Origin of the sequence: Pseudomonas sp. HD6422 (assembly GCF_025377065.1) — a bacterium.
GTDB classification, from domain to species: Bacteria; Pseudomonadota; Gammaproteobacteria; order Pseudomonadales; family Pseudomonadaceae; genus Aquipseudomonas; species Aquipseudomonas putida_U.
This window is the reverse complement of sequence record NZ_JAHWIW010000022.1, coordinates 1-57,671: the sequence shown is the minus strand read 5'-3', so window position 1 is coordinate 57,671 and position 57,671 is coordinate 1. Positions and strand designations below refer to the sequence as shown.

Genomic DNA, 57,671 nt, shown 5'->3' with positions numbered 1-57,671 from the left:
GATGATGCGAGTCGAAACGCCCGAGCAGCGTATCGTCGCGGTGCTGCACGACGTGATCGAAGACACGCCGCTGACCCTCTCCGACCTGGCCCGCGAGGGCTTCGCGTTGAAAATTCTCGCCGCCTTGCTCGCCCTGAGCCGGCGCGACGGCGAAAACTACCTCGACTTCGTCGCCCGCCTGGGTGGCGATCCCCTGGCGCGGACCGTCAAGCTTGCCGACCTGGCCGATAACAGCGACCTCACCCGCATCGCCACGCCTGGGCCGGCCGATCTGGCGCGGCTGGCCCGTTATCGCGAAGCTCGTGCCTATCTCGAAGCGCTCGCCTGATCTTTCCCGGATCGCTGGCAAGGCCTAGCGGCAGTTGCCAGCCTTGCGAAAGCCTGCCGCCTGCGCCTGGGCTTCTGAGGCGAACATCACCTGGTTCTTTGCCGCCACCTGGGTGTAGCCGGGGCAGCCCTCGGCCAGGTGGTACACATGGCTGTTGCGGTTACCGATGATGCTGCCACCGGCGCTGGCCAGCGACGGCTTGGGCGCAGAGGCCGGCGCCTGGGTCGGTTTGCCGGCCACGACGCCGTCACCCGCCGGTTTGTAGCCCAGCGTCCATTTGCGCTCGCCGCTGACGAACGGATTGCTGTGGCCCATGATCCTGGCGATGCGCCGATCACGTTCCTTCTCCCAGGCGCTGACCGGGTACTGTTTGTCCCAGGCCATGAGCAGTTGTTGCTGCTGGCGCGACATGTTCAGCTTGTAACGATCGAACATATAGAAGGTGGTACGTGCGACCAGGCCTTTGACCTCGTCGCGCGGCTCGGCGGCTTTATGCTGAAAGTCGATGCGGGTGGTGCACTGGCCGTAGATCGGCGCCACGCCGGAGGCCATGCCGTAGTTGAAATTGCTGCGGTCGCCGTTCACCTCGCCCACGGCGGGGTAGAGATTGAACAGGTTGGCCTCCATGGCACGGAACGTCGGGTCGGAGTCCTCGCATTGCGCACGCCCGCCGTTTTGCCAACACTGGCGCTGGTGGCCGAATGTCCAGGCCGGCACGATGTGTTCCCATTCGGTGCGCTCAGCGCGGCTTTGTTGTTTGCGGGTTTGATAGCCGCACGATTTGGCGTCGACACGGCCGCCGGACTTGCCGACCCAGGTCCACTTGCAGCCGCAGTACAGCTCGCCCATGGCACTGTTGGCCTGATCGAGGTAGACCTGTTGCTTGGCAACGACCTTGGCTTCGGTGAATGTCGCTGGTGGGTTGGCGAAGGCGCTGCAGGCAGCGAAGGAAAGGGTTACAGCGTACAGCCACTTCTTCATGAAAACACATCATCGTCCAGGGAGCGCGATGCAGTATCGGCTCCGGTTTCTATTGGGCGTTGTCGCCGGTATGCGGGTGAAGCGTCGTTATCGGCTGGAGGGCACCAGCGCTGTCGGAGGGGTCAATCTTCCTTGGGCACCGTCCAGAAAATCTGCACGCCGCCATCGTCGCGGTGGGCGAGGGTGACGTTGTCGTTCTCGGCGATTTCTTCGAGCAGGGTTTCCCAGTCGTCGGGCGACTCATGTTCCAGGCGGAAGATCAGCGCCGCGCGGCTGCGCTGGGCGGTGGGGCTGTTGATGATCTTCTGGATGCGCACGCCCAGTTGTTCATAGCTGCTTGGCGTTGCAGAGGCGGTGTTGACCACGGAATATTCCTTATTTTGCTGTATGCACATACAGTATTTCACCGTAAGTTTTTTCGCAACAGCAAGTCGGGCGAAAACCGTATAGGACCGTGGAAACAAGATTGGTTCCGTGGCGGTTACAGCCTGGAGCTCGAGCTGGAATCCCGGTGCTAGAGGGGCGGGTGGCGTATTGATATTGCCGTATCGATGGAAACCGCTTCGGTTCTTTGGAATAATTCGGAAACTCAGCGGCAGACAGGCCGCAGGCGGCACGCTATGGGGATTTGACAAAAAGCGATCCCATTACCATAGTGAGTCAACGCAAACGTTTGCGATCCGATAAAAACCACAAAATTCGGGGTCCTTTCCATGAAGCTGCCGTTCCACGGTCGTCTGCTGGCGCTTGCCGTCGCCTCGACGCTCTCCCTCTGCGCTCCCTTCACCGCCGCCCAGGCCGACGAGAAACCCAAGGTCGCCCTGGTGATGAAGTCCCTGGCCAACGAATTCTTCCGCACCATGGAAGACGGCGCCAAGGATTACCAGAAAGCCCACCCCGATGAGTTCGAACTGGTCGCCAACGGCATCAAGAACGAAACCGACACCGGCGAGCAGATCCGCATCGTCGAGCAGATGGTCAACGCCGGCGCCAAGGCTCTGGTCATCGCCCCGGCGGATTCCAAGGCGCTGGTCTCGGCAGTGAAGAAGGCCATGGACCAGGGTGTGGTGGTGATCAACATCGACAACCGCCTCGACCCGGAACTGCTCAAGAGCAAGGGCATCAGCGTGCCCTTCGTCGGCCCCGACAACCGCAAGGGTGCACGCCTGGTCGGCGAATACCTGGCCCAACACAAGCTCAAGGCGGGGGACCAGGTCGGCATCATCGAAGGCGTACCGACCACCACCAATGCCCAGCAGCGCACCGCTGGCTTCAAGGACGCCATGCAGGCCGCGCAGATGAACATCGTCTCGGTGCAGTCCGGCAACTGGGAAATCGACAAAGGCAACGCCGTCGCCGCCTCGATGCTCAACGAATACCCCGATCTCAAGGCCTTGCTGGCCGGCAACGACAGCATGGCGCTGGGCGCGGTCGCTGCCGTGCGGGCTGCCGGCAAGGCCGGCCAGGTGCAAGTGGTGGGCTACGACAACATCAACGCCATCAAACCGATGCTCAAGGATGGCCGTGTGCTGGCGACCCTCGACCAGGCCGCCAGCCAGCAAGCGGTGTTCGGCATTCAGGCGGCGCTGAAAATGCTCAAGGGGGAAAAGCCGGATGTGGATGCCGACAATGTCATCCAGACCCCGGTCGAACTGATCACCCAGCCGTGAGCGGGCAGGAGAGTGGCCATGTCCGTTGCGGCCAATGACCCCGTGCTGGTCGCCACCGGCCTGGGCAAGACCTACGCCCAGCCCGTGCTCGCAGACGTCAGCCTGACTCTGCGCGCCGGCGAAGTGCTGGCGTTGACCGGCGAGAACGGCGCCGGCAAGAGCACTTTGTCCAAGCTCATCTGCGGCCTGGAAACCCCGACCACCGGGCAGATGACCTATCGTGGCCAGGCCTATGCCCCGACCAGCCGCAGCCACGCCGAGCAGCTCGGCGTGCGTATGGTGATGCAGGAGCTCAACCTGCTGCCGACCCTGACCGTGGCGGAAAACCTGTTTCTCGACAACCTGCCCAGCCGCTTCGGCTGGGTCGACCAGAAGCGCCTGCGCCAGTTGGCCCAGGCAGCCATGGCCCAGGTCGGCCTGGACGCCATCGACCCGGACACCCCGGTCGGTGAGCTGGGCATCGGCCACCAGCAGATGGTGGAAATCGCCCGCAACCTGATCGGCGACTGCCATGTGCTGATTTTCGACGAGCCCACGGCCATGCTCACCGCGCGTGAGGTCGAGTTGCTGTTTACCCAGATCGAACGCCTGCGCCAGCGCGGCGTGGCCATCGTCTATATCTCCCATCGCCTCGAAGAACTGCAGCGGGTGGCACAGCGCATCGTCGTGCTGCGCGACGGCGAGCGGGTTTGCGACGAACCGATCCAGCGCTACGACAGCGCCCAACTGGTCAACCTCATGGTCGGCCGGACACTCGCCGAGCACATCGATCTGGGGCGTCGCAGCCTCGGCCCGGCGCTGCTCAAGGTCGAGGGGCTGGGGCGCAGCGACAAGGTCCGGGATGTGTCGTTCGAGGTCAGGGCAGGGGAGATCTTCGGCATTTCCGGGCTGATCGGCGCCGGACGTACCGAGCTGCTGCGCCTGATCTACGGTGCCGATCGCGCCGACCGCGGCAGCATCGCAGTCGGCCAGCCACTGCGTGAGGTGATCATCGATTCACCCAAGGCCGCGGTCAAGGCCGGCATCGCCCTGATCACCGAAGACCGCAAGGGTGAAGGCCTGCTGCTGTCGCAGTCGATCGGCGCCAACCTGTCGCTGGGCAACCTGGGCGCGGTCTCCCGCGCCGGGGTGCTCGACGCTGGCGCAGAACAGGCCCTGGCCGAGCGCCAGATCGAGGCCCTGCGCATCCGCAGCGCCGGGCCACAGCAGGTGGTGGGCGAGTTGTCCGGTGGCAACCAACAGAAAGTAGTGATCGGTCGCTGGCTGGCCCGCGACTGCCAGGTGCTGTTGTTCGACGAGCCCACGCGCGGCATCGACGTCGGCGCCAAATTCGACATCTATGGCCTGCTGGCCGAACTGGCGCGCCAGGGCAAGGCCCTGGTGGTGGTGTCCAGCGACCTGCGCGAACTGATGCTGATCTGCGATCGCATCGCCGTGCTCAGCGCTGGCCATCTGATCGACACCTTCGCCCGCGAACATTGGAGCCAGGACAAACTCCTGGCCGCTGCCTTCGCCGGCTACCGCAAACGTGATGCCCTGCTGCACGACGCAGCGCCCAGGATGGACCCATGAAAAGCGCTCCCCTCGATACCTCTGGCAACACCCCCGTCCGGCGCAGTACCGCGTACTTCGGCCTGGGCACCTACCTGGGCCTGGCCGGCGCCTTGTTGGCGATGATCGTGCTGTTCTCGCTGTTGAGCAGTCACTTCTGGTCGTACGCCACGTTCAGCACCCTGGCCAACCAGATTCCCGACCTGATGGTGCTGGCGGTAGGCATGACCTTCGTACTGATCGTCGGCGGCATCGACCTCTCGGTGGGGTCGGTGCTGGCCCTGGCGGCCTCGACGGTGAGCGTGGCGATCCTTGGCTGGGGCTGGGGCGTGCTGCCGGCAGCAATGCTGGGCATGGCCATCGCCGCCCTGGCCGGCAGTATCACCGGTGGCGTCACCGTGGCCTGGCGCATTCCATCGTTCATCGTTTCCCTCGGCGTGCTGGAGATGGCCCGTGGCCTGGCCTACCAGTTCACCGACTCGCGCACCGCTTATATCGGCGATGCCTATGCCTGGTTCTCCAATCCGCTGGCCTTCGGCATCTCGCCTGCGTTTCTCATCGCCCTGCTGGTGATCGTGGTCGCGCACCTGGTGCTGACCCGCACCGTGTTCGGTCGCTACCTGATCGGCATCGGCACCAACGAAGAGGCCGTGCGCCTGGCCGGCATCGATCCGCGCCCCTACAAAGTCCTGGTGTTCGCCCTGATGGGGCTGCTGGCTGGGCTGGCTGCGCTGTTCCAGATTTCCCGCCTGGAGGCCGCCGACCCCAATGCCGGCGCCGGCCTCGAACTGCAGGTCATCGCCGCTGTGGTGATCGGCGGCACCAGCCTGATGGGCGGGCGTGGCTCGGTCATCAGCACCTTCATCGGAGTCCTGATCATTTCGGTGCTGGCTGCCGGCCTCGCCCAGATCGGCGCCTCCGAGCCCACCAAACGCATCATCACCGGGGCGGTCATTGTCATCGCCGTGGTGCTCGACACCTATCGCAGCCGGCGTGCAGGCCGGCGGAACTGAATCCATGGCTACCATCAAAGACGTTGCGGCCCTAGCGGGTATTTCCTACACCACCGTGTCCCATGTGCTGAACAAGACGCGCCCGGTCAGCGAGCACGTGCGGCTCAAGGTCGAGGCGGCGATCCGCGAGCTCGACTACGTGCCCAGCGCCGTGGCCCGCTCGCTCAAGGCCCGCAGCACGGCCACCATCGGCCTGTTGGTGCCCAACAGCGTCAACCCGTATTTCGCCGAGCTGGCGCGTGGCATCGAGGATGCCTGCGAGCGCAACGGCTATTGCGTGATCCTCTGCAACTCCGATGACGACCCGCAGAAACAGCGCAGCTACCTGCGCGTGCTGCTGGAAAAGCGCATCGACGGGCTGGTGGTGGCCTCGGTCGGCGAGAACCAGGACCTGCTGCAAAGCCTGGCCTGCGTGCGCACACCCATGGTCATCGTCGATCGAGAGCTCGATGGCGTCGACGCCGACCTGGTGCGCATCGACCACGAGCACGGTGCCTACCTCGCCACCCGTCACCTGCTGGAGCTTGGCCACGAAGCGATCGCCTACATCGGTGGCCCGGCCGAGACGGGGGTCAGCCGCTTGCGCTTGGCCGGTTTCCGCCGGGCGATGGCCGAGGCGCGGCTGGCGGTGGATGACAGTCGAGTGCTGTTCTGCGACTTCACCAGCCCCGGCGGCCACGACACGGCGGCGAAATTGCTCGATGGCGAGCGGCCCACGGCGATTTTCGCCGGCAACGACATGATCGGTTTCGGCGTGCTGCGCGCTGCCGCCGAGCGCAACATCAGCGTGCCGGGCGAGCTGTCGGTGATCGGTTTCGACGACATCGAGCTGAGCCGCTACGTGTACCCGGCGTTGAGTACCGTCGGCCAGTCGATCCGCGAGCTGGGCGACAGTGCCGCGGCGATGCTGCTCTCACGGATCGCCAACCCGGACGGTCCGGCCCAGCAGCGCATCGTCGCGCCGCGCATCGTGTCGCGCGAATCCACCGGGCCGCGCCCGACCTTGTTCAACGATTACCGCTAAGGAACAGCCATGCAGGCCAAGGTAGTGGTAGTGGGCAGCCTCAACATGGACTTGGTGGCACGCGCCCAGCGGCTGCCTCGCCCGGGTGAGACGCTGGCCGGCGAAACGTTCTTCACCGTGCCCGGCGGCAAGGGCGCCAACCAGGCGGTGGCCGTGGCGCGCCTGGGCGGCAGCGTGGCCATGGTCGGCAACGTCGGTGACGACGCCTATGGCGAGCAACTGCGCGCGGCATTGGAAGTGGAAGGCATCGACTGCGAGGGCGTGGGCGTATGCGAGGGTGTGTCCAGCGGTGTGGCGTTGATCACCGTGGATGCCAGCAGCCAGAACTGCATCGTCATCGTGCCAGGTGGCAACGGCCTGCTGACGCCGCAAGCCGTGCAGCGCTTCGATGCGTTGCTGCAGGCTGCCGAAGTGATCATCTGCCAGCTCGAGGTGCCGGCCGATACCGTGGCCTGGACCTTGGCCCGCGGGCATGAGCTGGGCAAGCGGGTGATCCTCAACCCGGCGCCGGCCACCGGCCCGTTGCCGCCCGAATGGCTGCCCCATATCGACTACCTCACGCCTAACGAAAGCGAGGCCGAGGCGTTGACCGGCCTTGTCGTGAACGATGAGGCCAGCGCCCGCGCTGCGGCCCAGCAGCTGTTACAGTTGGGCGCCGGCAAGGTGATCGTGACCCTGGGTGCCCAGGGGGCCTTGTTCGTCAGCCCTGAGGGTAGCTCGCATTACCCCGCGCCGAAGGTCAAGGCGCTGGACACCACGGCGGCAGGCGATACCTTCATCGGTGGCTTCGCCGCCGGCCTGGTTCGTGGGTTGGAGGAGGGCGAGGCCATCGCCTTCGGCCAGCGCGCTGCAGCGTTGTCGGTCACCCGCGTGGGTGCCCAGCCATCCATCCCTTATCTGGAGGAACTGGACCCATGAAGAAGACCCCTCTGCTGAACGTGGCCTTGTCGCGGGTGATTGCCGGCATGGGCCACGGCGACATCCTGGTGATCGGCGACGCCGGGCTGCCGGTGCCGCCGGGGGTGGAGGTGATCGACCTGGCGCTGACACCGGGCATTCCCGACTTTTCCAGCGTGCTGCGGGTCGTGCTCAGTGAGTTGCAGGTGGAGCGCCATGTGCTGGCCGAGGAGATGAAAGACGTGGTGCCGCCGGCCATGGTCGAGATTGAGCGCTCCCAGCGCAAGCTGGGCAAGCGTGAGTGGGTGAGCCACGAGGCGTTCAAGGCGCTGACCAGAAATGCCCGCGCCGTGGTGCGTACCGGGGAGTGCCAGCCCTATACCAATATCGCGCTGATCTCTGGGGTAATCTTCTAGCGACGGTGGCTGGCACCGGCTGCGCCTTTTTCCAGGACGGTGAAGATCCTGTGGGAGCGGGCTTGCCCCGCGAACACGGGCGCAGCCCGTGCCATCCCCCACCGATCAGCCTATCACCCCGCACTCGGCTCGATAGCCACCGCCCCATGCGGCGCATACCGCTCGAACACCTGATCGATAAAGCTACGGGCCGCCTCACTGCCGCGATCACGCACCAGCAGGTCGATGGCAATCAGCAACAGTTCCTCGGGGGTTCCCGGGCTATAGGCACTCTGGCCCTCGGCCCATTTGACCTTGATGTCGGCGTCGATACTGTGGCTGCTCATGGAAGGCTCTCGCTGCGGGCCTGGTGCGGAGGGGCGAACGCGCGATCCTGGCGTTCGGGGGAGGCACGGTGCGCTCCACTTCTTGCAGTAAATCATGACTTTGCGTCAATCGCCCTGCGACTTAAGAATAAAAGTGCGCAGGCTACAAACCAAGAGGGGTAGGCAAAATTAGGTCACGATTGTCTTTCGCGTCGTGTCGCCTATTCAGGCAGACTCTGTCGGTTGTGCAACAAACCGTAAGCGGAAGTGTCGCAATAGACAGTTCACAATTCGATTAGGAGGATTCATGTTCCGTACCCGTGCTTCCCTGGCGACCTTGCTGGTGGCTACCGTCCTGGCTGGTTGCAGCACTGGCGGCTCTTCCGGTGGCACTGGCCCGACGCCGCCGACCGGCAACGATGGTCGCTGTTCGGCCAGCGGCGCCGATTTCGCCATCGGCAAGCCCGGCACCGCCGACCTGCTGGAGCAAGCGCGCAAGGCCAGCGGTTCGCAGGTTGCACGTATCCTCAAGCCACGTGATGTGGTGACCTTGGAATATCGTTCCGAACGTTTGAACCTGAGCGTGGACGAGCAGGGTGTGGTGACGCGGGTCAATTGCGGGTGATGTAGTCGTCCGTGGCGGCCCTTTCGCGGGACACCACAGTTTTCAGACGCTGTGGTGTCCCTGTGGGAGCGGGCTTGTCCCGCGAAAGGGCCGCCACAGCCCCTCGCAAATCCCCATAAAAAAACCCGCCACGAGGGCGGGTTTTTTTACAGCTATCCGAATTACTCCGGACGAACCTGTGCAGCCTGCATGCCCTTCTGGCCGCGCTCGGCGACGAAGGAAACAGTCTGGCCTTCTTTCAGGCTCTTGAAGCCGTCGGATTCGATGGCCTTGAAGTGTACGAACAGGTCGTCGCCGCCGCCTGCTGGGGTGATGAAGCCGTAGCCTTTCTCATCATTGAACCATTTGACGGTGCCTTGTTGGCGATTGGACATGGGTGAATCTCCAGAACATTTAGTTTTTTCGGTGGTGCAATGCGGCCGAGGCTACGGAGCACGGGGAACATCATAGTCTAATTCTGCGCATGTAGCGCCTTTTACCTTCGCTGGATGTTGATTCAGCTCAAGTGATCAACGCGAAGCCCTGACTTTAAGGTTTCAGCTCTGGGCTTTGCATTTGGCGATCAGGTCATCCGCGCGCTTCTGTACCTTGGCGTCGACACCATCTTTGGCAGTGTCGAGGTCATCCAGTTCGGCCTTGGTGAAGTTTTTCTCGAAGCCTTCGGCCGTGCACGAACAATGGCTTTTGGCTTTGGCGGCATCCACACCCTGGCTCGTGGCTTGCTGGACGCAGCTTTTCATGAACTGGCTGTTCTCGTCAGCCGCCGAGGCGGCGTTGGCCGCCATTGGCAGCAGCAGGGCTCCCGTCGCTACCAGGGCCAGAAGAGACTGAAGTCGCATAACCGGACACTCCTTGGGGTTAAGGTCTCATCAAGATTAGGTTGCTTCCCAAGGTCTGATCGGAATTTTTTCGCTTTAGTTCAGCGCCTGTGTGCCAATGGCCAAATATTTTCTGCGACGGGCGCAGGCCCCGTGCTAGCATGCTCGGCTTGCAGCTGACATCGTCCAGCCTGCAACTATCTTTATTTCTTTCCAGTCACTCTGGTTCGTCCCTGGCAAGCCGAAAGGCTTCTGCCACTGTGAGGCAGGCTTCCCCGCGGAAGACAGGTCGGATCTTGTACTGGCTCATCCCAACCCACGTGACCTTTGGTAGGGGTCACCACTAGGAGAGGAGGCGCCATGCCCGTTATTACTCTTCCCGATGGCAGTCAACGTTCGTTCGATCATGCCGTATCCGTAGCCGAAGTCGCCGCTTCCATTGGTGCCGGCCTGGCCAAGGCCACCGTGGCCGGCAAGGTCGACGGCAAGCTGGTCGACGCCTGCGACCTGATCCAGAACGACGCCACCCTGCAGATCATCACCCCTAAAGATGAAGAGGGACTGGAGATCATCCGTCACTCGTGCGCCCACCTGGTTGGCCACGCGGTGAAACAGCTGTACCCGACCGCCAAGATGGTCATCGGTCCGGTCATCGACGAAGGCTTCTACTACGACATCGCCTACGAGCGCCCCTTCACCCCTGAAGACATGGCCGCCATCGAAAAGCGCATGATGGAGCTCATCGAGAAGGACTACGACGTCATCAAGAAGATGACCCCGCGCGCCGAAGTCATCGACGTGTTCAAGGCCCGTGGCGAAGACTACAAGCTGCGCCTGGTCGAAGACATGCCGGACGAACAGGCCATGGGCCTGTACTACCACGAAGAATACGTCGACATGTGCCGTGGCCCGCACGTGCCGAACACTCGCTTCCTCAAGGCATTCAAGCTGACCAAGCTGTCCGGCGCCTACTGGCGCGGCGATGCCAAGAACGAGCAGCTGCAACGCGTGTACGGCACCGCCTGGGCCGACAAGAAGCAACTGGCCGCCTACATCCAGCGCATCGAAGAAGCCGAGAAACGCGACCACCGCAAGATCGGCAAGCAGCTCGACCTGTTCCACCTGCAGGAAGAAGCCCCGGGCATGGTGTTCTGGCACCCGGCCGGCTGGACCGTGTACCAGGTCCTCGAGCAGTACATGCGCGACGTACAGCGCAAGAACGGCTACCTCGAGATCAAGACCCCACAGGTCGTCGACCGCATCCTCTGGGAGCGTTCCGGCCACTGGTCGAACTATGCCGAGAACATGTTCACCACCTCGTCGGAAAGCCGTGACTTCGCGGTCAAGCCGATGAACTGCCCGTGCCACGTGCAGGTGTTCAACCAGGGCCTGAAGAGCTACCGCGACCTGCCGCTGCGCCTGGCCGAATTCGGTGCCTGCCACCGTAACGAGCCATCTGGGGCCCTGCACGGCATCATGCGCGTGCGTGGCTTCACCCAGGACGACGCGCACATCTTCTGCACCGAAGATCAGGTGAAGAAAGAAGCCGCCGACTTCATCAAGCTGACCCTGGACGTGTACAAGGACTTCGGCTTCAGCGATATCGCCATGAAGCTGTCCACCCGTCCGGCCAAGCGCGTAGGCTCCGAAGAGCTGTGGGACCGTGCCGAAGGCGCACTGGCCGACGCCCTGAACGAGTCGGGCCTGGAGTGGGAATACCAGCCGGGCGAGGGCGCCTTCTACGGTCCGAAGATCGAGTTCACCCTGCGTGACTGCCTCGGCCGTAACTGGCAGTGTGGTACCCTGCAGTACGACCCGAACCTGCCAGAGCGTCTGGACGCCAGCTACATCGCCGAAGACAACGCGCGCAAGCGCCCGGTGATGCTGCACCGCGCCATCCTCGGTTCGTTCGAGCGCTTCATCGGCATGCTCATCGAGCATTACGCCGGTGTGTTCCCAGCCTGGCTGGCACCGACCCAGGCGGTGATCATGAACATCACCGACAAACAGGCCGATTTCGCCCTCGAAGTGGAAAATGCTCTGAACGGTAGCGGGTTCCGTGCCAAGTCGGACTTGAGAAATGAGAAGATCGGCTTTAAAATCCGCGAGCATACTTTGCTCAAGGTCCCGTACCTTTTGGTTATAGGGGACCGCGAAGTCGAAACGCAAACCGTCGCAGTGCGTACTCGCGAAGGCGCAGACCTGGGCTCCATGCCCGTCGCGCAGTTCGCTGAGCTCCTGTCGCATGCGGTTTCCCGGCGTGGTCGCCAAGAATCGGAGTAATGACTATTAAGCGTGAAATGAGAAACGATAAACGAGCTGCACCGAAGGCCCCGATCAACGAGAATATCTCGGCACGCGAGGTTCGGTTAATTGGCGCTGACGGCGAGCAGGTTGGCATCGTCTCGATTGATGAAGCGCTTCGTATCGCTGATGAAGCGAAGCTGGATCTGGTAGAGATTTCTGCCGACGCGCAGCCGCCCGTCTGCAAGGTGATGGACTACGGCAAGCATCTCTTCGAGAAGAAGAAGCAGGCCAACGAAGCCAAGAAAAACCAGAAGCAGATCCAGATCAAAGAAATCAAGTTTCGTCCAGGGACGGAAGAAGGGGATTACCAGGTAAAACTACGCAACCTGGTACGTTTCCTTAGTGATGGGGACAAGGCCAAGATCTCTCTGAGATTCCGTGGTCGTGAGATGGCCCACCAGGAGCTGGGTATGGAGCTGTTGAAGCGGGTCGAAGCCGACCTCGCCGAATACGGCTCCGTCGAGCAGCATCCGAAGATGGAAGGACGCCAGCTTATGATGGTCATCGCCCCCAAAAAGAAGAAGTAATCTCCCGGGCACGGCAGGCCTGATGATTATTGTGTAATTTTATCGAATGCGGAGTTCCAACATGCCAAAAATGAAAACCAAGAGCGGTGCTGCGAAGCGCTTCCTGAAGACCGCTTCCGGCTTCAAGCACAAGCACGCTTTCAAGAGCCACATCCTGACCAAAATGTCGACCAAGCGTAAGCGTCAACTGCGCGGTGCCAGCTTGCTGCACCCGTCTGACGTGGCAAAAGTCGAGCGCATGCTGCGCGTACGTTAATTTCGGTCAAAGATAGAGGAAGTTACTCATGGCTCGTGTAAAGCGCGGCGTAATCGCTCGTAAGCGTCACAAGAAAATCCTGAAACTGGCTAAAGGCTACTACGGCGCTCGCTCGCGCGTATTCCGTGTTGCCAAGCAGGCGGTCATCAAGGCTGGTCAATACGCCTACCGTGACCGTCGCCAGAAGAAGCGTCAGTTCCGCGCCCTGTGGATCGCTCGTATCAACGCCGGTGCCCGCACCAACGGTCTGTCCTACAGCCGTTTGATTGCTGGCCTGAAAAAGGCGTCGATCGAAATCGACCGTAAGGTTCTGGCTGACCTGGCAGTGAACGAAAAAGCGGCGTTTGCTGCGATTGTCGAGAAAGCTAAAGCCGTTCTGGCTTAAGTACCCACGACAATCATCCGGCGGTGTTCGCGCCGCCGGGTGTAAAACGTCATCGATAGGGGAAGAGCCTTCAAAGCTCTTCCCCTATTTCGTATCTGGAGTCTGTACATGGAAAACCTGGATGCGCTGGTCTCCCAAGCCCTGGAAGCTGTGGAGCGCGCTGAAGACATCAATGCCCTGGAACAGATCCGGGTTAACTATCTCGGCAAGAAGGGCGAACTGACTCAGGTGATGAAGACCCTGGGCAACTTGCCAGCCGAGGAGCGGCCGAAAGTCGGCGCGCTGATCAACGACGCCAAAGAGCGCGTCACCGTCGTGCTCAACGCACGCAAGGCAGCCTTCGAAGAGGCCGAGCTCAGCGCTCGCCTGGCCGCCGAATGCATCGATGTCACCCTGCCGGGCCGTGGCCAGACCACCGGTGGCCTGCACCCGATCACCCGTACCCTCGAGCGCATCGAGCAGTTCTTCACCCACATCGGCTACGGCATCGCCGAAGGCCCTGAGGTCGAAGACGACTACCACAACTTCGAAGCGCTCAACATCCCCGGCCACCACCCGGCCCGGGCGATGCACGACACCTTCTACTTCAATGCCAACATGCTGCTGCGCACCCACACCTCGCCGGTGCAGGTGCGGACCATGGAGTCGACCCAGCCGCCGATCCGCATTGTCTGCCCAGGCCGCGTTTACCGCTGCGACTCGGATATCACCCACTCGCCGATGTTCCACCAGGTCGAAGGCCTGCTGATCGATCGCGACATCAACTTCGCCGACCTCAAGGGCACCATCGAAGAATTCCTGCGCGTGTTCTTCGAAAAAGAACTGGCCGTGCGCTTCCGTCCGTCGTTCTTCCCCTTCACCGAGCCGTCCGCCGAAGTCGACATCCAGTGCGTGATGTGTTCCGGCAAAGGCTGCCGCGTGTGCAAGCAGACCGGCTGGCTCGAGGTCATGGGCTGCGGCATGGTGCACCCGAACGTGCTGCGCATGTCCGGCATCGACCCTGAAGAATTCCAGGGCTTCGCCTTCGGCATGGGCGCCGAGCGCCTGGCCATGCTGCGCTACGGCGTCAACGATTTGCGTCTGTTCTTCGACAACGACCTGCGGTTCCTCGCCCAATTCCGCTAGGCCCAATCGACGACACTTTCAGGAGAACAGCATGAAATTCAGTGAACAGTGGCTGCGCGGTTGGGTAAACCCGCAAGTCTCCCGTGATGACCTCGTCGCCCGCCTGTCCATGGCCGGCCTCGAAGTCGACAGCGTCACCCCGGCCGCTGGCCAGTTCAGCGGCATCGTCGTGGGCGAAATCCTCGCCACCGAACAACACCCCGACGCCGACAAGCTGCGCGTGTGCCAGGTCAGCAACGGCCAGGAAACCTTCCAGGTCGTCTGCGGCGCCCCCAACGCCCGCCCAGGCATCAAGATCCCGTTCGCCATGATCGGTGCCGAATTGCCCGGCGACTTCAAGATCAAGAAGGCCAAGCTGCGCGGCGTCGAATCCTTCGGCATGCTCTGCTCGGCTGCCGAACTGCAGATCAGCGAAGAAAACGACGGCCTGCTGGAACTGGCCGCCGACGCCCCGGTTGGCGAGGACATCCGCCAGTACCTGAGCCTCGACGACGCCAGCATCGAAATCGGCCTGACCCCCAACCGCGGCGATTGCCTGTCCATCGCCGGTCTGGCCCGCGATGTCAGCGCCCTGTACGACACCCCGGTCACCCGCCCCGTGGTACCCGCCGTGCCGGCTGCCCATGACGAAGTCCGCCCGGTCGAAGTCAGCGCCCCAGCCGCCTGCCCGCGTTACCTGGGCCGCGTCATCCGCAACGTCGACCTGAGCAAACCGACCCCACTGTGGATGGTCGAGCGCCTGCGCCGCAGCGACGTGCGCAGCATCGACGCCGCCGTCGACATCACCAACTACGTGATGCTCGAACTCGGCCAGCCGATGCACGCCTTCGACCTCGCCGAAATCAACGGCGGCATCCGCGTGCGCATGGCAGAGGAGGGCGAGAAGCTCGTGCTGCTCGACGGCCAGGAAGTCGCCCTGCGTGCCGACACCCTGGTCATCGCCGACCACACCCGCGCCCTGGCCATTGCCGGCGTCATGGGTGGCGAGCACAGCGGTGTAAACACCGAGAAGACCCGCGATCTGTTCCTCGAGAGCGCCTTCTTCGAGCCGATTTCCGTCGCCGGTAAAGCCCGCTCCTACGGCCTGCACACCGATGCCTCGCACCGCTACGAGCGCGGCGTCGACTCGCAGCTGGCCCGCGAAGCCATCGAGCGCGCCACCGCCCTGGTACTGGAAATCGTCGGCGGCGAAGCCGGCCCGGTCGTCGAAGCCGTGAGCGAAGCGCACCTGCCCAAGGTCGCCCCGATCACCCTGCGCGCCGAACGCATCACCCAGATGCTCGGCATGGAAATGGCCCCAGCCCAGGTCGAGCAGTTGCTCAACGCCCTGGAACTGACCACTACCCGCAACGGCGGAGCTGCGGGCGCTGAGGTCTGGACCGTCAGCGTCCCAAGCCACCGCTTCGACATCAGCCTGGAAGTCGACCTGATCGAAGAGCTTGCCCGCCTGTACGGCTACAACAACCTGCCGGTCCGCTATCCACAGGCGCGCCTCGCGCCCCAGGGCAAGCCGGAAACCCGCGGTGAGCTGCCGAACCTGCGCCGCCTGCTGGTCGCCCGCGGCTACCAGGAAGCCATCACCTACAGCTTCATCGACCCGAAATTGTTCGAGCTGTTCAGCCCAGGCGTAGAGCCCCTGCAGCTGGCCAACCCGATCTCCAGCGACATGGCCGCCATGCGTGCGTCCCTGTGGCCGGGCCTGGTCAAGGCGCTGCAGCACAACCTCAACCGCCAGCAAGACCGCGTGCGCCTGTTCGAAAGCGGCCTGCGCTTCGTCGGCCAGCTCGGCGACCTCAAGCAGCAGCCGATGATCGCCGGCGTCGTCACCGGCAGCCGCCTGCCAGAAGGTTGGGCGAACGGCCGCGACGGCGTCGACTTCTTCGACGTCAAGGCTGACGTGGAAGCCCTGCTGGGCTACTCCGGCGCCCTGAGCGACTTCAAGTTCGTCGCCGGCAAGCACCCAGCCCTGCACCCCGGCCAAACCGCCCGCATCGAGCGCGACGGCAAGGAAGTCGGCTACCTCGGCGCCATCCACCCAGAGGTCGCCAAGGCCCTGGACCTGGACCGCTCGGTGTACGTCTTCGAGCTGGTCTTGGGCGACGTGGTCGAAGGCCGCCTGCCGAAATTCAGCGAACTCTCCAAGTTCCCGGAAACCCGTCGTGACCTGGCTTTGATCGCAGGACGTGATGTAGCTTCTCAAGACGTGCTTGAAGTAATTCGTGACAACGCAGGCGAATGGCTCACAGACCTCAGGCTGTTTGATGTCTACCAGGGTAAAGGTATTGATCCTGATAGAAAAAGCCTGGCAGTTGGCTTGACCTGGCAGCATCCATCGCGCACTCTTAACGACGATGAGGTGAACGCCACGTTGAACACTATCCTCACCTCGCTCGAACAAAGGTTGAACACCACGTTAAGGAAATAACGGTATGGGTGCTCTGACGAAAGCTGAGATGGCCGAAAGGCTGTACGAGGAGCTGGGGCTTAACAAGCGCGAGGCCAAGGAGCTGGTCGAGCTGTTTTTCGAAGAAATTCGGCACGCACTTGAAGACAACGAGCAGGTCAAGCTGTCCGGTTTCGGCAACTTCGACCTTCGCGACAAGCGCCAACGGCCGGGCCGCAACCCCAAGACAGGGGAAGAGATCCCGATCAGCGCGCGCCGTGTCGTCACCTTTCGTCCAGGGCAGAAACTGAAAGCCCGGGTTGAGGCCTATGCTGGAACCAAGCCATAACGACGAGCTGCCCCCCATTCCGGGGAAACGCTACTTCACCATTGGTGAGGTGAGCGAGCTCTGTGCGGTGAAACCTCACGTGCTTCGGTATTGGGAACAAGAGTTCCCGCAACTCAACCCGGTCAAGCGACGCGGGAACCGGCGGTATTATCAGCGGCAAGACGTGCTGATGATCCGCCAGATCCGCGCGTTGCTGTATGACCAAGGTTTCACCATCGGCGGGGCGCGATTGCGACTCTCCAGTGATGAGGCCAAGGATGACACTACCCAGTACAAGCAGCTGATTCGGCAGATGATTGTTGAGTTGGAGGATGTTTTGGTGGTGTTGAAGAAGTGACCTGGCGGTGTTGGTTGTGAAATTTTTTTGAGAAAAAGCTTTCACTTATCAGCGGGTTAGGGTACATTCTTCACCGTTCTCGGCAACATTGAGAATAGAGTCGGGGCGTAGCGCAGCCCGGTAGCGCACTTGCATGGGGTGCAAGGGGTCGAGTGTTCGAATCACTCCGTCCCGACCAAAAAACCCTAGAAAATCCAGTCACTTAGCGGTGGCTGGATTTTTTTGTGCCTGATGGCTTTCTGTCTCGATCGAATTTTGTGCCACTTTTTGTGCCACTGGGTTTTCGAGGCTCCAGATGGCTCATCTGGAGGGTTGTTTCGGGAGATACAGCTCGTGCTGTTCCTCGCTCAGGATAAGCATCTCCAAGACCTTGGTTCTGGATAGCTCGTGCTCTTCAGCAAGCTTGTCCAGGACAGCGTTGACGCTCAGGGGGAGCACAAAGTTGTATTGCTTCTTCTCGACAGCCTTCTCGCGCGTTTTTTGCGTGCTCCAGCGCCTCTTAATTTTGTCGACATAGAGTTCCTTTTCCTCGTCTGAGGCTCCGCTGTGGTCGAAAAACTCCAGCAGCTCAGTGAGCTTTGTAAAGGGCTCGGCGCGCCACGTTAGCCTGGGCTTGTTTTTCTCGAGCCAGCTCCATGCCAGAGCACATTTTGCGCGTTCGTCCTTGTCTTTGAACCAGCTGAAGATCCTGTCTGACCGTGCGTGCTCGATCCAGGCGTCCGATAGGCGCCTCAATGTGCTCTCTTTCTGGCCGAAATCTTTGTCCCAGAGATCGAACAGTGCAATCAGCTGCTCCTTGTCAGTGAGCGTACGGAAGACACTGCTGTGTATTCGTAGTCCTGTTTTGTTCGCTGCTTGAGCGGCGAGCCATTTTGGTTGTCGTCCGCTTTTTTCGACCCAGCTGAATGCCTCCTCCGGTAGCAGCTCTCTATCCCGTGCTCGTACTAAGCCCCTCGTGACGCGCGGATTCCTTCTGAGTGTTCTGGCAATTTGGTCTCGCATGGTTTGGCTGTTGAGCTGGCACTCATCCATCTGAATGCCTTCCCTGCTTTCCAGGGCAAGCCATAGCCATGCTACCTCCCGTTCAGTCAGACCCCATCCGGGAAGCTCATCAGAAAGCAAATCAGTCTCATTCATAGTCGTTTATCAACTTATTTCTAGCACATAAAAAGTACAATTTAAGTAAATCAGTAGATAGGAAATAGTCAATGGAATGAATCATACGAGAACATCCCTAGACCATTTATAGATGTATGAATTCTTGCATAGACCACAATTTACGCGGCTTCAACGTGGCTGTAGGCATGTAAATGCTAGTAGCACAAAGGTGAGCGCTGCGCTTTGTCCGACAAGCATTCAGCTGTTGGGTGATTTTCAGTTGGCTGCTGCTAGCAATGACGTGGTGCTCAGTCAGTTTGTTCTTGCTGGTTAGGGAGGGCGCCCCGGAGGCTTCACGTGCCTTGATTGCGGATTTCGGAGCACCGTGACCGGCCGTTTCGGTTGATCGTGATCGGTCATTTCGCTAACGCGTGACCGCTCATTTCGGTAGCAACGTGACCGATTTTCCGCCTGTTCCGAAACAGGCGGTCACGGCTTACCGAAATCGCCGGTCACGGCTTAGCGAAAGCCGTCCCCTTCGTTGCGCATGACCTGATGCGCCGCCACCCTCGCCCGATTTCGGGAGAAGTGGGATGGCGGCGCAGCGAGTAACCATGCGAAACATCAAAGAATGTCTGCGCCTCAAGCTCGAGGTCGGTTTGTCCCACAAGAAGATCGCCCGCGCATTGCAGCTGTCCAAGGGCGTGGTCAGCAAATACGTCACGGCGGCGCGCGTGGCCGGGCTGGACTGGCCTGCATTGGCGGCCGTCCTTTTTGCGCCGGCGTCGACGAGCAAGCCACGCAGTGAGCGGGTGCTGCCGGATGTGCTGAGCATCCACCGCGAGCTGCGGCGCATGGCCCGCGCACTGGCGGAGCAATGGACGCTGCCGGCCAGCCACAGCCTGAGCTTCGATGAACGCCTCGGCCTGCTGCTCGACCGTGAACTGGCCTGGCGTGACAACCAGCGCCTGATAAGGCTGCGCAAGAAGGCCAAGCTCAAGTTCGCCAATACCTGCCTGGAAGATCTCGACCGACGCCCCGGTCACGCCCTGGATGAGCGCTTGATCGCCACCCTGGCCAGCGGCAACTGGATACGCCAGTAGCACAACCTGCTGCTGACCGGTCCGACCGGCGCCGGCAAGATCTGGCGGGCCTGCTCCCTGGGCAACCAGGCTTGCCGCCAAGGCTCAGTACCCTGTATCTGCGGACCTCCGCGGCTGCTGGAGCAACTGCACATCGCCCATGGCGACGGCAGCTTCGGCCGCACCTTGCAGCAGCTGGCCAAGGTCGACGTCCTGGTGCTGGACGACTGGGCGCTGGCCCCGCTGGAGGAGGCTGCTCGGCATGACCTGCTGGAAGTGATCGGCGACCGCGCCGGCAACCGCTCCACCATCCTGACCAGCCAGATACCCATCGAGCACTGGCATGGCTGGATCAACGACCCGACCCTGGCCGACGCCATCCTTGACCGCCTGGTGCATAACGCCTACCGGCTGGCGATGAAGGGCGAGTCGTTGCGCCGGAAAAACGGAAGAGCAAAGCGCATCTGCGATTACAATCCAGAACCCGCGCAACCGGGGCGGAAGCACCGGTCACGTATTAGCGAAACGCTCGGTCACGTTCACCGAAATCCGCACCTTGATGCTCTGTGTGTCGCCTGACAGGGACTTTCACTGTTCACAGGGGGGGCAAGTCTGTGTGAGCTGCCCCTGTATTGGATTGGATTGGATTGGCCTATTGCGGTTGGCTTAGCTTCGGATGCGTCGGCTGCCGCTTGTGCCAGGGGGCCATGATTACTTTTCCGCAATGGAGGGCTGCCTTGGGCAGGCTTGCCTACGGTGCTGGCTTTGGGTTGGTTCTTTTTTACAACCCTTGCACATCCTCTGAGCCATAGAGGAGAGCCTGCTCATGCGTATAATGCGATTGAAAGAAGTAATCGATACGACTGGTCTTGCGAGGTCAACTATCTACAAATACATCGCGGACGGAATCTTCCCCAAGCCTGTCAGTCTGGCCCCTGGCGGTATAGATGTGCCAAATACCCGAGGCGTGGGTTGGATCCAATCGGAAGTCGAAGATTGGATCCTGGCAAGAATCGAGGAACGGGATATGGCTGAGGGATCCGCCACACGTCCAAGCAGCCATTTGAGCGTCGCCAGATAGACTTATAACGCCATGACCAGCCGTGGCTGGTCATGGCGCTTATGACGTTTCTGGTAGGGCTCTGCTCTCAGCTAACTCCCCCAGCGCTCAGTACGGAAAATCTCTCGACAGGCTTAGCAATGTTGCTCCCCATTGCCCGGCCTGCTCGGGACGGTCGGTTATGGGCAGGGATGCATCTATTGATATAGCTATTAACTATCTACTCTACCTATCCAATAGTAACCACCACCTATCACCACTGACTACATCAGAGGGAAAGGAGGCCAGTAAAAAGAAACAGACCACGTACCTGGTATGCGACACAACCAACTAGGTACTCAGCCATGAACAACCGCAAGCACAACACCCACCTCTCCCAGTCCGACATAGCGCTGCAGATCGAATCACTCGTCCAGGCTATCGAGCAAAGCGATACACCAGCATTCCGGATCACGCACAAACGATCAGGCTATGAGCAGGTCGAAGAGACCAGGCTCTCCCGGTACTTCACCAACGTCCAGCAGATGTACAACCTGTTCGATGATCGAGTGCCATACGATTACAGCGAGCACCTGCAAGCGTTCCGGGAAGCCTGTGACGACATCGGCCTGCAGCGCTCACCGAATGGTCCTGTCTGTATGAGTGAGACGGGTACGTACTGGCTCAGTCATCAACAGAGCATGAACGTACTCACCGAACGTATACGTGAGCTGACACGAGAGCAGTGGTATCGGCGTAGGAAGTGGGACCGACAGGAGTTGGCCAAGCAGCAGGACAGGGACATCACCGAGTACACGGATGCGATGATGAGCCGATACTCGCGTACGACGATCATCAGGTTGAACCTGTACTACTGGTCTGAGGCCCAGGCCAGGCTGCGTATCGAGCAAGTGTTCGATCACTTGGATGCCCTGATTACCAAGCACCACCGCCATCCGATCTTCAAGCACCTTATCGGCTACATCTACGCCGTGGAGCAGGGGGATCGAAATGACGGTAGGGGTTACCACATCCATGCAGCCTACTTCTTCAATGGCAACATAGTGTGCCGGGATGTCTGTAAGGCAACTGGGATTGGCAAGCTGTGGGAGGAGGTCACACGTGGTCAGGGCTATGCCCACAGCTGCAATCATGACAAGGAGGGGTATGGCGATAGGCGTGGAATCGGCCATATCCAGAGGGAGGATCAGTCGAGACGGCCCCATACGCACTTCGCAATGAAGTACCTGGTCAAGGACGATCAGCACCTGCGCTTGAAGCCTGCGGGGGCACGCTGTCTGCGTAAGGGCACTCTGAGCCGTGTTCGTCGCAGATAAGTGAATGGGAAGGCTACTTGGCCTTTGCGACCATTAACTCAGACCAGCGAGTGGTATATGCGGGGGAAAGCAATTCTCTTCGCATAGCCCACTCGACCGGCTTGGCGATGCGTCCCGGCTGCAGCGTTCCACGTCCCCAGCGATTGTTGATCGCATCCAGGGTGCTCATCAGTCGCTCGGTTTTCACGGGCTGTTCAGGGGCGAACAGATCCGGAGTGTACTCATTCTTGCGACACAGATCCAACAGCATCACCTGAGCCTTGGCATAGCAGAAACCCTCTCTGAAGACCTGCTGCAATCCAGCCTGGACGGCCTTGATGATCAGTCGGCTGTCGTCGGTCGGGTAGGACAACTGGCAGAGGATGCCATTGGCGTATCTAGCCTCTGTTGGGTTGAACATCCCGGTGCGCAGACTGACCCGCACCTGTCTGCAGAGCGACTCCTGCTTGCGCAGCTTTTCAGCGGCGCGCGTCGCATAGCTAGTGACAGCCTCCTGTATGGGGGCTAGCTCACGCAGGCGCTTGCCGAATGATCTGCTTGAGCAAATCTCTTGCTTGGGTTCGATTTCGTTCTCGATCTCCAGGCACGCCACACCGCGCAGTTCGCGCACAGTTTTCTCGACCACGACATTGAATCGCTTGCGCAGTGTCCAGGCATCCATCTGTGCCAGGTCCCAAGCTGTCTTGATTTGCATGCCTTCCAGGTGAGCACGCATGCGCGGGCCTACTCCCCAGACCTCCTCAACTGGCATGGCCTTGAGCAGCTTGTGGCGACGAACCGGATCGCGGATGTCTACGACGCCACCAGTTTGCTTCTGCCAGCGCTTGGCAGCGTTATTAGCGAGCTTGGCCAGTGTCTTGGTGGTGGCGATACCAATACCAACGGGTATGCCGGTCTTCTGCCTGATCTCTGCCTGCACCTGACGGCCTATCGACTCCAGCGGTTCGGGTAGACCGGTCATATCGGCAAAGGCCTCATCGATGCTGTAGACCTCGATGCTTGGAAAGCAGCCCTCCAGGATCGTCATCACGCGCTCGCTCATATCGCCATAGAGGGCGTAGTTGCTGCTGAAGGCCACGATGCCGTGGCGCTTTAGGTCGCCTCTGATTTCGTGGAACAGAGCGCCCATTTTCACGAAAGGTTTTGAATCGGCCGAGCGGGCAATCACGCAGCCATCGTTGTTGCTGAGCACCACAATGGGGGGGCGCAGCAGATCCGGACGAAATACGCGCTCGCAGCTGGCGTAGAAGCTGTTGCAGTCCACGAGTGCGTATACCGAGTCAGCCATGGGCGAGGTGATTCCGCAGGCTGTGAGTGACGACGCCCCAGATCGTCAGCTCATCGTTCTCCAGGATGTAGCGTGGTGAGTAGGCTGGGTTCTCCGAGCGCAGGATGAACTGGCCCTGTTTCTGTGCCAGGCGCTTTACCAGGACATCGCCGTTGAGGCAGGCAACAACCACATGCCCCGGCCTGGCTGTGATAGCGCGGCTGACGATCAGATGGTCACCGTCGAATATGCCTGCACCCGTCATGCTGTCACCGCTCACGGCGACTACATAGGTGTGCGTAGCTTGCAGATCCAACAGAGCATCAAGCGAAAGCTTGTGCTCCATGTGATCAAGAGCGGGGCTGGGAAAGCCAGCTGGAACGCGTGCATCAAAGAGGGGAAGGGCTGTGCTGCTGCGCTGCAGCGGGCCAAGGATAAGTGCTGTGCTCATAACGGGTTGCTCTATGGCTGTATTTATATACAGTAATCAGCGCTCCGCCATCCAGACAAGGTACGTTCGTCGCCGGCGTCTGGGGTATGCACGGATTGTTTACAGGCGAAAAGTAGACGGGTCGCTATGGCGGGCCGTCCTTGCTAGGTTGGTCGCAACCGACCAGGAGGTTCTATGAATTTGCTGCCCACCCTTAATGATCTTTTGCCACTGGCGCTGGTGTTGCTTGCACTGCTTGGGCTGGCCAAGCTGGCCTGTGGCGGCACTACTAATTAATTGCTAGCGTCTCCTGGCGGTATGGACTCAGTCTCAGGCGTGTCTGTCGTCAGTCAGTGATACAGCCACGGCTGCAGTTCATCCAGGTTGGCGACGACAATCTGCTGCGCCGTCGCCTTGGCATGCACCTTGGTCGGGTCGATCTGATAGCGCTGCAGCACGTATTGCACCAGTGCGCCGCGGGTTTCGATCACCAGTCGGCCATCCTGCATGCCGTAGTCGGCCTCGATGATGGCGCGCTGTTCCGGTTTCAGGCGCGAGTCGGGCTCGATGATCACCGGCAGTGATGTGGTCCAGCCCGGATCACTCTCGCGGCCGTGATCGGTAGGATCATCCATCAGCTCCGGTATACCCCGGAAGCGGCTCAGGACGAAGTCACGATAATCCCGGTTCTTCTCGCAATAGGCCCGCACATGCCAGCGCATGCCGGTGTAAACCAGGGTGTGTGGGGCGATCAGGCGGGTTTCGCCATCGGGCGTGGTGAAGGACACGTACTCGCATTCCAGGCGCAGCCCCTCCCGGCAGGCTTTGAGCAGCGGGCGCAGCACTTCCGGCCTTACCGAGCGATCCGGCACTGCCAGTACCTCTGTGTGTGCATAGGCCAGTGCCAGGCCCTCGATATGCGGAGCGCGCTCATGGTTCTGGTTGAGCAGGTGCAGATAGGCGCTGGCGCTGTCGTCGATGAACAGCGGTTGGAAGCGGCGGCTCGGGACGTATCCCTTCAAATGCTTGTCATATTCGAGGTTCTTCGGCGCGTGCTCGCTGATGTAGGTGTTGATGTCCTTCGACGCCTGCTGGCGGCTGATGCCGAAGCTCTGCATTAGGTGATTGGTGGTCAGGCGGCCCTCCCACCATGCCACTGTCTCGATCAGGCGATAGCGCAGGGCCAGATCCCAGCGCACGGACTCGATTGACTGCTTGCGTTTCATGGCCCCTCCATCTGCTCGAAAACTTTACCTGTACAGGCAAACACTCTAGATACGTCTAGTCACGCTACATATCTTGATTCGCACAAGCAAGCCGGCAGCGCCGGCCAATCCAGGAAGAGCAATCAAGGAGTAGCAACATGGCATTGATCAACTGTGAAGAATGCGACCGTATGGCCAGCGACCAGGCCGCAGCCTGCCCGCACTGTGGGGCGCCTATCGTTAAGCAGCCGGCACCTGTTCAAGCCCAACCCGGGGTTCAGGTTATCCGCAGCGTCGGTTTCTGGCTCGGCGTGGGCATTCTCCTGTTTCCAATCGTCTTCGTCTGGTTCCTACTGCGTCAGGGCCACAGCACCACTAGCCGGGTAATTGGCTTTGCCTGGCTGGCGCTGATGCTGGTTGGCATGGCCACCAGCGAGCGCAGCCCCAGCCGGTCCGTCAGCGGCAATCAGGGCCAGCAGGCCAAGGTGGTGGCGCTTGCCGAGCCGCTGATTGAGGTCAGCGCCCAGCAACTGGCCCAAGCCTACGACCGCAACACGGTAGCGGCGGATCAGCAGTTCAAGGGCAAGCTTTTTAAGGTCACCGGCGTGGTCGACTCGATCAACACCGATCTGTTTGGTAACCCTTACGTGACGCTGCGTGGTGGGGTGAACCAGTTTATGCAGCCACAGTTTGAACTGGATAAGGCACATGCCAATTATGCTGCCGGTCTCCAGTCCGGAATGCGCATCACCCTGACTTGTCGTGGGCGTGGTGATGTGGCGAAAACCCCCATGTCGGACGAGTGCGTACCGTCGAACTGACTGTGGCGATAAAATGCACAGGGCGCGGCTTTACCCGCGCCCTGCCAGTGGATAAGGTGACGAACATCGCAGAATGGCAGGTCGTGGTATTCCAGGGATGGCCCCCAAAGGCGCTGGCGCTTCAAGTGCCTGCCTCAGAGCCTCCCTCCGGTTTCCCCCTCTCGTTCGTTTGCCACCAGTTTTGAGTATTGGCCGGCCCATCTGACAGTGGGCGGCATGGGGAGTGTTATGCATGAGTGATTTGGCCCAGGCGTTGCTGGCGGCAGTACCGGAAGACGGCGGCAGCATCGGCAATCAGGCTCTTTATGAGCGGCTCAAGAGCCAGTTCACCGGCCTGAGTGAAGAGCAGTTCTGGGAATCGCGCGATGCGCTGATCGGTGAGGGCGTATTGGTCAAAGGGCGCGGGCGGGGTGGCTCCGTGCTGCGCGCCCAGGCCGCAGGTGCTAGCCTGGCGGCGCAGGCGCTGAGCAAGGCGCGTGAGCGTTTCGAGCCGGCGGTGGCCGAAGTATCCGCCAGCTATGTCGTCGAGGCGGCAGCCAGCAAGGCCAAGGCGGTCAAAGTACAGGCTGCCACCAGCATTGAGGCCATGGAGAAAACCCTCTGGGCCACCGCCGATAAGCTGCGCGCCAATATGGACGCCGCCGAGTACAAGCACATCGTGCTCGGCCTGATCTTCCTCAAGTACATCTCCGACAGCTTCGCCGGCCGCCGTGCCGAGCTGGAACGCAAGCTGACCGACGAGAACGACGACTACTATCTGGGTGACGACGATCCCGAGGTGCTTAACGCCGAGCTGGAAGACCGCGACTACTACCGTGAGGTCAACGTGTTCTGGGTGCCGGAAGTGGCGCGCTGGGAGGCCATTCGTGCCGCCGCCAAGCAGGTGGATATCGGCAAGCGCATCGACGAGGCCCTGGCCGCCATCGAGGCGGAAAACCCCAAGCTGAAAAACATCCTCGACAAGCGCTATGCCCGCGCCCAGCTGCCGGACGGCAAGCTCGGCGAGCTGGTGGACCTGATCTCCACCGTCGGCTTTGGTGACGACGCCGGCAAGGCTCGCGACCTGCTCGGCCAGGTCTACGAATACTTCCTCGGCCAGTTCGCCAGTGCCGAGGGCAAGAAGGGCGGGCAGTTCTATACGCCGGCCAGCATTGTGAAAACCCTGGTGGCTGTGCTTAACCCGCACCACGGCAAGGTCTACGATCCCTGCTGCGGTTCGGGTGGCATGTTCGTGCAGTCGGAGAAGTTCATCGAGGCCCACGGCGGCAAGCTGGGCGATGTGTCCATCTATGGCCAGGAGTCCAACCCCACCACCTGGCGTCTGGCGGCGATGAACCTGGCCATTCGCGGCATCGACTTCAACCTGGGCAAGGAGCCGGCGGATACCTTTATCCGCAACCAGCACAGCGATCTGCGTGCCGACTTCGTGCTGGCTAACCCGCCGTTCAATATCAGCGACTGGTGGCATGGCAGCCTGGAAGGCGACCCGCGCTGGGTCTATGGCACTCCGCCGCAAGGCAACGCCAACTACGCCTGGTTGCAGCATATGCTCTACCACCTCAAGCCTAACGGCCGTGCCGGCATCGTGCTGGCCAACGGCTCGATGAGCTCCAGCCAGAACAGCGAAGGCGAAATTCGCAAAGCCATGGTCGAGGCCGACGTGGTGGAAGTGATGGTCGCTCTGCCCGGCCAGCTGTTCTTCAACACGCAGATACCCGCCTGCCTGTGGTTCCTCGCCAAGGACAAGCGCCATGCCCTGAGCACCGGCGGCATCGACCGCAGCGGCCAGGTGCTGTTTATCGATGCGCGCAAGCTGGGCACCAGCGTCAGCCGTGTGCAGATCGAACTCACCGAGGCTGATATCGAGCGCATTGCCAGCACGGTGGCGGCTTGGCGTGGTGAGGCGCTGGATGAGGGCGGTCAAGTTGGCGAGTACGCCGATATCCCCGGCTTCTGCCGCAGCGTCACCCTCAACGAGATCGCCGAACACGGCCATGTGCTGACGCCGGGTCGCTATGTCGGTGCCGAGGAAGTGGAGGATGACGACGAAGCCTTCGCCGAGAAGATGCAGCGGCTGACCAAGCAATTGGGTGAGCAGATGCAGAAGGGCGTGGAGCTCGATCAGTTGATCCGGCAGAAGCTGGGGGGGCTGGGGTATGAGTTTTGACCTGCCCAAGCTACCAGACGGTTGGGAATATCAGCCACTCGATCAATTATCAAAACCTAGTTCTGTGACTTACGGTGTTGTTCAACCTGGAGCGGCTCTGAGTACGGGTGTTCCCATCATTCGGGTGAACAATTTTCGCGATGGGCGAATTGAGTTGGCTGACTTGATGCGTATCGACCCTGCTATTGAAGGGAAGTACGGCCGTACGCGTCTAAAAGGTGGAGAGGTTCTGCTGACGCTAGTGGGGAGTGTGGGGCAAGTTGCTGTCGCCCCTAAAACTGTCAGCGGATTCAATGTCGCGAGGGCTGTAGCCGTAATTCATCCAGAAGACCATGTAGAGTCTGAGTGGATTGCCCTGTGCCTCCGATCACCGCTATCACAGCATCTGCTTGGCAGTCGTGCGAATACAACCGTACAGACAACAATCAATCTCAAAGACCTTCGAGCACTCCCAATCCCCCTGCCTCCCGCGAGTGAGCGGAGGGAAATTGCTTCTGCAATGTTGGCTCTCGACGACCGCATCACCCTGCTACGCGAAACCAACGCCACCCTGGAAGCCATCGCCCAGGCTCTGTTCAAATCCTGGTTCGTCGATTTCGACCCCGTGCGCACCAAGGCCGAAGGCCGCCAGCCGGAAGGCATGGACGCCCCCACCGCTGCCCTGTTCCCCGACAGCTTCGAAGAGTCCGAACTGGGCCTGGTACCGAAGGGGTGGAGCGGTGGAACACTAGCCGACCTGGCCCATCTGAACCCGGAGTCTTGGTCTGCTAGGACCCGGCCCGAGTCGGTGGCATATGTCGACTTGGCTAATGCGAAAGAGAACGTGATCGCGGAGATTACGGACTACCGCTTTGATGATGCGCCTAGCCGAGCACGTCGAGTACTACGTGATGGCGACACAATAGTTGGCACCGTTCGTCCCGGAAATCGATCATTCGCATTTATTGCCAATGCTGCGGAGAACCTGACTGGAAGTACTGGGTTCGCAGTTTTACGGCCGAAAAATATTGAGAGCACAGAGTTTGTCTACTTGGCAGCAACTTTAGACGCCAACATCGATTACTTAACTCATGTGGCTGATGGCGGTGCCTACCCAGCGGTACGACCAGAGGTAGTGGTTGGTCTTGCTACGGTGATACCTCCTGCTCAGATTCTGCAGGCATTTCATGAGATTGCTAAACCGGTGTTTGCGTGTCTTGCGGAAAATCACGTTCAAGCCCAAACCCTCACTCAGGTCCGCGACACCCTCCTACCCCGCCTGATCTCCGGCCAACTGCGCCTGCCGGAAGCCGAATCGCGAGCACAGGAGGCTCTTTCGTGAGTTTCAGATGGTGCGTCGGGTGCGAATGTGCCGATGTCATTGAAGACATGGAGGGACTATGGGGCTGAGTTTTTCTCGCAGCATCAGTTTTGGCCTGGTTCGGTTCAACTTCTCCGAACAGGGTATTGGCGTGTCGGTGGTGATTCCCGGTCTTCGTGCCGGGATCGGTATGCGCGGCGCCTACATCAGGGGCGGGTTTGGCAGCTTCCAGTACCGCCGGAGCATCGGCTCTCCGGTGCGGGAGATAAGCACTCCACTCAACACCGCTCAGCCCCGGAGCGACTCCCCTGTCATAGATGACAGCAACATCATTCATACGACGGAGCACGAGGTCAAAAGTGTTCTGGAGCTTCAGGACTCCACCTCCGATGCGCTGTTGCAGTCGATGAATGAACAGATTTCGAAGCGCCCTGTATGGCCGTTTGCTGCGGCGGGCTTGCTGGCGCTGTTTGTCCTGCTCCTGTGGGGCACCTCCTGGCCTGCCGCGGTGTATCTGGTGATTTTCGCGGCCTTGGTCGCCATTACAGGCTGGCTGTTCTGGCGGGATCAGTTGGGCAAGTTGACGGTGCTGTTCTACGAGCCCGATCAGGCGACCAGTGCGCTGTTCGATCAGTTGTGCACGGTGCTCAGCGAGGCGGCGAATGCGCGAAAGCTGAGGTCGATTGCCTCGACCTCCCGTTACGCCGACCCCAAATACTCTGCCGGGGCCGGTCAGGGCGTTCAGCTCGGCGAGGCACGGCTTGTGCTCGGGCATGCGCCCGATGTGGTGGCGAATGTGCAGGTGCCGATACTCGCCTCGAAGAGGACCACGCTGGCCTTTTACCCGGATCGCATACTGGCATTTCAGGAAAATGCCGTAGGCAGTATCGACTATGCGAATTTTTCTGCCGTCAGTTCGGGGACTCGATACGTCGAGAATGATTCGCTTGCCGCCGATGCAACGGTTGTTGATAAGACTTGGCAGTACGTCAACAAGAAAGGCGGACCCGACAGGCGCTTCAAGAACAACCGCGAGTTACCCGTATGCGCCTTCAGTCAGCTGAATCTCTCGACTCCCGATGGGCTGGATATGCGCTTTGTCGGGTCAAGGCAGGGGGGCTTTGATGGCCTGGCAAAGGTGCTTTCGCAGTTGCGGGCTTTGGGCCGCCCAGCAGGTTCCGCACTGGCTGAGTTGCCTGATTCGGATTGGGGTACAGAACGAGCCAATGGCCTGTTCAAGGCCGATGTCTGACTGCGCACCGCGTATCAGGCCCGGTGATGTTTAGATGCTGGCATTTCAGCTTCGGATAGTGGGTTTCCTATGAATACAGTGATCAGCCAGAAGCTACAGAGCAGCCGCAAAGAGCTGCTGGATATCGGGCTTCGCAACAACATGCTCAACTTCCGCAAGACAGCCAAGACCCTGATGGTGGTCGATGAGTTGTCCGAGGAGGTGTTCAACATCCTCTATCGCCAGGAAAAGGCCATGACCTTTGCGCCGATGGCGCCCAAGAAGCTGGCTGAGCTGGCAAAGGCTGCGAAGCCGGAAGAGGCGGAAGCTGACACTGCCAGTGACGCAGAGTTGCTGCATGAACTGGATAGCCTGGACTGGTCCAGCGTCGCTGACGAGGGCGATGAGGATGAATCAGGCAGGGCCCGTCGCCATCTGGATACCCGCTTGCAGACGGCCATCGATGATGAGCGTCTGTTCCTGCAGCTGTTGAAGATCCACACCGAGGCTAAAGGCTTTATCGAGGAGCAGGGGGTGAACACGCTGTTCCTGGCCCTGGGCTTTTTGCATTGGTACGAAGCGGATAGCTCCGAAAATCTGCGCAAGGCCCCCCTGATACTGCTGCCGGTCAGCCTTGAGCGCAGCGGCGCCAAAGATGCCTTCAAGCTGACGTACTCGGGTGACGAGCTGATGGCGAACCTTTCTCTGGTGGCCAAGCTCAAGACTGACTTTGGCCTGGATATGGCCGCCTGCGGGTTTGACGAGGACAACTTCGCCACCGATGAGCGCAGTCTTGAGCGCTTCTATGGTGAAGTGGCTGATGTGATCAGCAAGCAGTCACGCTGGAAGGTCGCCAGTAACGAGATCGCCCTGGGTTTCTTTTCCTTCGGCAAGTTTTTGATGTTCAAGGATCTTGACCCGAAGAGCTGGCCGGAAGAGAAACAACCGGACGCCAATGGCGTGATGAAACGTCTGCTTGGCTCAGGCTTCGGGGATAGGCCCGCAGCGTATGCAGAAGATGTAAACATCGACTCGGTGATCAAGCCGGGTGATGTGCGTTTTGTGAAGGACGCCGACAGTAGCCAGACCGAGGCGATTCTGGAGGTGCGCGAGGGTTCCAATCTGGTGATCCAGGGGCCGCCCGGCACAGGCAAGTCGCAGACGATCACCAACATCATCGCGGAGCTGATTGGCCAGAAGAAAACGGTGCTGTTCGTCGCCGAGAAGATGGCCGCGCTCGAGGTGGTCAAGCGTCGTCTGGATGAGAGTCATCTGGGCGATGCCGTCCTTGAGCTGCATAGCCACAAGGCTACCAAGCAATCTGTGCTCAAGGAGTTGGGGCGGACTCTGGATCAGGGACGACCACTGACCAAGGTCGGTGAGGAGGATCTTGCGAGCTTGAAAGAGCTGCAAGATGCTCTTAATCAGTATTGCGAGGCTGTGAGCTCCTCCGCAGGAGCAAGCGGTCTGCCCTTTGTTGATGTGCTCGGCCGTTACCTGCAACTGAAACGAGTTCATGCAGGGCTGCCGGTGATTTCTTTTGCGCCTATGGCGGCATGGAGTTTTGCCGAGCAGCAAAAGCGGCGAGCGTTGGTTGAGGAGCTGGTGCTGCACCTTGAGGAGATGGGGCGCCCCGACAAGAGCGTCTTCTGGGGAAGTCAGCGCACCTTCTTCTCGCCTATCGAGCAGAGCAGTGCAAATGATGCACTACAGTTGGCGAGCTCCCATCTCAGCGCATTGCAGTCGGCTGCTGCCGCACTTTCTGAGCGGTTAATGCTGACTCAGCCCGCTACCCTGGCAGATGTGGATGTGGTTTGCCGGGCGGCTCGACGTGCTGCCGAGGCTCCGCGTCTCGAAGGTGTCCAGCTATCTACAGGGGAGTGGCAGTCAAGGCGTGATGTCATTCGCGAACTGCTGGAAGCAGGAGAGCGAATGACGGCGTGTCGCACTCGGCATGACAGCCAGTTGATCGACGCTGCCTGGGAGCAGGATCTGCTGGAGGTTCGGCAGAGCCTTCAGGCGTACGGCGATAAATGGTGGAAGATCTTTTCGGGGCGCTTCCGTGCAGCCCGGGCCCGTCTGCAGGGGCTCGCTCGGGAAGCGTTGCCCAAGACCAATGCGGGTATGTTGGAGCTGGTGGACTCGGTACTGACCTATCAGCAGTGCAAGAAGGTGTATGACCAGCACGAGGCATTGGGTAGCGCGTTGTTCGGTGCCCAATGGCAGCGCCAGAAAACGGATTGGGCAGTGCTCGAGCGCTTGAGCGCCTGGGTAATCAAGCTGCATGACGACCTGGGAAATGGACAGATTCCCCAAGGCATCATCGCCTTTCTGGCCGGGCATGCCGATGCCAGTGGCCTGGGGGATGCGGTAAGCGGAATAGAGCAGCATGTTGCCGGGTTGGACAAGGCGCTACTCAGTGCGCTTGAAGTGACCGGTATGCAGGCGGAAAACGCCAACACTGACGTCAGAAAGCTGGGCCTGGCGGCTCTCGGCGAGCGTTTGCAACAGTGGCAGGGAGGACTGACCGCGCTTTACCACATGGCGCGGTTCAATGTCCTGGCGCAGCAGATACGCGACATTAAGCTCGACGAGTTGCTGGAAATTGCCATCAGCAATGATGAGCCCAGGCAGCTAACTGCCATTTTGGACTTCTCCTGGTATTCGGGGCTGGTGCAGCGGGTCTATGCCGAGAAACCAGCGTTGCAGCAGTTCGACCGCATTAAACACGAGCACCAGATCGCGCGGTTCAAATCCCTGGATCTGGCTTCGCTCAATCATGCGCAAACGCACTTGGCTAAACAGGTCTGGGAGGGGATGCCCAATATCAATCAGCCTGGCGAAATGGCTGTACTGCGCGCTGAACTGAACAAGAAGCGCCGGCATATCCCGATCAGGCAGCTGATTGAGAAGGCGGGGCGGGCGATTCAGCAGATCAAGCCTGTTTTCATGATGAGCCCCATGTCGATCGCGAACTTTCTACCTCCAGGAAAGCTGGAGTTCGATGTGGTGGTCTTCGACGAAGCCTCCCAGGTGAAGGCTGTCGATGCATTCGGCGCCATCATGCGCGGTAAGCAGGTGGTTGTGGTCGGGGATACCCGGCAGATGCCCCCTACCGATTTCTTCAGCCGTGATGTCGAGTTGGATGACGAGGATGCGGCGACCGCCGACATTGAGAGCATCTTGAGCATGTTTAAGGCCGCCGGTAGCCAGGAGCGCTATCTCCGTTGGCACTACAGAAGCCGGCATGAGTCGTTGATTGCCGTTTCCAACGTCGAGTTCTATGACAGCAAGCTGGTGGTGTTCCCCTCTGCGGGCCAGCATCCGCATGCCCGTGGAGTGAGCTTCGATTATCTGCCAGATGCGCTATATGACCGGGGGCGAACCCGCACCAACAAAGGTGAGGCCAAGGCTGTCGCGCAGGCCGTTATGCAGCACGCGATCCAAACGCCAGAGCTATCGCTGGGGGTTGCTGCATTCAGTGTGGCGCAGCGAGACCTGATCCAGGTCGAGATCGAGTTGCTGCGCCGGCAGATGCCTGAGGCTGAGGCGTTTTTCACCTCGCAAGGGAGCGAGCCGTTCTTCGTCAAGAACTTGGAGAACATCCAGGGGGATGAGCGGGACAAGATCTTCATCAGCATCGGCTATGGGCGTAACGAGTCTGGCCGAATTGCCAGGGAGTTTGGCCCGTTGAACCGCGAGGGCGGGCACCGTCGACTCAATGTTCTGATCACGCGCGCCAAATTGGCGATGCGTGTTTTCTGCAACTTCAGGGCTGACGAGCTTGAGCTCGATGCGGGGGCCAGCCTCGGAGTGAGAGCGTTGAAAAATTTCCTCAAGTACGCCGAGACGGGTGTGCTTGAAGTCGCACGGGAGACAGGCAAGGCGGCAGATTCGCCGTTTGAGCTGGAGGTGATAGAGGCGTTGCGGGAAAGGAACTACGAGGTGGAGCCGCAGGTAGGCACCGCGGGCTACTTTATCGACATCGCAGTCAAGGATCCTGACTATCCGGGGCGTTATGTTCTGGCTATCGAATGTGATGGCGCTGCATATCACAGCTCACGGTCTGCGCGAGATCGAGATCGTTTGCGTCAGGGCGTGTTGGAAGGGCTGGGTTGGAACTTCCACCGGATCTGGAGCACGGATTGGTTCCGCAATCCCCAACAGGAAATCATTCGCGCCGTAGCGGCTATTGAGGCAGCCCGAGCCAAGATTGCCGATGGTCGGCATGTGCTTCCTGAGGTGGCGCCAGAGCCGAAGCATGAGATTGTTCGAGGGGCACCAGCAGAGGAGGTAGTGCCGAACTCGAGCCGACCCTACGTGAAGGCTCGACTGACTCCAGTGACATCGATGACCGAACTGCATCAGGAAAAACCAGAGCGGTTGCTGCAGATGATCCGGGCGGTGGTTGAGGTTGAAGCACCCGTGCATGCCAGCGAGGTCACGCGGCGGATTATGGAGGCCTACGGTGTGGGCCGGGCAGGCGCAAGGATTACCAGCGTTGTGGACGAAGCCATTCGCCTCGGCGTTCGACAGGGGGTGTACCGAGGCCGTGGCAGCTTTGTGTATTGCGCGGATAGCCGGCCTGTCCCGATTCGAAGCCGTGCTCATTTGGACTCAGTCGAGCGAAAAATTGAGTGGGTTGCGCCGGAGGAGCTGGAGCAAGCGTTACTGGAAACGGTAGCCCTCGGTTTCTCTATGAGTCGCGAAGATGCCATCTCTGGTGCACTCGGGCTGCTGGGCTTCGGGCGAGCGACATCGAAGATTGCAGGCATCCTTGAGGAGAGAATAGGTGCGCTTGCCGCTCAAGGGCGATTGCAAGTAGTCGATGGCGTAGTGTCGGCAGCCGCTGATGCAGCTGCGTCCGCTTAAACGCTTCGTTGCTGCGACTAAGTAGCGATCAAGTAACCGACTAAGTAGATCGCGTTTGCCTCCGAAGAGGTCGCCAGGTAAGGCTTATTAAGGACAGATATGACCGAAGACCAACTGGAGCAAGAAACCCTCGGCTGGCTGGGCGAGCTGGGCTATACGCACGTTTATGGGCCAGATATCGCCCATGATGGCGAAAGCCCCGAACGCGACAGCTACCGCCAGGTGGTGTTGGTACAGCGGTTGCGCAGTGCTATTGCCAAGCTCAACCCGCAGGTGCCTGTGGCCGCTCGCGACGATGCGCTCAAGCAGGTGTTGGAGCTGGGTGTGCCGGTGCAGTTATCGGCCAACCGATTATTCCATCGCCTGCTGGTCAGCGGTGTGCCGGTGCAATACCAGAAGGATGGCGAAACTCGCGGTGATTTCGTCCGCTTGATTGATTGGGCCAACGTCGGCGCCAACGATTGGGCCGCGATCAATCAGTTCAGTATCCAGGGACCGAAGCATACCCGCCGGCCGGACATCATCCTGTTCGTCAACGGCCTGCCGCTGGTGCTGCTGGAGCTGAAGAATCCGGCGGATGTGCAGGCCGATATCTGGAAGGCCTTCGAGCAGATCCAGACCTACAAGGAACAGATATCGGATGTGTTCCAGTACAACCAGATTCTGGTCATCTCCGACGGCAGCGAGGCGCGGATGGGCTCGTTGTCGGCCGATGCCGAGCGCTTCGCTCGCTGGCGCACCATCGACGGGGTGAACGTCGATCCGCTGGGTGAGTTCAACGAACTGGAAACCCTAGTGCGCGGCGTGCTCGCGCCGGAAATGCTGCTGGACTACCTGCGCTATTTCGTGTTGTTCGAGGATGACGGGCGGCTGGTGAAGAAGATTGCCGGCTACCACCAGTTCCATGCGGTACGGGCGGCTATCGCCCAGGTGGTCAGCGCCTCGCGTCCCGGTGGTACCCATAAGGGTGGGGTGGTGTGGCATACCCAGGGCTCGGGCAAGAGCATCACCATGACCTGCTTCGCCGCGCGGGTGATGCAGGAAGCGGCGATGGAGAACCCGACCATCGTGGTGATCACCGACCGCAACGACCTGGACGGGCAGCTGTTCGGCGTGTTCTCCTTGTCGCAAGACCTGCTGCGCGAGCAGCCGGTGCAGGTGGCGACCCGTGGTGACTTGCGCGAGAAACTGGCCAATCGCCCCAGCGGCGGCATTGTCTTCGCCACGATCCAGAAGTTTATGCCGGGTGAGGATGAGGACAGCTTTCCGGTGTTGTCGGATCGCTCGAACATCGTGGTGATTGCCGACGAGGCCCACCGTACCCAATACGGCTTCAGCGCCACGTTGAAGGCGCCCGACCTCAAGGTGGCGGAGGCCAGTGCGCGCTACCAGGTCGGCTATGCCCAGCACCTGCGCGATGCACTGCCCAACGCCACCTTCGTCGCCTTTACCGGCACCCCGGTGTCCAGCGAGGACCGTGATACTCAGGTGGTGTTCGGCGATTACATCCATGTCTACGACATGCAGCAGGCCAAGGAAGATGGCGCCACCGTGGCCATCTACTACGAGTCGCGGCTGGCCAAGTTGTCGCTTAAGGACTCCGAGTTGGCACACATCGACGATGAGGTCGATGAACTGGCCGAGGATGAGGAAGAGGACCAGCAGTCGCGCTTGAAGTCGCGCTGGGCGGCGCTGGAAAAAGTGGTGGGCGCCGAACCGCGTATCCAGAGCGTGGCGGCGGATCTAGTGGCGCACTTCGAGGAGCGCAATCAATCGCAGAACGGCAAGGCCATGGTCGTGGCCATGAGCCGGGAAATCTGCGTGCATCTGTACAACGAGATCATCGCGTTGCGCCCGGAGTGGCACGACGATGACCCGGAGAAGGGCGCGATCAAGATCGTCATGACCGGTAGCGCCTCGGACAAGGCGCTGTTGCGACCGCACATCTACCCCAGCATGGTGAAAAAGCGCCTGGAAAAACGCTTCAAAGACCCGAAGGATCCGCTGCAGCTGGTCATCGTCCGCGACATGTGGCTGACCGGCTTCGATGCACCTTGCGTGCATACCCTGTACGTTGACAAGCCGATGAAGGGCCACAATCTGATGCAGGCTATCGCCCGCGTTAACCGCGTGTTCAAGGATAAGCAGGGCGGCCTGGTGGTCGACTACATCGGCATCGCCAACGAGCTGAAGGCTGCGCTCAAAGAGTACACCGCGAGCAAAGGCAGAGGTCGGCCCACCGTGGATGCCCACGAGGCTTACGCGGTGTTGGAAGAAAAGCTCGATATCTTGCGGGGCCTGCTGTTCGGTTTTGATTTCAGCGACTTCCTCACCGGTGGCCACAAGCTGCTGGCAGGCGCGGCCAACCACGTGCTGGGCCTGGAGGATGGCAAAAAGCGTTTCGCAGACAACGCCCTGGCCATGAGCAAGGCCTTCACGCTGTGCTGCACCCTGGACGAAGCCAAGGTGGTGCGTGAGGAGGTGGCCTTCTTCCAGGCCATCAAGGTGCTGCTGACCAAGCGCGAAATCAGCCAAAAGAAAAAGTCCGACGAAGAGCGCGAACTGGCCATCCGCCAGATTATCGGCAACGCCGTGGTCTCCGGCGAGGTGGTGGACGTATTCGAGGCGGTCGGCCTGGATAAGCCGAATATTGGCCTGCTGGATGACGAGTTCCTTGCTGAGGTGCGTAACCTGCCGGAGAAGAACCTGGCGGTTGAGTTGCTGGAGCGCCTGCTGGAAGGCGAGATCAAGAGTAAATTCTCCAGCAACCTGGCCCAGGAAAAGAAGTTCTCCGAGCTGCTGGACAGCGTGATCAAGCGCTATCAGAACCGCTCCATCGAGACCGCCCAGGTCATCGAAGAGCTGATTGAGATGGCCAAAAAGTTCGCCGCCGCCAGCAAACGTGGCGATCAGCTGGGGCTGAATGACGATGAGCTGGCTTTCTACGATGCCTTGGCCAACAACGAGTCCTCTGTGCGCGAACTGGGCGATGAGACCCTGGTCAAGATCGCCCATGAACTGACCGCAAGTCTGCGGCAGAACGTGACCGTGGACTGGAACAACCGCGACAGTGTGCGGGCCAAGCTGCGGCTTTTGGTCAAGCGCATCCTGCGTAAGTACAAGTACCCGCCGGATCAACAGGAAGAAGCTGCACAGTTGGTGTTGGCGCAGGCGGAAACGCTGTGTGAGGCGTGGATGTAGGCAATTAGTCATGAGTACGACTGAGCTTTTCAGCGGTCCCTTCTACGAATGGCTTCGCCGTCAGGAGCCTCTATGTGCAGCTGAGTTCTTCACCAAGGGCTCGTCTGCAATGCTTTTTCAGAGAGACGGGCGACTTTATCGCCTGACTCGGGATGGCTGCGGCCATAACTTTCTCGCATGGGAGTCCATGCACGGTAACCAGCAGGTGATGCGTTTTCTTCAGGACTTCGGTGCCGTGGCGCCTTCTGACGAGGGAGGCGAAGAGGAGTTCTATTGGCTGGCCGAGGTGGAATGGCTGGACGAGCTCGATAGAGAAAATGTAACCGTTCAGCGTCTTGCCGCCCTGCTGGATGAGCTGAGTGATGGTGAACAGTTAGTTATGGAACCAGATCTGCCCGCGCTGATTGAGCGCTGTCAGGCCATGGCCGTGCTGTACCCAGAGTTTGCGCCGTTGTTAAAAACCCTGGCCAAAGCCGCTCGCTCTGGCGCTGATGCCGATGTGCACATCAGCAACCTCATGCGCCGTTCTAGCACCGGCGAGTTAGTTTGGATCGATCCGCTGTTCGGTGCTTCTTATCTGCCAGATGAGCAAAGCCTCGAAAGAATGATGTCAATTCGCGCATCTCTTGGCATGATCCAAGCCGAACATTGAACAATCAGGTCTTGAACAAAAGGAAGTGTTCCGATGAATACCAATGTGCCTGCAATCAACCCCTTCAAGGCCTGGCTAAACGAGCTACTGCTCAATCGCGAACTCTTCAAGGGGCCGAACGGTAGACCGCTATACAGCTATCAGCTCTCCGAGAGTGAATACGCCTCGTTGCGTGATTTGCTTAAGCTACATTTGCGGCGCAGCGACAATCCTGCGCATTTGCAGCATTTGAGCGCCTGCTTTTGCCTATTTGTCAGTGAGCAGTATCGGCGCAACTACAACCGCTCTTGGTCTTGGGCTGGCGCCGAGGCAGAGCTTGGAGTCCTGCTCAGTCCAGCCGACCACGCCACGCTGACCCAAAAAGGCCTCGACTATTGGCTGCGTCCCGTTCGGCGGCGGGAAAATGGGCGCGACTGGCTGGGTACCCTGTTTGCCGAAGGCGGGCTGCCCTGGCCGCTGGTGCAGGATGACAAGCACGGCTTTGGCCGAGCGGTTAAGCGCGGAATCAAGCACTTCTTCCGTACTGAAGGCAACCGCCGAACCACCTCGGACTTGATGGCGGACTTCGAGGAGGATCTACCGCTAGCGTTCCGCACCCTGGAAACACGTCAGCTGTTGGCTGGAATCGTCGACCAACTGATGTACCTGGTTGAGCACTATCCACTGAAGGACCAACAGGACCCAGCCAGCTATCTGGATAAGGTCGCTCCTTATTGGTCCGGAGAGTTTCCCATCCCGCTCGACGAAACTAACGCACGCCGCCTGATCAACGACTGGCTGCGTGATGCAGGGCAGAAACGTCAGGAACGCAAGGAGGTACTCGAAAGGGCGCGTGAGTTTACCTGTGAACATGTACTTCAAGGCGTGCTGCCCGCGTGGGCGATTCGCACCGAACTGATCCTGCCACAGCACGCCACATTCAAAATCGACCTTACCCAGCTCAGTAGCACTCGGCTGGATATCGCCTATTACGAAGGTGAGCACATACTGGCCCGAGGGGGCGCCGTTTACGGACAACTAAGCGGCGATAATCTGCAGGTTCGCTTCAGCAATACGCAGGTCACCCTGGAGCGCCGCCACGTGTCTGAGCCAGTGACGCTGCGCCTGCTCGACAATGGGCGAGTGGTCCACCGCTTCAAGTTCGAGGACAGCGCGCTAGACTTCCAGTACTCACCGCTGGTTTTCGAGCGCCGCGTAGAGCGTTGGCAGCTGGCAGGCACATCCTCTTGCAGTCTGTCAGGCAACAAGGCGTTGATTCGCTTGCCTTCAGGATTTGAGCTGAACGCCGAACTGGAGGCACCAACCAATATTGGCCTCGACAGGGACGCCGGTCATTGGGTCGAAGTGACTGCGGATATTTCGTTGCACTACAAGGATGATGTCTATCGTATCGAACTCAATCAGGCGCAGGAGGAGGCGCTGAAACCAGCACTCATCGGCAACCAGGCTCAGTACGACAGCAATCCCTCGACCATTTTCCTCGGCTGGCCCAGTCTCGACTTGCCGGAAGGCTTTACTTACGGCCGCGACGAGTTGGTCGAGTTTGGCAATGGCCTGCCATTGGACGCGCTAAGACGTTCGGGCTTTCATGGCTTGGTTCGTTACAGTCTGCGTAGCAAGAGCGGGAAAACCCTGCTGCAGCGTCGATTTGCCGTGCTTCCCAGGGAGTTCAGCCTGGGATTATCTCCTGGCATTCAAGGGCAACCGGCACGGATCACGCTCAAGAGCGCGCAGCAGCTGGATTGCCGAATCGTTAGTGACAGCCTGAAATGCCAGCGACTGTCCGATGTGCAAGAAAAGGTTTTTTTTCTGCAGCACGATAGCCAGAAGCCACCCGCTAGCTTTGTTCTGGAGCTTGGCACTGGAGGGAGTCAGCAGCCTATGCAGGTGCGTCTGCCATACCCCTACCAAGGTGCCCGCCTGCTTGATACCGATCTACAGCCTACCAGCAGCCGTGAGCTCAGCCTAAGCGAGCTGCTCGGCCATCGTGTTGCTCTGGCCTCAGGCCAGCCGCAAGGTCAGAGTTTTTTTCTGGTACTGGAGCTGGTAAGCGAATCAGCGCTGCGCCCTCAGCGGGTGTATGAGGTCAGGGTCGGCCAAGATCCCGTCCAGCTGAGTCTTTACAGCTATCAAAACGACATCCTACAGATGCTGGGGGCGGTGGACGAACAGGACGCCTTCATCAAACTCCATGTGGAAACCGAGCAACGCCTGCTCAGCTTGAACATCCGGCGCTACAACGGGCGCCTGGCCTGGCAAGGGCGGGATATCTTTGCCATCTGCGATATCGGCTCCTCCAATGTACTCGATGCTGCGCGAGTCGAGGCCATGCTGATGTCCGACCCCAAGCAAGCTCCGCTGGTACTGGCGGAGAGGACAAGCCAGGATGTTGGCACGGGCTTGTTTGAGATACCCAATGCCTTGCAGCGCAGGGGCCCCTGGCTGATTTATCCAGCCCAGGACAGCAGCATTCAGTTCCGCCCGGCGCTATACGTATCGAATACCCAGGACATCGACATGGCGGGCGAGGTCTGCTCGCTGCATCGGGCGACAGAGGTGTTCCATCCCGAGCACAACCCGGAAGTGATCAATCAGCAGATAGCTGCGATGGCCGAAGACTTCGGCCACAGTGGTTGGCAGTACCTGGCCGACCTTAAACAGTACTTCGCGCATCTACCCCTGTCGTCGTTCGAAAGCTGGAAGGCGCTTTCACACCATCCACGTGCCATGGCTTTGGCTGTGCTGCGCCTGGAAATGGACGAGGCATTCTGCAATCGTGTGCGTGATGAGCTGGCGGTGATCTGGGAGGCAACGTCATTGCGCCTCTGGGCGGAGGTGTATCAGTACTTCCTGCGCAGCCTTCATGACCTGGGCTTGCCGCAGGTATTGATCCGCAATCTTGAGGAGAATCGGGCTTCTGTGCTGCGTGCAGTCGTATCCGGTTTTGACCATGTCGACGACTATCTGCACACCGGTAAGTGCGCTTCGCTGACCAAGGTGCCGCCTGAAGCAGCTCTACCCATCTGGTGCGGGCAACTGCGCCAGGTGCACGGCTCAAACAGGCGCTGGCCGACGGAGCTGAGCTCCGAGCTCGGCACCTGGATCTCCCGGCAGGAGCTGCCGGCGCAGCTTAAGACGCTCTCGGCAGTGGGTTATGCCAATGCGGTGATCTATTTACCGATCTTCATGGCCTTTGTGACGGCCGAAAAGGCCAGGCTGAACGACCTGGGCGTGCCATTGCCCTATCTGAAATTTGCAGTCCGCCTGCTCGCCGACTTTGACAGGCAAAACTGGTTCAATCCGGCTCATGCACTGATGGTGTCTTATTTACTGGCCACGCAGAGCGAGGCATAAGGGTTTTCAATGCGTTACTTCAGAGACTTGATCGAACAGAGCCTCAACCGTACGCGTGAGGCAACACTGGGTGTGCTGGGCATCAACCATGCGGGACTACGTCACCACCTTAGCGAGAACATGGTGGATGAGTTGGGGGCTGACGGCTGCTTTCTGGCTCCACCAGTGTTTGAGCACACCTTTGGCTGGCAAGAGTCCGACAAACGCTTGCAGGATTTATCGCCCAGCCTGCTCTCTGAGAGTCTACTGGGCACCCTGCAGAATGCCCACGCCTATCAATTCCCGAAAAGCGCGAAGCCCTACGTCCACCAGCTTCATGCCTGGAGCATGCTTCTAGCTGACAAAGCAAAATCGGTGGTGATTACTAGCGGCACCGGCTCGGGCAAGACGGAATGCTTCATGGTGCCGATCCTCGAGGATCTCATTCGTGAGCGTGAGCGGAACAAGGCGCCTTTGGTTGGGGTAAGGGCACTATTCCTCTATCCATTGAATGCGCTAATCAATTCCCAGCAAGAGCGCTTGGATGCCTGGACGCGGGCTTATGGCCAGGACATTCGATTCTGTCTCTATAACGGCAAGACCGAAGAGACGGAGGGCTTTGTACGTAAAGAGCAGGCCCTGAAGCCTAACCAGATCCTTTCCCGCCAACTGCTGCGCAAGGAGCCTGCCCCCATCCTGATGACCAACGCCACCATGCTGGAGTACATGCTGGTACGTCAGGTGGACAATCCAATCTTGGAGATTTCCAGACAACAGCAATCTCTCCGCTGGATCGTCCTCGATGAGGCGCACACATATATCGGCTCACAGGCGGCTGAGATGTCGCTGTTACTGCGGCGCGTGGTTCAGGCATTCGGCAAGCATCCCGAGCAGATTCGCTTTGTGGCCACGTCCGCCACTATTGCGGGCGCCGATGCCGAAGAGCGCTTGAAGCATTATCTGGCCAATCTCGCAGGCGTAAGGCTTGAACAGGTCGAAGTCATCAGTGGCTCGCGAGTCTGGCCCGATCTGCAGTTTCACAAACCGCAGCGCACACTCACCTTGGAAGATATTCAGGCTGTTGAGCCTGATACTGAGGCATCCATTGCTCGCTTCGAAGCACTGTGTCAGCACCCCATCGCCCAAACTCTCCGCCACGCCGTGGTCAGTTCACCCAAGCCGCTGGATCTCAACGACCTTATTCGTTCCGTCAGTGACCTGTTGCAGGGCAACACCGTGCTGGCTCGACAACAGGAGGTTCTGGACTGGCTAGATGTACTCACCGGCACTCGGTTGGCCCCCTCGGAGCCTCCTTTCTTGAAGATACGTGCCCACTTCTTCCAGCGCATGCTGAATGGTCTATGGGCCTGCGTTGATCCGAATTGCAGCACGAAGTCCCAGCACCTGTTGGACTGGCCATTTGGCAATGTCTACGTCAATCAACGCGCCCGCTGTGAATGCCAGGCCCCAGTCTACGAGTTGGGTTTCTGTGATGACTGCAAGACGCCACATTTGATTGCGGAAGATCGCAGTGGCGAGCTTCACCAGCTCAGCCCCTACACCGGCGATGAGTTCTCCCTGAGCTACGAGCACGGAGAAGAGGATTCACCTTCAGGTAGTGCAGTTACGGGCCCCAGCCACAAGACGCCCGTTCAACGCCTTGTAATTGCCGGCTTACCTGCGGCTCATGAACCCTATCAATCTGATCGGATCGATCTTGAAACCCTGAAGGTCGGCAGTCTGGTGGGGCAGAAGCCTCTTCATATTGTTTTTGCTGAAGAAAAACAGGCCTGCTGCAGTGAATGCGAGCATGCGTTTCCAGATGGCCGGAGCTTCCTGAGAAAAGCCTATTTGGGGGCGCCATTTTACGTGGCGAATGCGGTTCCAACCGTATTGGAATTCTGCCCTGATCCCGATAAGGAAGACTGTGATGGCCGATCCCCAGAGGAGCTACCAGGGCGCGGACGCAAGCTGATCACCTTCACCGATAGCCGCCAAGGTACTGCGCGCATGGCGGTACGTATGCAGCAGGAAGCAGAGCGCTCTCGTCTTCGTGGCTTGGTATTTGAGACGCTGCGTAATGCGCAGGCCAAAATCGATAGCCAGCCGCAGGATGTGCCTACTGGCGATTACGATGCACTTATTATCCAGGCGGCCAACCTGGAGAAGCTCGGTATGGCGAGTATGGCGAGCGATCTTCGTACCCAAGCAGAAGCTATGCGCTCAGGAAGCCTGGCGCAGGATCGTGTTGCCGCAGTTGACTGGGAGCAAATGGTTCGAGAGCTGGCAGCCACGAAGGATATTGAGCAATCCATCCTTGAGTACAACCGCTATGCCAACCCGGCCCTGTTCGATGGCAGTCAAGGCGGCACAACGATGGCGCGCTTGTTGTTGGCCAGGGAGTTTGCCCGTCGCCCGAAGAGCCAGAACAGCACGGAAACTCTGGGTCTGGTTCGTGTTAGCTACAAAGGCTTGGAAACGATAAACAGTTGCCCATCGCTCTGGGAGCAGACCACAGCGATATCATCGACTGGCGACCCCGGCAGCAAATCTAAGCTGACGCTCAAGGACTGGCAGGACTTTCTAAAGGTTGCACTGGACTTTTATGTGCGGGACAACACCTTCGTACGCTTGAACCGAGACATGCAGCTTTGGATGGGCAGTCGATTTACACCTAAGTCTCTTTTCCCGCCGAAGAGTGATATTGACGAAAGCCACGTGATCAAGAAGTGGCCACAGGTCAGAGCTGGCAATCCCACGAGGTTGGTGAAACTCCTCGAGATAGCCACGGGTCTGAACCGAACTCAGAGCACCGATGCCGATAAAATCAACGGCTGGCTCGATGCCGCTTGGCACGCGCTGGTAAAGGCCACCATTCTGGAGTCTACGGATGCTGGCCATAACCTCAGGCTGGAGTCCCTGACGTTTTCATTGCCGGCCACGGGCTGGGTATGCCCCCTCACGCACCGCATTTTTGAGACAACGTTTAGAGGCCTTACGCCTTATCTTCCTATCAAGCAGCTACCGCGAGACTATCGGTGTCAACCAGTTCAGCTGGCACCTCTTAGTCGCCTGCAAGTAGATGGAAGTGCGACCGCAAAGCTAACTCAGATCAGAATGCGTGTCGGTCAGGATCCGGTAATTGAAAAACTGCGATATGAAAGCCTCTGGTCAAACCTGAGCGACAGAACGGTTGAAGGTGGTTTCTATTATCGAACCGCAGAGCATTCTGCTCAGCAGTCTGCTCAGAAACTGGATACCTACGTAGACCTGTTCAAAAAGGGCAGGATTAATGTACTGAACTGCTCCACCACTATGGAGATGGGTGTCGACATCGGCGGTATTTCTGCCGTGGTGATGAACAACGTACCACCACACCCAGCTAACTATCTTCAGCGCGCCGGGCGGGCAGGCCGCCGGAGTGAGGCACGCGCCATTGCCTACACCCTGTGCAAGGCCGATCCGCACAATCAAAGGGCATTCGCTCAGCCCAAGTGGCCATTCATCACCGCCATTCCCGCACCGAGCATCACTCTGAGTTCGGACAGGATTGTGCAGCGACATGTGAATTCGCTGCTGCTCGCCATATTCCTGCGCACTCAGACTCAAAGCGATGGTGACCGCACCAAACTGACCTTGCACTGGTTCTTTGGCGCGGATGAATCTCCCTGCCGGCAGTTCATCAGTTGGTTGGCCAGTTGCCCAGACGAGTATGCCGAACCAGTGCGCATGCTGGTTTCCGGAACTTGTCTGCAAGGGCGAGCAGTACTGTCCATCACTGCGGATACCCGAGACGCAGTTCAGGAGATTGAATGCGGCTGGCTGGAGGAGTTTCGCAAGCTCAATCACAAGCTGCTGGCTGCCAAAGATGAGCCTTACAAGAAAGCTCTCGAACTGGAAAAGAAACGTCACTGTGATGAGTATCTGCTCAGAGACCTCGCCGCCCGCGCGTTCTTGCCAGGGTACGGTTTCCCAACCGATGTGGTGACGCTGAATACCTACAATATCGAGGACTTCAAGCATAAGCGCGAGCGGAAGAGCAGTCGTGAAGACAGCGTTTTCAACAACAAGGAGCTGCCATCACGCGGGCTGAACATTGCCATCCGCGAGTACGCGCCAGGATCGCAGGTCGTTATCGATGGTCGGGTGTACCGCTCGGCCGGTGTGAGTCTTCAGTGGCATGCATCAGGGCAGGTCAACGAGGCGCAAAAGTTTGATATTGCCTGGCGTTGTTCGCACTGTGGAGCTGCTGGCGTAAAAGAAAACGCCTATACGAACAGCGCGGAGTTGACCTGTACTCATTGTGCAGCCCCCATTCCGTTCTCCGAGCAGCGCAAGGTCCTGCGCCCAGGCGGGTTTGTCACTGACTTCTATGAGTCAACAAGTAACGATATCTCGTCGCAAAAATTTATCCGAGTCGAGCGCCCGCGTATCCAGGTGGCCGGTTCCAGCATTGCACTACCTGACCCTAGCTGCGGCTTCGTCCGCTTTGGCCATGGAGGCAGCGTTTTCCATCATTCCTCCGGTGAGCATGAAAAAGGCTATGCCGTTTGCATGATCTGTGGCCGCGCTGAGTCGATGCTGGCATCAGGTGATATCCCGAAAACACTACTTCCGGATCAATCGCACCGCCCGGTGGGCGGTATTACGGGTAGTCACAAGGAGCATGATTGCCCAGGCTCATCCGTACAAACCAGTATTTTTCTTGGCTACCAGATTCACACTGACGTGTTGGAGGTGTTCTTGAAAAGCCCTCTCACAGGCCACTGGCTGGGAGCCAGCACTAAAGAGCAAGCTATCGCCATGACACTGGCAGTCGCTATGCGTGATGTGATTGCGGATCAGCTCGGTATCGCTACTACGGAGATGGGGTTTGGTTTCCGTCTGGACAAGGATCTGGAAAGCGGCCAGGCCCGCAGTGTGATTCAGTTGTTCGACGAAGTCAGTGGCGGTGCTGGTTTCGTCCTGTCTGGACTTGAAGATCTGTCGAGTTTGCTGGAGAAAGCCCGAGCGAAACTCGAGTGCCCTGTTAGCTGCGAGAATGTCTGTTCTCATTGCTTAGCAGGTCAAGACAGTCGGGTTGAGCGGGAGGAACTGGACCGCAGAATGGCGCTGAAGTGGATCCAGCAATCCGGTTTGATTGAGCATCTGGAACTGCCAGGCGATCTTTCAAGGGTTCCTGGGGTGCGTTACTGTTCAGTTGGACCGCTGCGCTACCTGAACGCTGCTATCAACAAAATCGACCGGAGTGCTGTTGGCAACTCGATAACAGTGCTATTGCAGGGCGAAGCAGATGATTGGGAGATCGATCACCCTGAATTCCGCGAGCGTCTCTTAACCTGGCAGCTCGCAGACAAATTGCCAGTCAGAATTGCACTACCTGCAGGCGCCGCACTCAGTAGCGAGCTGAAGAACAGCCTGTCGGTACTGGCTCACCTAGGGGTGACGGTGCTCGAGGTCATCAGAGGGGGTCTTCCCGAAGGCCTCTTCCTGGCGACTCAAATCACCTCTGGAGGTATTTGCAAAAGTTTGCTTTGTAACGACCCGACTCCAGTCATGCCCGGTGCTCAATGGCTGGAGGGTAACGGCAGTGCTGTCTGGGTCAGCACACAGCAATTACCCGGCCTCGAGGGCAAGGCCATCGACACGAGTGGCTGGCGTCGGCAAGAGCAGGACGCCAGGGTCATCCAGGTCACCACTGAGCTGAATGGGCCTGTGCGAGATCTGGGTAAACGGCTGCAAGTACTGATCGGTAAGCAGGCTCCAGAGGTTGCTGAACTGCTAGCGAATGACAGAGCCGTAAGCCTTAGCTATTCAGATCGATACCTGAAGTCGCCTTGGTCGTTGATGCTCCTCAGCGGATTCCTAGATATATTCAAAAATCCGGAGCTCAAGAACCTTAGCATCCAGACACTCGCTGCCAGCCCTGGGCAAATGAGCTCGCTGACATCGCATGACTGGTTAGATGCAGCGGATCAAGAGGCCGTGCTTAGCCTATGGCTGGGTAGCCAATTCTCCCTAGAGCCTATGATCGACATCAAAGAGCACGCCCGGGATCTACAACACAGCAGGGAGATTTCCGTGATTTGGGCCTCAGGAAAGCGCTGCAAGATATTTCTTGATCAAGGAATGGGCTATTGGCGTGGCCGCATGCCTCAGCGTGATCAAATGGGATTCGACTTCTACAGCGAGTGCAAGGGGCAGGCGATGCAGATGCTGGCGAAGTACAAAGATGCCAGCATGGTCTCAGGAGGGGAGTGGCCGACTTATATTAGTGTTCTTGTGGGCTGACCCATTGCAGGCGAGGACGCACAGTTGGTGATGCCTCAGGCGAAGGTGTTGTGCGAGGCCGGATGTATGGCTGCACCTACCTAGATAGCTGCTTGATCAGGAACCGTACCCGTTCAAATGGTGCTCGTGACAACACGCAAGAGACAACAAAAGAAAAATGACCAGGCAACCAGCGTGCGCAACCCTGCGGCTGCGCACGCTGATCTATGTCGCTCACTGAGGTGACTTCACCGCGCGTTTCGCCAGTCGGCTGAAGATCCAGCAAGCCAGTAGCACGGCAATCAATAGCGGCGGAAAGCGCACCATCAGAATCACCAGCAGCAGCGCCACCATGCAGCCGGCGAGGATGCCGACGAACACGAATAGCGCGGCCAGTAGCCGTAGCATTGCCATGACAGCGCCCTCACAGGTGGCCCAGTTCGGCCAGCGAAACGCAGCCTTCACTGCCGACCACGATGTGGTCGAGCGTCCTAATGCCCACCAGACTTAGAGCCTCTTTCAATTTGATGGTCAGCGAGCAATCAGCCTGGCTGGGTTCCGGATCACCGGAAGGGTGGTTGTGGACCAGCACGGTTGCCGCGGCGTTGTGCTCCAGGGCTGCCTTGACGACTTCCCGGGGATACACGCTGGTGCTGTCCAGGGTGCCCCGGAACAGTTCGTGAAAGACGATTACCCGGTGCCGGCTGTCGAGCAGAAGCAGAGCGAATACCTCATGCTCGTAATCGCCCAGCAGCGCCTGCAGGTGACTGAACACTTCCTTCGGTGAGGTCAGAGATCGTCCTCGGCGCAGACGCAGATTCGCCAACTGGCGGGCCATCAGCAGGATGTCGGTTTCGGTGACCGGCGCCTCGACCAGGTAGGTGCCAGTCGAGTCACTGGCCTTGAGCTTGTGCAGGCGCATGTTGAGCTCCTTGGTGGTTACCAATCGGTGGGGTATGACGCTGGGCTTGCGCGTCCAGCTTCTCGGCCAGGTTGGCTTTCGCAGATTGCTGGGGAGTGTTGATGGCAAGGCGGCTTTCCTCGGCGGGGTAGAGCTCCTCGACGATCGCACCGACATCTTCCTCGCTGTCCTCGAACGCGCCGTTGCCGAAGCTTCGTTTGGCCGCCTCATCCAGCGCGGCCTGGTCGAAGCCTGCCGCCTGGCGCTGCGCATCCAGCTCATTGGCGGCCTGCAGCGCCTCGGCCATGTCCATACCGCCTCGTACCGTCAGGTCGACGTAGAAGATCGGCGTGCCATGGCTTTGCCGGGTGGACTTTCCACGCAGACGCAGCTCCAGTGGTAGACAGGCCAGGCGGTTACCCGAGATAGCCTGGAGGTAATGCAGTCGAGCAGCCAGGGTGCGGATGCTGTTGAAGCCGGTGGTACGAAACACAAAGCTGCCCAGCAGATCCTCATCACCAATGACCACATTCAGTCGGCCATAGGGCTTGCAGGCACCGCCTTTGGCGAGCGGGCAGGCATCCGGCGAAGGGCAGGGCAACGACTGCATGCCGTTTGGTGTGACGCGCTTGCAGGTTTCGCCATTGCCGACGCAAACCGGCCGCCCCGATTGCCGGTCGAATAAGGTGTAGTCGGCGCGGAAATTCAGCTCGGGTTCGTTGAACAGCAGGCGCACCGGGATACTGCGTAGCTTGTCCTCCTTGCCCGGACGCAGCTCGTCGTTGAGCGGGTGCAGCAGCCAGCCGTCCTTGCCTTGTACTTGGGAGGTGATGGTGAACTGGTCATCCTTTTCTGGCAGGCGCTTGCCGTTCTTCTCGACGACCTTGCCGATGGAAATCCGCCCGAGCACCGGCGGGGTAATAGCCAGACCTTTGAGCATGGTGACTCTCCTGAAATGAAAAAAGACCAATCACGCCGCGTGAACGACGTGGACTGGCCAAGGGGAGGGAAGAGTTGATGGAGGCGGAAATCAGCCGACCAGGAAACGCCGCGCACCGGGTTTCAGCAGCGGGTATTTGGCCTGCAGGTAGGGCTTGTCCTGGAGCAGCTGAGCGACATCGAGACCGATGCTGTCCTTGGCCTTGCGCCAGCTGACGTAGCCGCTGGAGAACTCCGCCCGGCTGGCATCGCCCATGGCCTGCTGCAGCATTTGCTTGAGCTCGGCCTCGCGCTTTTCCTTGTCGGCAATCGACTGGCGAACGGCCTTGAGCTCGATGAAGGCAGCGGCCAGTCCGGCATGGCCGCTGAAGTCGATGACCTGGCCGTTGTCCTCCGGGTAGAGGCAGCGCAGCGCTGCTTCCGCAGAGGCGCTGCCATCGGCCGGCGGAGGCGTGTCGGTCTCCACGTAGTGCCAGAACTTGCGTTCCAGCTCGATCAGGCGCGCGATCATCTGCTCGTCCCGCTCGATGCGGTGGATCTCCAGCGTCTGGCCACCGAGCAGCACGGCGACATCGGCTGCCTGCTTACCGGTGACGGCGAGCTGGTGCATCACTTGCAGTTGCACATACTCGGGCACGCCTTCCTTCCAGAGGCGTGCCCCGTTTATGCCGGCTGTTTTGCATTCGAGGATCTGCACGTCGTCGGCACCGATCACCTCGCGGTCGATGTTGGCCAGCATCCAGGGCAGCTCCGGATCCGGATGTTGGAGCACGGCATTGATGCGCCGTACCTTGTTCTTCGTGCGCTTGCTGTAATGCCAGGCCACGATGGGCTCCAGCACGTTGCCCCAGTACATAGGGCTTTCCTCATCCTGAGGATCAGCCTTCGGCATGCCGGCCTCACGCCCGGTCTTTTCAATCCACAGCTCCAGTTGCGACTTGTAGGGGTTCAGTCCTACGGCTGCGGCAGCGTCCGAACTGCCAATACCTTGCTTGCGGATCTGCAGCCAGTCTTCGCGCGGCAGCTCCTTGGTGCTGATCAGGCGCAGAGCCGGACGGGTTTTGCTGGTGCTGCGATTCAATGAAGTGGCTTTCATCGTATTCACCTGCAGACATAAAAACGCCCGACCAGCACAAGGCTGACCGGGCGCGAGGGTTGATGTGAGTGAGGGTTAAGCGGCGAGCTGCAGCGCAGCATCCAGGGCGCGTTGCTTGATCTGCGCCCCCTGGCCGAACCAGGCCGAGTCCATGCGGTATTCGATGCTGCGCGCACGACGCTCGTGGTCGACGTACTCGGTCACGGCGTTGAGCAGGCCCCAGGCGGTGCCGCGTGCCGAGTCCAGCTGGCTGCCGCGGCCATGGCCTTCGTACAGTTCTTGCACCTTGCGCAGGGCGCGCTCGTTGGGCAGTTGCTCCGGCAGAGCGCCGGTCGGGCTGGTCTCGCACATCACGTTCATGAAGAAGCCCAGCGCCTCATGCCACTGTACCTTGCGCTCGGCCAGCGCACGCATGCGGTACATGAAGTCATCCCATTGCGAAACGGCAATGCCGAGTTGCTTCTTCACCGCCTTCGGATCGAAGCGGGTGTTGTGCGGCACCTTGATCGCCCGGCTGGTGCCGTCCAGGGCGATGGTCAGGGTGTTGTTACAGACCACGCGCACGGTGGTCGGTGTTGCCGTGGTGGCCAGGGTACCGTCGCAGGAGGTCGCCAGCAGCAGGTAGCCGTTAACCTGATCGTTACCCTTGAGCGTTGCGCCTTGCCCGGTACGCGCCAGCGCCCAGAACTTGCGCCCGCCCTTGAGCACGCCAGCGGTTTCCAGCTCGTAGCCGGAAACCTCGGTGAGGTCGCGGTAAAACTCGAGCACATCCCGAGGTTGCACGGTGTGGTAGCGCTGCGAGACCACTGACAGCGGTGCCTTGGTGTCTGAGCGGAAGAGCACCTTCTGCTCGGGAAAGGAGTGGATCGCGCCCAGGCGACCGACCGCATCCGACTTGAAGTGCACGGGGCTTTCGAGGATCTGCCAGTCCATCCCGGCTTCGCGTTGCCAGACTTCGATGGGCTGTTTCTGAGTGAGCTGATTGCCCAGGCCGTGCCAGGGAGTGGCGCCTGCGTAGGCCATGGTTTCGACGAGATGTGCCATGTGAACGATTCCTTTGGGCGCAAGCCGGCATAAAGCGCCGCGCCAGGCGCAGCACCGACCGGACGATTGAAATGAGAGGAGAGAAAGGGCCGGATCAGGCCGGCAGGTTGAAGCGATGACCGCAGAGCAGACAGAGGTTGTGGGCCAGGACGCGACGGTCGAGCGATTCACCGAGCTGTGCGCCAAGCGCACAGCCACCCACGCCACCGGCCAGGCCGCCGAGAATGGCGCCCGATACGGAACCGAGGGTGATGCCGACAGGGCCGGCGAACGCGCCGATAGCTGCGCCGGCCTGACCACCAGCTAGGGCAGCGCTGACGCCACGCGCAACACCGCCCACGGTGCCGATGGCGGCACCGACTTTCATGGCGTGATGGAAGGAAGCGACTTTGGGGGAGTGACAGCGGGGGCACTGCAATGACATGGGGCGAACCTCCTTGGGGCTGATGTCAGTGCAGTAATGTGTGGCTGAGATTTATTCGAATCGAATGGCGGGCCCAGTTATAAAATAAAAATGTGGCCTATCTCTATTTGAAAGTCCGTGTGGGCTTCAAGCTCATCCGGGGTAGGGATCTTTCATCCAGATTCGTCCTGCAACCCTCGGGCAATAGGGGCAAATAGGTTTTCTATGCAAAACATCTTCTCTGAGGCAGCAGTTAGCATTTCTGAGCTGAAGAAAAACCCATCCCGCATCTTGGCTGAAGCCGCAGGTGCCCCTGTAGCTTTGCTCGAGCAGGATCGTGTTATGGCATATCTGGTGCCAGCAGAGCTGTACGAACAAATACTGGAGCGCATTGACGAAGGCTCGGGCAGCTGAAAAATCCATCCAGGTGTCCTTGCAAAACCTTTGAACAGCAGATTCTCGGGCTTGGATTGGGCCATCCAGTGCTATGCCCATCTGCGTCTTCATGGACAGCACAGTTTTTTCTCTGCTACCTTATTCAAAGGTAATACCTTTAGATAACGGAGGGCTGACCATGGCCACTTCCATCAAGATTGACGACGAGCTGAAAGGGCGCATTCAGCATTTGGCCGGTTTGCGCCAGCGCTCATCTCACTGGATCATGCGTGAGGCGATCACCCAGTACGTCGAGCGTGAGGAGGCCCGTGAGAGTTTCAAACAAGAAGCGCTGGCATCTTGGGCTGCGTACCAGGAAACCGGCCAGCACTTGACCGGCCAGGAGGCTCGCACCTGGCTTGGTAGCTGGGGTACAGATGCTGAGGCAGAGCTTCCCAAGTGCCACGACTAATTGTCACTGAAGGCGCGGCGAAGGGCTTGGAGCGTTGCCGGCGATTCCTCTCCGATAAAGATCCACAGGTCGCGCGCCGTGCTGCACAGGCAATCGAGCGCCAATTCGCTCGATTGGAGGAAAGTCCGGAAGTAGGGCGTCCATTTCCAGATCTGCCCGAGCTGCGTGAGCTCATCATCGAGTTTGGTGACTCAGGTTACGTCGCGCTGTACCGCTATGAGCGCGCAGATGACACAGCCTACGTCTTGGCCTTTCGCCATCAAAAAGAAGCTGGCTACTGAGGCTGGACAGCAGCTATCGGGCTCCCGGCAAGAATCAACTCTAACTTCTCGCCCAACAAGCGCCAGGCTTCGGTCTTTTCCTTGGCGTAATCGTGGTGCAGGTAATGTCGACGTACCTTCGAGCCGCCCAGTAGATGGTTCTGGCAGCGGTCGATTATTTCCAGCGTTACCCCCAGCTCCTGCATCATCGTCGCGCCCGTGCGGCGCAGGTCATGCGGGGTCCATTCACCCTTGGTTCCCTTGCTCAGTACCAGTGAGTCGTCATGATGCCGGCCGGCCAGTGGTTTGCTGCGGTTCTTGAATCGACACTGGCGGTCTCCGATGAGCTTGCTGACAGTCTTGGTATCAACGTGGCTTCGACTATCCTTGCTGGGGAAACAGAACGGCGTATCGCCGGTTTCTTCCTGAAGGCGTTTGAACTGCGCAATGGAAAACGCTGACAGGAACACGTGGTGATCCTGGCGCTTGCCTTTATGGCCCTTGGTGGCCTCGGCAGGGATGAACCAGGTGCCCTTCTCCAAGTCCACGTACCGCCACTCGGCCTTGAGCAACTCACCGATACGACAGAGGGTGCTCAGGCAGATCCACAGAGCACACTGGACTCGCGTGTTGACTGGGCGAATACCTGAATACTTCTGGCCCGCAGGAAGCTCATCGTAGTCATTTTCTAGGCGTTCCAGCACGTCACGCAGCTCACGAATCTCGTCAGGCGAGAGCAGACGATCCCGCTGCTCTTCGTAGTCATGGTCGAGCAACTTGTTCACGTCTATCAGGTCGGCTGGATTGCCGTCAGTCATGAGGCCGCGCCATGGTTTACGTTTCTCGGCCCAGCGCAGCATCTGGCCGATGTCCTTGCTGCGGATAACGACGGTGCGGTTTAGGCCGCGAGATTTGACTGAGCGCAGGACAGCGAGCAGATCCTTTTCAGTAAGATTGCGCAGCGGCTTCTTGCCAATGAGTGGCAGTACGTCCTTCTTGAAGCTGCGGATCAGCTCGGCATTGCCGTCCTGGCGGGAGACGCCGTCACGTATCCACTCATCAAAGAGATCGGCCACTGTCTTGTTTTCTGCGGCTTCACGCTCTGCTTCAGCAATAGTGGTGGCGATTGCCGCTTGAGCCTCGATCCGTGCTGCTTTGGCGGCAAGGGTAGGGTGCAGGCCTTTGGTGACGAGTACGCGGGCTTCGTCCCGCTCAGACCGAATTTGCGCCAAGCTTTTCTTCGGCCAACTACCCAAGCGCTTCCTGGTTCGCGCTCCATCCAGCTTGAATTCATAGCTGAACTGAACCGTGATTCCGCGGACACCGGCGCGCACCTCGGCAACCAATCCTCCATCCTCACGGAAGACCTTGCCGTCATCTTGCGCTGTCAGTGCCTCCAATTGCTTGATCGTGATTTTGGACACTCTCTACCCCTAGTAAAATTCATCGCGCCCGAATTTTGTGCCACTTTTGTGCCACCAAAATGCTTGGCTGGTGGTGGATGGTATTGGACGCTATAGGATGAAAGAGTAGCCTGTAAGGCCCGTATTTGCTAGGTTTAAGCCTGTCCAGCAGTGTCCGATAGGATCTATGGGAATCCGCCAAATAAGCGCATGGGGTGCAAGGGGTCGAGTGTTCGAATCACTCCGTCCCGACCAAAAAACTCCAAAGAATCCAGTCACTTAGCGGTGACTGGATTTTTTTATGGGCGTCCTTGCGCAAAATGCGCGCAAAACTATCCAGCGAATTCATCGATATCCAGGTCTGCTTCGACCTCGGACCACACCACATCTTCGTGCCCTTCTGGTAGTTTCTGGTCATGCCTTCAGTGGTATCCGGATCAGTCGGCCAAGGTGGTGCTGGCTCCGCTGTCGGAGGTTCGCCAGCGCTTGTTGAGCGAGGGCAAGGCCGCCATCTTGGGTTGGCAGACGGTTGGCGAGCTACTGGAGTGGCTTGCTGATCGCGTCGAGCGGACCCGCAATCTGGCGAAGAGCCGCCGATGACGAAGCTTGACGCTCAGGCCTTGTACGGCGCGGTTGTGGTGTCGGCATCAGGAAGAGCCACGGCCCAGCCTTCAAGAAGACCATGATTGAGCTGGACAAATACCCTTTGTGCCATGGGAGATCCGGCCACTCATCGCGAGCCCAGCGCCGACACTGTCCATCTACAAGGCGGTAACAGCGTGGTCCATTCCAAAGCTCAAGGGCGCACGCCGGAAGGCGCCACAATCCGTGTCGGTAGACATCTCGCTGGATGCATGGGCCTGGCGACGCGAAACCACAGTCAATGCTGCGGTTGCCGCCGGGCAGGCTGCTGAGGCGCTCGAAGAGAGATATTGGAAGCCGACGGTCTGCTGGTGAAAGAGGCTGCACGATAGCCTGTTGACATCAGTGAGCGACTGAGCGAGATTATCCCCACCCTGTCATTCCTGCGCGTTGCTGAGGAGTGGCACACAAAGCCCGGCCATTGCGCCGGGCTTTTTTTGAGTTTTCGTGTACATAAGGATGTGTTGATGCGGGCTGTCACTTCCGTAACCCTTTTCGCTTGCATGCTTGCCGGTTGTTCTGGAATCCCCTCGGTCCCATATGTGGAGCCTACTCAGTCAGAGGGGATGGCGCGCATTCGCGTGATTACTAATTCCGATGTTTACGGAGATAGCATCACTGGGGGGTGCGCCCCTGCCACTCGTCATAAAATGGCTGAGGCCGGACGTTTCGCGCAGAGCGGGGGAGCGAGTATCAACTACCCTCAGTACCCCCTGAAGTCGGCAAGCATTGGGATGCCGGAAAGAGCTTCGCCTGCTCTTGTTGAATACATCCCTGCAATACGGATGGCCGAAGGCGTCTACAAAGAGGTGGTAACCGAATATCGCGTCAGGGCTGATCTACCGTTCCAAATTGCAACCCTCGGCGCGACCGTTGGTAGCTATGGCAGCACCTACGGGACCTGTGGTGCTCAGGCGGTCGTTTATAATTTGGAGCCGGGAAAAGACTACGAAGCATTGGTAGGTGTAGGCACCAGGCCAAGGAGCGATGGTGGGCAGGGGCTTGTGTGTATCCTCGCAGTTTCCGAACTGAGGCCCTTAGCTGGAAACTCAATCATATTTCCCATCAGACTGAATCCTTCTGCGCCTCCGCAGGTAGCCTGCAAAAACTAGCAAGCACATACCTATAGGGGTTTTTGTTTCCTTCGGAATTAAATAATAGACATCTTCAGGGCCTCGACAATGATTGAGGCCTTGTCGTTTTCGGCCCAACGAACTCATTGCATAGAGCTGATGTGCTGTACGGGCTGACCTTGCAGACCAGACCGAGAGTGGCCGACTTTCCCCGATGGAGCTACGATGGACACGATCAACACGAGTGATTCGGGCGGGTCAATATTACTTCGGCAAACGAGGGGTTAAGTGGGTCAGTTTTAAGTCGGCGTTGACAGCGGCGGTACACCGGTTTCGATGACAAGATCATCGCCCTGTACGCCCGTGGAGTGACGGTCAGAGAGTTCCGAGCCTTTCTGTCCGAGCAGTATGGAACCGACGTCTCGCCTGATTTCATCAGCTCTGTAACTGACGAGGTCATG

46 protein-coding genes, 1 tRNA gene and 3 pseudogenes (1 of these 50 running past the window's edge) are annotated in these 57,671 nt (G+C 59.4%); 34 read left to right on the top strand and 16 right to left on the bottom strand.

Annotation, left to right across the window (positions count from 1 at the left end; genetic code table 11):
• On the top strand, positions 1-328 hold the 3' portion of the coding sequence (locus KY379_RS16930) for a GTP pyrophosphokinase (RefSeq protein WP_196172428.1). It extends 98 nt beyond the left edge of the window; only the last 328 of its 426 coding nucleotides appear in the window; its start codon lies beyond the left edge, outside the window; the stop codon is at positions 326-328.
• A gap of 24 nt (positions 329-352) precedes the next feature.
• On the opposite strand, the gene KY379_RS16925 is transcribed toward KY379_RS16930, so the two are convergent.
• Both KY379_RS16925 and KY379_RS16920 read right to left on the bottom strand, forming a co-directional pair.
• Positions 353-1,309: an endonuclease gene (locus KY379_RS16925; RefSeq protein WP_196172429.1), complete on the bottom strand. Its 957-nt coding sequence runs from the start codon at positions 1,307-1,309 to the stop codon at positions 353-355.
• 122 nt (positions 1,310-1,431) lie between these two features.
• Positions 1,432-1,674 (bottom strand): DUF1654 domain-containing protein, encoded by a 243-nt coding sequence (locus tag KY379_RS16920; protein WP_133330596.1) that lies wholly within the window; start codon positions 1,672-1,674, stop codon positions 1,432-1,434.
• Positions 1,675-2,022: 348 nt separating this feature from the next.
• On the opposite strand from KY379_RS16920, the gene KY379_RS16915 reads away from it, so the two are divergent.
• From KY379_RS16915 to rbsD, 6 genes are read left to right on the top strand one after another with little or no spacing between them, the layout of a single operon-like run.
• Positions 2,023-2,979 carry a sugar ABC transporter substrate-binding protein gene (locus tag KY379_RS16915; protein ID WP_196172430.1) on the top strand — a complete coding sequence of 319 codons (957 nt, stop codon included), beginning with the start codon at positions 2,023-2,025 and terminating at the stop codon, positions 2,977-2,979.
• 18 nt (positions 2,980-2,997) lie between these two features.
• Complete coding sequence (locus KY379_RS16910; protein ID WP_261241013.1) at positions 2,998-4,551, top strand: sugar ABC transporter ATP-binding protein; 1,554 nt, start codon at positions 2,998-3,000, stop codon at positions 4,549-4,551.
• Positions 4,548-5,543, top strand: a complete 996-nt coding sequence (locus tag KY379_RS16905; protein WP_196172432.1) for an ABC transporter permease — start codon at positions 4,548-4,550, stop codon at positions 5,541-5,543. The genes KY379_RS16910 and KY379_RS16905 overlap by 4 nt, the downstream gene beginning before the upstream one ends.
• Positions 5,544-5,547: 4 nt before the next feature.
• Entirely contained in the window at positions 5,548-6,567 is a 1,020-nt protein-coding gene (locus KY379_RS16900; protein ID WP_261241012.1) for a LacI family DNA-binding transcriptional regulator, read from the top strand.
• 9 nt (positions 6,568-6,576) lie between these two features.
• Positions 6,577-7,485: a ribokinase gene (gene rbsK, locus KY379_RS16895; RefSeq protein WP_133330586.1), complete on the top strand. Its 909-nt coding sequence runs from the start codon at positions 6,577-6,579 to the stop codon at positions 7,483-7,485.
• Complete coding sequence (rbsD, locus tag KY379_RS16890; RefSeq protein WP_133330584.1) at positions 7,482-7,880, top strand: D-ribose pyranase; 399 nt, start codon at positions 7,482-7,484, stop codon at positions 7,878-7,880. Before rbsK ends, rbsD begins: the two co-directional genes overlap by 4 nt.
• A gap of 113 nt (positions 7,881-7,993) precedes the next feature.
• Here rbsD and KY379_RS16885 read toward each other — a convergent pair whose 3' ends face one another.
• The gene (locus tag KY379_RS16885) at positions 7,994-8,206 is read right to left on the bottom strand and encodes a hypothetical protein (protein ID WP_133330582.1); all 213 of its coding nucleotides are present in this window, start codon (positions 8,204-8,206) and stop codon (positions 7,994-7,996) included.
• A 286-nt stretch (positions 8,207-8,492) separates the two neighbouring features.
• Here KY379_RS16885 and KY379_RS16880 point away from each other — a divergent pair, with 286 nt between their 5' ends.
• Positions 8,493-8,810 carry an I78 family peptidase inhibitor gene (locus tag KY379_RS16880; RefSeq protein ID WP_133330580.1) on the top strand — a complete coding sequence of 106 codons (318 nt, stop codon included), beginning with the start codon at positions 8,493-8,495 and terminating at the stop codon, positions 8,808-8,810.
• Between the two features lie 161 nt (positions 8,811-8,971).
• Here the strand turns inward: KY379_RS16880 and KY379_RS16875 are convergent, their stop codons facing one another.
• Both KY379_RS16875 and KY379_RS16870 read right to left on the bottom strand, forming a co-directional pair.
• Positions 8,972-9,184, bottom strand: a complete 213-nt coding sequence (locus KY379_RS16875) for a cold-shock protein (RefSeq protein ID WP_003250656.1) — start codon at positions 9,182-9,184, stop codon at positions 8,972-8,974.
• Positions 9,185-9,346: 162 nt separating this feature from the next.
• A complete protein-coding gene (locus KY379_RS16870; RefSeq protein ID WP_261241008.1) occupies positions 9,347-9,649 on the bottom strand; it encodes a hypothetical protein in 303 nt (100 codons plus the stop codon).
• Positions 9,650-9,988: 339 nt separating this feature from the next.
• Between KY379_RS16870 and thrS the strand changes: the two genes are divergently transcribed.
• The 9 genes from thrS (at position 9,989) to KY379_RS16825 (ending at position 17,475) form a co-directional block, all read left to right on the top strand.
• Entirely contained in the window at positions 9,989-11,911 is a 1,923-nt protein-coding gene (thrS, locus tag KY379_RS16865; protein WP_133330576.1) for a threonine--tRNA ligase, read from the top strand.
• Positions 11,911-12,462, top strand: a complete 552-nt coding sequence (gene infC / locus KY379_RS16860) for a translation initiation factor IF-3 (protein WP_196172435.1) — start codon at positions 11,911-11,913, stop codon at positions 12,460-12,462. Before thrS ends, infC begins: the two co-directional genes overlap by 1 nt.
• 61 nt (positions 12,463-12,523) lie before the next feature.
• The gene (rpmI, locus tag KY379_RS16855; RefSeq protein WP_003250667.1) at positions 12,524-12,718 is read left to right on the top strand and encodes a 50S ribosomal protein L35; all 195 of its coding nucleotides are present in this window, start codon (positions 12,524-12,526) and stop codon (positions 12,716-12,718) included.
• A gap of 28 nt (positions 12,719-12,746) precedes the next feature.
• A complete protein-coding gene (gene rplT / locus KY379_RS16850; protein ID WP_003250671.1) occupies positions 12,747-13,103 on the top strand; it encodes a 50S ribosomal protein L20 in 357 nt (118 codons plus the stop codon).
• Positions 13,104-13,211: 108 nt separating this feature from the next.
• The gene (gene pheS / locus KY379_RS16845) at positions 13,212-14,228 is read left to right on the top strand and encodes a phenylalanine--tRNA ligase subunit alpha (protein ID WP_133330574.1); all 1,017 of its coding nucleotides are present in this window, start codon (positions 13,212-13,214) and stop codon (positions 14,226-14,228) included.
• 31 nt (positions 14,229-14,259) lie between these two features.
• Positions 14,260-16,653, top strand: coding sequence for a phenylalanine--tRNA ligase subunit beta (gene pheT, locus KY379_RS16840; RefSeq protein WP_261241005.1), 2,394 nt, complete (start codon positions 14,260-14,262; stop codon positions 16,651-16,653).
• Between the two features lie 4 nt (positions 16,654-16,657).
• Complete coding sequence (gene ihfA, locus KY379_RS16835) at positions 16,658-16,960, top strand: integration host factor subunit alpha (protein WP_133330570.1); 303 nt, start codon at positions 16,658-16,660, stop codon at positions 16,958-16,960.
• On the top strand, positions 16,941-17,297 hold the full coding sequence (locus KY379_RS16830; RefSeq protein ID WP_009394050.1) for a MerR family transcriptional regulator: 357 nt from the start codon (positions 16,941-16,943) through the stop codon (positions 17,295-17,297). The genes ihfA and KY379_RS16830 overlap by 20 nt, the downstream gene beginning before the upstream one ends.
• 101 nt (positions 17,298-17,398) lie before the next feature.
• Positions 17,399-17,475: transfer RNA gene (locus KY379_RS16825), tRNA-Pro, on the top strand.
• A 122-nt stretch (positions 17,476-17,597) separates the two neighbouring features.
• Here KY379_RS16825 and KY379_RS16820 read toward each other — a convergent pair.
• Positions 17,598-18,434: a hypothetical protein gene (locus KY379_RS16820; RefSeq protein WP_261241004.1), complete on the bottom strand. Its 837-nt coding sequence runs from the start codon at positions 18,432-18,434 to the stop codon at positions 17,598-17,600.
• Positions 18,435-18,988: 554 nt separating this feature from the next.
• Here KY379_RS16820 and KY379_RS16815 point away from each other — a divergent pair.
• The 4 genes and pseudogenes from KY379_RS16815 to KY379_RS16800 all read left to right on the top strand — a co-directional run.
• Positions 18,989-19,276 (top strand): annotated as a pseudogene (locus tag KY379_RS16815) (IS21 family transposase); the annotation flags it as partial.
• Positions 19,250-19,921, top strand: a pseudogene (gene istB, locus KY379_RS16810) (IS21-like element helper ATPase IstB); the annotation flags it as partial. The pseudogenes KY379_RS16815 and istB, both read left to right, overlap by 27 nt.
• A 382-nt stretch (positions 19,922-20,303) precedes the next feature.
• The gene (locus KY379_RS16805; protein WP_261241003.1) at positions 20,304-20,558 is read left to right on the top strand and encodes a helix-turn-helix transcriptional regulator; all 255 of its coding nucleotides are present in this window, start codon (positions 20,304-20,306) and stop codon (positions 20,556-20,558) included.
• A 323-nt stretch (positions 20,559-20,881) separates the two neighbouring features.
• On the top strand, positions 20,882-21,853 hold the full coding sequence (locus KY379_RS16800; RefSeq protein ID WP_261241002.1) for an inovirus Gp2 family protein: 972 nt from the start codon (positions 20,882-20,884) through the stop codon (positions 21,851-21,853).
• A 13-nt stretch (positions 21,854-21,866) separates the two neighbouring features.
• On the opposite strand, the gene umuC is transcribed toward KY379_RS16800, so the two are convergent.
• From umuC to KY379_RS16785, 3 genes are all read right to left on the bottom strand, one after another.
• Positions 21,867-23,141, bottom strand: a complete 1,275-nt coding sequence (umuC, locus tag KY379_RS16795) for a translesion error-prone DNA polymerase V subunit UmuC (protein WP_261241001.1) — start codon at positions 23,139-23,141, stop codon at positions 21,867-21,869.
• Complete coding sequence (locus tag KY379_RS16790) at positions 23,134-23,571, bottom strand: LexA family protein (RefSeq protein WP_261241000.1); 438 nt, start codon at positions 23,569-23,571, stop codon at positions 23,134-23,136. The genes umuC and KY379_RS16790 overlap by 8 nt, the downstream gene beginning before the upstream one ends.
• Before the next feature lie 329 nt (positions 23,572-23,900).
• On the bottom strand, positions 23,901-24,776 hold the full coding sequence (locus tag KY379_RS16785; RefSeq protein WP_261240999.1) for a helix-turn-helix transcriptional regulator: 876 nt from the start codon (positions 24,774-24,776) through the stop codon (positions 23,901-23,903).
• A 137-nt stretch (positions 24,777-24,913) separates the two neighbouring features.
• On the opposite strand from KY379_RS16785, the gene KY379_RS16780 reads away from it, so the two are divergent.
• From KY379_RS16780 to KY379_RS16740, 9 genes are all read left to right on the top strand, one after another.
• A complete protein-coding gene (locus tag KY379_RS16780; RefSeq protein WP_261240998.1) occupies positions 24,914-25,576 on the top strand; it encodes an OB-fold protein in 663 nt (220 codons plus the stop codon).
• Positions 25,577-25,808: 232 nt separating this feature from the next.
• Entirely contained in the window at positions 25,809-27,743 is a 1,935-nt protein-coding gene (locus KY379_RS16775; protein WP_261240996.1) for a type I restriction-modification system subunit M, read from the top strand.
• A 166-nt stretch (positions 27,744-27,909) separates the two neighbouring features.
• Positions 27,910-29,064 carry a restriction endonuclease subunit S gene (locus tag KY379_RS16770; RefSeq protein ID WP_409977282.1) on the top strand — a complete coding sequence of 385 codons (1,155 nt, stop codon included), beginning with the start codon at positions 27,910-27,912 and terminating at the stop codon, positions 29,062-29,064.
• Between the two features lie 58 nt (positions 29,065-29,122).
• Positions 29,123-30,295 carry a DUF4236 domain-containing protein gene (locus tag KY379_RS16765; RefSeq protein WP_261240993.1) on the top strand — a complete coding sequence of 391 codons (1,173 nt, stop codon included), beginning with the start codon at positions 29,123-29,125 and terminating at the stop codon, positions 30,293-30,295.
• 69 nt (positions 30,296-30,364) lie between these two features.
• Positions 30,365-35,146, top strand: a complete 4,782-nt coding sequence (locus KY379_RS16760) for a DUF3320 domain-containing protein (protein WP_261240991.1) — start codon at positions 30,365-30,367, stop codon at positions 35,144-35,146.
• A gap of 99 nt (positions 35,147-35,245) precedes the next feature.
• Entirely contained in the window at positions 35,246-38,347 is a 3,102-nt protein-coding gene (locus KY379_RS16755) for a type I restriction endonuclease subunit R (protein ID WP_261240989.1), read from the top strand.
• A 10-nt stretch (positions 38,348-38,357) separates the two neighbouring features.
• A complete protein-coding gene (locus tag KY379_RS16750; protein ID WP_261240988.1) occupies positions 38,358-38,999 on the top strand; it encodes a hypothetical protein in 642 nt (213 codons plus the stop codon).
• Between the two features lie 33 nt (positions 39,000-39,032).
• Positions 39,033-42,353, top strand: coding sequence for an STY4851/ECs_5259 family protein (locus KY379_RS16745; protein ID WP_261240986.1), 3,321 nt, complete (start codon positions 39,033-39,035; stop codon positions 42,351-42,353).
• A gap of 9 nt (positions 42,354-42,362) precedes the next feature.
• Complete coding sequence (locus KY379_RS16740; RefSeq protein ID WP_261240985.1) at positions 42,363-48,623, top strand: DEAD/DEAH box helicase; 6,261 nt, start codon at positions 42,363-42,365, stop codon at positions 48,621-48,623.
• Positions 48,624-48,836: 213 nt separating this feature from the next.
• Here the strand turns inward: KY379_RS16740 and KY379_RS16735 are convergent, their stop codons facing one another.
• The 6 genes from KY379_RS16735 to KY379_RS16710 form a co-directional block, all read right to left on the bottom strand.
• On the bottom strand, positions 48,837-49,016 hold the full coding sequence (locus tag KY379_RS16735; protein ID WP_261240984.1) for a hypothetical protein: 180 nt from the start codon (positions 49,014-49,016) through the stop codon (positions 48,837-48,839).
• A gap of 10 nt (positions 49,017-49,026) precedes the next feature.
• Positions 49,027-49,524, bottom strand: a complete 498-nt coding sequence (gene radC, locus KY379_RS16730) for a RadC family protein (RefSeq protein WP_261240983.1) — start codon at positions 49,522-49,524, stop codon at positions 49,027-49,029.
• Positions 49,496-50,443 (bottom strand): hydrolase or metal-binding protein, encoded by a 948-nt coding sequence (locus tag KY379_RS16725; RefSeq protein WP_261240982.1) that lies wholly within the window; start codon positions 50,441-50,443, stop codon positions 49,496-49,498. The genes radC and KY379_RS16725 overlap by 29 nt, the downstream gene beginning before the upstream one ends.
• 90 nt (positions 50,444-50,533) lie before the next feature.
• Positions 50,534-51,538: a YqaJ viral recombinase family protein gene (locus KY379_RS16720; RefSeq protein WP_261240981.1), complete on the bottom strand. Its 1,005-nt coding sequence runs from the start codon at positions 51,536-51,538 to the stop codon at positions 50,534-50,536.
• 75 nt (positions 51,539-51,613) lie between these two features.
• Positions 51,614-52,582, bottom strand: coding sequence for a DUF932 domain-containing protein (locus KY379_RS16715; protein WP_261240980.1), 969 nt, complete (start codon positions 52,580-52,582; stop codon positions 51,614-51,616).
• A gap of 94 nt (positions 52,583-52,676) precedes the next feature.
• Entirely contained in the window at positions 52,677-53,006 is a 330-nt protein-coding gene (locus tag KY379_RS16710; RefSeq protein WP_261240979.1) for a hypothetical protein, read from the bottom strand.
• Positions 53,007-53,210: 204 nt separating this feature from the next.
• Between KY379_RS16710 and KY379_RS16705 the strand changes: the two genes are divergently transcribed.
• From KY379_RS16705 to KY379_RS16695, 3 genes are all read left to right on the top strand, one after another.
• Complete coding sequence (locus tag KY379_RS16705) at positions 53,211-53,399, top strand: type II toxin-antitoxin system Phd/YefM family antitoxin (RefSeq protein WP_409977281.1); 189 nt, start codon at positions 53,211-53,213, stop codon at positions 53,397-53,399.
• Between the two features lie 160 nt (positions 53,400-53,559).
• Positions 53,560-53,832 carry a CopG family ribbon-helix-helix protein gene (locus KY379_RS16700; protein ID WP_020309275.1) on the top strand — a complete coding sequence of 91 codons (273 nt, stop codon included), beginning with the start codon at positions 53,560-53,562 and terminating at the stop codon, positions 53,830-53,832.
• Positions 53,820-54,113 (top strand): type II toxin-antitoxin system RelE/ParE family toxin, encoded by a 294-nt coding sequence (locus tag KY379_RS16695; protein WP_010953434.1) that lies wholly within the window; start codon positions 53,820-53,822, stop codon positions 54,111-54,113. Before KY379_RS16700 ends, KY379_RS16695 begins: the two co-directional genes overlap by 13 nt.
• Here the strand turns inward: KY379_RS16695 and KY379_RS16690 are convergent.
• Positions 54,107-55,516 carry a tyrosine-type recombinase/integrase gene (locus KY379_RS16690; protein ID WP_261240976.1) on the bottom strand — a complete coding sequence of 470 codons (1,410 nt, stop codon included), beginning with the start codon at positions 55,514-55,516 and terminating at the stop codon, positions 54,107-54,109. The two genes, KY379_RS16695 and KY379_RS16690, sit on opposite strands and share 7 nt — an antisense overlap.
• A gap of 2,008 nt (positions 55,517-57,524) precedes the next feature.
• Here KY379_RS16690 and KY379_RS16685 point away from each other — a divergent pair.
• Positions 57,525-57,671: pseudogene (locus KY379_RS16685) on the top strand (transposase); the annotation flags it as partial.

Bases quoted from the DNA above. Each gene is read 5' to 3' on its own strand.
- KY379_RS16925 (WP_196172429.1), bottom strand. From the start codon at position 1,309: ATGAAGAAGTGGCTGTACGCTGTAACCCTTTCCTTCGCTGCCTGCAGC.
- KY379_RS16915 (WP_196172430.1), top strand. From the start codon at position 2,023: ATGAAGCTGCCGTTCCACGGTCGTCTGCTGGCGCTTGCCGTCGCCTCG.
- KY379_RS16910 (WP_261241013.1), top strand. From the start codon at position 2,998: ATGTCCGTTGCGGCCAATGACCCCGTGCTGGTCGCCACCGGCCTGGGC.
- KY379_RS16905 (WP_196172432.1), top strand. From the start codon at position 4,548: ATGAAAAGCGCTCCCCTCGATACCTCTGGCAACACCCCCGTCCGGCGC.
- KY379_RS16900 (WP_261241012.1), top strand. From the start codon at position 5,548: ATGGCTACCATCAAAGACGTTGCGGCCCTAGCGGGTATTTCCTACACC.
- rbsK (WP_133330586.1), top strand. From the start codon at position 6,577: ATGCAGGCCAAGGTAGTGGTAGTGGGCAGCCTCAACATGGACTTGGTG.
- rbsD (WP_133330584.1), top strand. From the start codon at position 7,482: ATGAAGAAGACCCCTCTGCTGAACGTGGCCTTGTCGCGGGTGATTGCC.
- KY379_RS16885 (WP_133330582.1), bottom strand. From the start codon at position 8,206: ATGAGCAGCCACAGTATCGACGCCGACATCAAGGTCAAATGGGCCGAG.
- KY379_RS16880 (WP_133330580.1), top strand. From the start codon at position 8,493: ATGTTCCGTACCCGTGCTTCCCTGGCGACCTTGCTGGTGGCTACCGTC.
- KY379_RS16875 (WP_003250656.1), bottom strand. From the start codon at position 9,184: ATGTCCAATCGCCAACAAGGCACCGTCAAATGGTTCAATGATGAGAAA.
- KY379_RS16870 (WP_261241008.1), bottom strand. From the start codon at position 9,649: ATGCGACTTCAGTCTCTTCTGGCCCTGGTAGCGACGGGAGCCCTGCTG.
- thrS (WP_133330576.1), top strand. From the start codon at position 9,989: ATGCCCGTTATTACTCTTCCCGATGGCAGTCAACGTTCGTTCGATCAT.
- infC (WP_196172435.1), top strand. From the start codon at position 11,911: ATGACTATTAAGCGTGAAATGAGAAACGATAAACGAGCTGCACCGAAG.
- rpmI (WP_003250667.1), top strand. From the start codon at position 12,524: ATGCCAAAAATGAAAACCAAGAGCGGTGCTGCGAAGCGCTTCCTGAAG.
- rplT (WP_003250671.1), top strand. From the start codon at position 12,747: ATGGCTCGTGTAAAGCGCGGCGTAATCGCTCGTAAGCGTCACAAGAAA.
- pheS (WP_133330574.1), top strand. From the start codon at position 13,212: ATGGAAAACCTGGATGCGCTGGTCTCCCAAGCCCTGGAAGCTGTGGAG.
- pheT (WP_261241005.1), top strand. From the start codon at position 14,260: ATGAAATTCAGTGAACAGTGGCTGCGCGGTTGGGTAAACCCGCAAGTC.
- ihfA (WP_133330570.1), top strand. From the start codon at position 16,658: ATGGGTGCTCTGACGAAAGCTGAGATGGCCGAAAGGCTGTACGAGGAG.
- KY379_RS16830 (WP_009394050.1), top strand. From the start codon at position 16,941: ATGCTGGAACCAAGCCATAACGACGAGCTGCCCCCCATTCCGGGGAAA.
- KY379_RS16820 (WP_261241004.1), bottom strand. From the start codon at position 18,434: ATGAATGAGACTGATTTGCTTTCTGATGAGCTTCCCGGATGGGGTCTG.
- KY379_RS16805 (WP_261241003.1), top strand. From the start codon at position 20,304: ATGCGTATAATGCGATTGAAAGAAGTAATCGATACGACTGGTCTTGCG.
- KY379_RS16800 (WP_261241002.1), top strand. From the start codon at position 20,882: ATGAACAACCGCAAGCACAACACCCACCTCTCCCAGTCCGACATAGCG.
- umuC (WP_261241001.1), bottom strand. From the start codon at position 23,141: ATGGCTGACTCGGTATACGCACTCGTGGACTGCAACAGCTTCTACGCC.
- KY379_RS16790 (WP_261241000.1), bottom strand. From the start codon at position 23,571: ATGAGCACAGCACTTATCCTTGGCCCGCTGCAGCGCAGCAGCACAGCC.
- KY379_RS16785 (WP_261240999.1), bottom strand. From the start codon at position 24,776: ATGAAACGCAAGCAGTCAATCGAGTCCGTGCGCTGGGATCTGGCCCTG.
- KY379_RS16780 (WP_261240998.1), top strand. From the start codon at position 24,914: ATGGCATTGATCAACTGTGAAGAATGCGACCGTATGGCCAGCGACCAG.
- KY379_RS16775 (WP_261240996.1), top strand. From the start codon at position 25,809: ATGAGTGATTTGGCCCAGGCGTTGCTGGCGGCAGTACCGGAAGACGGC.
- KY379_RS16770 (WP_409977282.1), top strand. From the start codon at position 27,910: ATGCGTATCGACCCTGCTATTGAAGGGAAGTACGGCCGTACGCGTCTA.
- KY379_RS16765 (WP_261240993.1), top strand. From the start codon at position 29,123: ATGGGGCTGAGTTTTTCTCGCAGCATCAGTTTTGGCCTGGTTCGGTTC.
- KY379_RS16760 (WP_261240991.1), top strand. From the start codon at position 30,365: ATGAATACAGTGATCAGCCAGAAGCTACAGAGCAGCCGCAAAGAGCTG.
- KY379_RS16755 (WP_261240989.1), top strand. From the start codon at position 35,246: ATGACCGAAGACCAACTGGAGCAAGAAACCCTCGGCTGGCTGGGCGAG.
- KY379_RS16750 (WP_261240988.1), top strand. From the start codon at position 38,358: ATGAGTACGACTGAGCTTTTCAGCGGTCCCTTCTACGAATGGCTTCGC.
- KY379_RS16745 (WP_261240986.1), top strand. From the start codon at position 39,033: ATGAATACCAATGTGCCTGCAATCAACCCCTTCAAGGCCTGGCTAAAC.
- KY379_RS16740 (WP_261240985.1), top strand. From the start codon at position 42,363: ATGCGTTACTTCAGAGACTTGATCGAACAGAGCCTCAACCGTACGCGT.
- KY379_RS16735 (WP_261240984.1), bottom strand. From the start codon at position 49,016: ATGGCAATGCTACGGCTACTGGCCGCGCTATTCGTGTTCGTCGGCATC.
- radC (WP_261240983.1), bottom strand. From the start codon at position 49,524: ATGCGCCTGCACAAGCTCAAGGCCAGTGACTCGACTGGCACCTACCTG.
- KY379_RS16725 (WP_261240982.1), bottom strand. From the start codon at position 50,443: ATGCTCAAAGGTCTGGCTATTACCCCGCCGGTGCTCGGGCGGATTTCC.
- KY379_RS16720 (WP_261240981.1), bottom strand. From the start codon at position 51,538: ATGAAAGCCACTTCATTGAATCGCAGCACCAGCAAAACCCGTCCGGCT.
- KY379_RS16715 (WP_261240980.1), bottom strand. From the start codon at position 52,582: ATGGCACATCTCGTCGAAACCATGGCCTACGCAGGCGCCACTCCCTGG.
- KY379_RS16710 (WP_261240979.1), bottom strand. From the start codon at position 53,006: ATGTCATTGCAGTGCCCCCGCTGTCACTCCCCCAAAGTCGCTTCCTTC.
- KY379_RS16705 (WP_409977281.1), top strand. From the start codon at position 53,211: ATGCAAAACATCTTCTCTGAGGCAGCAGTTAGCATTTCTGAGCTGAAG.
- KY379_RS16700 (WP_020309275.1), top strand. From the start codon at position 53,560: ATGGCCACTTCCATCAAGATTGACGACGAGCTGAAAGGGCGCATTCAG.